General features: G+C 41.5%; 50 protein-coding genes, 4 tRNA genes and 1 other RNA gene (1 of these 55 running past the window's edge). 38 read left to right on the top strand and 17 right to left on the bottom strand.

Going from position 1 to position 57,671, the window contains the following annotated elements; translation table 11 throughout:
* A protein-coding gene (gene cysS, locus ND16A_RS17400; protein ID WP_033076019.1) for a cysteine--tRNA ligase crosses the window boundary here: on the top strand, positions 1–1,352 show its 3' portion. It extends 25 nt beyond the left edge of the window; the window shows 1,352 of its 1,377 coding nt (coding positions 26–1,377); the start codon falls outside the window, past its left edge; it ends in the stop codon at positions 1,350–1,352.
* 295 nt (positions 1,353–1,647) lie between these two features.
* Here cysS and folD read toward each other — a convergent pair whose 3' ends face one another.
* Positions 1,648–2,508: a bifunctional methylenetetrahydrofolate dehydrogenase/methenyltetrahydrofolate cyclohydrolase FolD gene (gene folD, locus ND16A_RS17405; RefSeq protein WP_033075933.1), complete on the bottom strand. Its 861-nt coding sequence runs from the start codon at positions 2,506–2,508 to the stop codon at positions 1,648–1,650.
* Positions 2,509–2,815: 307 nt separating this feature from the next.
* Here folD and ND16A_RS17410 point away from each other — a divergent pair.
* The 10 genes from ND16A_RS17410 to ND16A_RS17455 all read left to right on the top strand — a co-directional run bounded on the left by ND16A_RS17410 (position 2,816) and on the right by ND16A_RS17455 (position 13,481).
* A tRNA-Pro gene (locus ND16A_RS17410) sits at positions 2,816–2,892 on the top strand.
* Positions 2,893–3,042: 150 nt separating this feature from the next.
* Positions 3,043–3,119, top strand: a tRNA-Arg gene (locus tag ND16A_RS17415).
* 22 nt (positions 3,120–3,141) lie between these two features.
* Positions 3,142–3,217: transfer RNA gene (locus ND16A_RS17420), tRNA-His, on the top strand.
* A gap of 22 nt (positions 3,218–3,239) precedes the next feature.
* Positions 3,240–3,316, top strand: a tRNA-Pro gene (locus ND16A_RS17425).
* Between the two features lie 1,207 nt (positions 3,317–4,523).
* Positions 4,524–5,828 carry a trigger factor gene (gene tig, locus ND16A_RS17430; protein WP_033075932.1) on the top strand — a complete coding sequence of 435 codons (1,305 nt, stop codon included), beginning with the start codon at positions 4,524–4,526 and terminating at the stop codon, positions 5,826–5,828.
* Between the two features lie 146 nt (positions 5,829–5,974).
* The gene (gene clpP / locus ND16A_RS17435) at positions 5,975–6,562 is read left to right on the top strand and encodes an ATP-dependent Clp endopeptidase proteolytic subunit ClpP (protein WP_268746301.1); all 588 of its coding nucleotides are present in this window, start codon (positions 5,975–5,977) and stop codon (positions 6,560–6,562) included.
* A gap of 173 nt (positions 6,563–6,735) precedes the next feature.
* On the top strand, positions 6,736–8,013 hold the full coding sequence (gene clpX / locus ND16A_RS17440) for an ATP-dependent protease ATP-binding subunit ClpX (RefSeq protein WP_033075930.1): 1,278 nt from the start codon (positions 6,736–6,738) through the stop codon (positions 8,011–8,013).
* 434 nt (positions 8,014–8,447) lie between these two features.
* Complete coding sequence (gene lon / locus ND16A_RS17445; RefSeq protein ID WP_033075929.1) at positions 8,448–10,796, top strand: endopeptidase La; 2,349 nt, start codon at positions 8,448–8,450, stop codon at positions 10,794–10,796.
* 294 nt (positions 10,797–11,090) lie between these two features.
* Positions 11,091–11,366 (top strand): HU family DNA-binding protein, encoded by a 276-nt coding sequence (locus tag ND16A_RS17450; RefSeq protein WP_268746300.1) that lies wholly within the window; start codon positions 11,091–11,093, stop codon positions 11,364–11,366.
* A 201-nt stretch (positions 11,367–11,567) separates the two neighbouring features.
* Positions 11,568–13,481: a SurA N-terminal domain-containing protein gene (locus ND16A_RS17455; RefSeq protein WP_033075927.1), complete on the top strand. Its 1,914-nt coding sequence runs from the start codon at positions 11,568–11,570 to the stop codon at positions 13,479–13,481.
* A 789-nt stretch (positions 13,482–14,270) separates the two neighbouring features.
* Here the strand turns inward: ND16A_RS17455 and ND16A_RS17460 are convergent.
* From ND16A_RS17460 to pspF, 6 genes are read right to left on the bottom strand one after another with little or no spacing between them, the layout of a single operon-like run.
* Entirely contained in the window at positions 14,271–15,050 is a 780-nt protein-coding gene (locus ND16A_RS17460; RefSeq protein ID WP_033075926.1) for a peptide ABC transporter ATP-binding protein, read from the bottom strand.
* 1 nt (position 15,051) lies between these two features.
* A complete protein-coding gene (locus ND16A_RS17465) occupies positions 15,052–16,041 on the bottom strand; it encodes a peptide ABC transporter ATP-binding protein (RefSeq protein WP_033075925.1) in 990 nt (329 codons plus the stop codon).
* Complete coding sequence (locus ND16A_RS17470) at positions 16,041–16,934, bottom strand: ABC transporter permease subunit (protein WP_033075924.1); 894 nt, start codon at positions 16,932–16,934, stop codon at positions 16,041–16,043. Before ND16A_RS17470 ends, ND16A_RS17465 begins: the two co-directional genes overlap by 1 nt.
* Complete coding sequence (locus ND16A_RS17475; protein WP_033075923.1) at positions 16,924–17,952, bottom strand: ABC transporter permease; 1,029 nt, start codon at positions 17,950–17,952, stop codon at positions 16,924–16,926. The genes ND16A_RS17470 and ND16A_RS17475 overlap by 11 nt, the downstream gene beginning before the upstream one ends.
* Positions 17,953–17,954: 2 nt before the next feature.
* Positions 17,955–19,598 (bottom strand): ABC transporter substrate-binding protein, encoded by a 1,644-nt coding sequence (locus ND16A_RS17480; RefSeq protein ID WP_033075922.1) that lies wholly within the window; start codon positions 19,596–19,598, stop codon positions 17,955–17,957.
* A complete protein-coding gene (gene pspF / locus ND16A_RS17485) occupies positions 19,588–20,697 on the bottom strand; it encodes a phage shock protein operon transcriptional activator (RefSeq protein ID WP_033075921.1) in 1,110 nt (369 codons plus the stop codon). Before pspF ends, ND16A_RS17480 begins: the two co-directional genes overlap by 11 nt.
* A gap of 202 nt (positions 20,698–20,899) precedes the next feature.
* Here pspF and pspA point away from each other — a divergent pair, with 202 nt between their 5' ends.
* The 13 genes from pspA to ND16A_RS17545 all read left to right on the top strand — a co-directional run bounded on the left by pspA (position 20,900) and on the right by ND16A_RS17545 (position 33,037).
* Entirely contained in the window at positions 20,900–21,631 is a 732-nt protein-coding gene (gene pspA, locus ND16A_RS17490; protein ID WP_081945417.1) for a phage shock protein PspA, read from the top strand.
* A gap of 42 nt (positions 21,632–21,673) precedes the next feature.
* Positions 21,674–21,904 carry an envelope stress response membrane protein PspB gene (gene pspB / locus ND16A_RS17495; RefSeq protein WP_033075920.1) on the top strand — a complete coding sequence of 77 codons (231 nt, stop codon included), beginning with the start codon at positions 21,674–21,676 and terminating at the stop codon, positions 21,902–21,904.
* Complete coding sequence (pspC, locus tag ND16A_RS17500) at positions 21,901–22,332, top strand: envelope stress response membrane protein PspC (RefSeq protein WP_033075919.1); 432 nt, start codon at positions 21,901–21,903, stop codon at positions 22,330–22,332. The genes pspB and pspC overlap by 4 nt, the downstream gene beginning before the upstream one ends.
* A 110-nt stretch (positions 22,333–22,442) precedes the next feature.
* Positions 22,443–23,885, top strand: a complete 1,443-nt coding sequence (locus ND16A_RS17505) for a YcjX family protein (protein ID WP_152593771.1) — start codon at positions 22,443–22,445, stop codon at positions 23,883–23,885.
* Entirely contained in the window at positions 23,882–24,931 is a 1,050-nt protein-coding gene (locus tag ND16A_RS17510; RefSeq protein ID WP_033075918.1) for a YcjF family protein, read from the top strand. The genes ND16A_RS17505 and ND16A_RS17510 overlap by 4 nt, the downstream gene beginning before the upstream one ends.
* 306 nt (positions 24,932–25,237) lie before the next feature.
* Positions 25,238–26,041: a phenylalanine 4-monooxygenase gene (gene phhA, locus ND16A_RS17515; protein ID WP_033075917.1), complete on the top strand. Its 804-nt coding sequence runs from the start codon at positions 25,238–25,240 to the stop codon at positions 26,039–26,041.
* An 8-nt stretch (positions 26,042–26,049) separates the two neighbouring features.
* Positions 26,050–26,391 (top strand): 4a-hydroxytetrahydrobiopterin dehydratase, encoded by a 342-nt coding sequence (locus ND16A_RS17520; RefSeq protein ID WP_033075916.1) that lies wholly within the window; start codon positions 26,050–26,052, stop codon positions 26,389–26,391.
* Positions 26,392–26,657: 266 nt separating this feature from the next.
* A complete protein-coding gene (tyrR, locus tag ND16A_RS17525; protein ID WP_033075915.1) occupies positions 26,658–28,208 on the top strand; it encodes a transcriptional regulator TyrR in 1,551 nt (516 codons plus the stop codon).
* Positions 28,209–28,236: 28 nt separating this feature from the next.
* Positions 28,237–28,878: a maleylacetoacetate isomerase gene (gene maiA, locus ND16A_RS17530; protein WP_033075914.1), complete on the top strand. Its 642-nt coding sequence runs from the start codon at positions 28,237–28,239 to the stop codon at positions 28,876–28,878.
* Between the two features lie 110 nt (positions 28,879–28,988).
* Complete coding sequence (locus ND16A_RS17535) at positions 28,989–29,885, top strand: DUF3014 domain-containing protein (RefSeq protein ID WP_033075913.1); 897 nt, start codon at positions 28,989–28,991, stop codon at positions 29,883–29,885.
* A gap of 60 nt (positions 29,886–29,945) precedes the next feature.
* Positions 29,946–30,536, top strand: coding sequence for a 1-acyl-sn-glycerol-3-phosphate acyltransferase (locus tag ND16A_RS17540; RefSeq protein ID WP_033075912.1), 591 nt, complete (start codon positions 29,946–29,948; stop codon positions 30,534–30,536).
* Positions 30,537–30,645: 109 nt separating this feature from the next.
* An RNA gene (gene ffs, locus ND16A_RS20505) (signal recognition particle sRNA small type) lies at positions 30,646–30,743 on the top strand.
* A 431-nt stretch (positions 30,744–31,174) separates the two neighbouring features.
* A complete protein-coding gene (locus tag ND16A_RS17545; protein WP_152593770.1) occupies positions 31,175–33,037 on the top strand; it encodes a tetratricopeptide repeat-containing sulfotransferase family protein in 1,863 nt (620 codons plus the stop codon).
* A gap of 54 nt (positions 33,038–33,091) precedes the next feature.
* On the opposite strand, the gene priC is transcribed toward ND16A_RS17545, so the two are convergent.
* Positions 33,092–33,718, bottom strand: a complete 627-nt coding sequence (priC, locus tag ND16A_RS20060; RefSeq protein ID WP_052072788.1) for a primosomal replication protein PriC — start codon at positions 33,716–33,718, stop codon at positions 33,092–33,094.
* Positions 33,719–33,729: 11 nt separating this feature from the next.
* On the bottom strand, positions 33,730–34,506 hold the full coding sequence (locus ND16A_RS17550) for a TSUP family transporter (protein WP_033075910.1): 777 nt from the start codon (positions 34,504–34,506) through the stop codon (positions 33,730–33,732).
* A 536-nt stretch (positions 34,507–35,042) separates the two neighbouring features.
* Between ND16A_RS17550 and ND16A_RS21200 the strand changes: the two genes are divergently transcribed.
* From ND16A_RS21200 to ND16A_RS17585, 8 genes are all read left to right on the top strand, one after another.
* Positions 35,043–37,856 carry a TonB-dependent receptor domain-containing protein gene (locus ND16A_RS21200; RefSeq protein ID WP_033075909.1) on the top strand — a complete coding sequence of 938 codons (2,814 nt, stop codon included), beginning with the start codon at positions 35,043–35,045 and terminating at the stop codon, positions 37,854–37,856.
* A 197-nt stretch (positions 37,857–38,053) separates the two neighbouring features.
* Positions 38,054–38,965, top strand: a complete 912-nt coding sequence (locus tag ND16A_RS20055; RefSeq protein ID WP_052072787.1) for a class I SAM-dependent methyltransferase — start codon at positions 38,054–38,056, stop codon at positions 38,963–38,965.
* Between the two features lie 506 nt (positions 38,966–39,471).
* Positions 39,472–40,245, top strand: coding sequence for a DUF3450 domain-containing protein (locus ND16A_RS17560; protein WP_200880793.1), 774 nt, complete (start codon positions 39,472–39,474; stop codon positions 40,243–40,245).
* Entirely contained in the window at positions 40,245–41,600 is a 1,356-nt protein-coding gene (locus tag ND16A_RS17565; RefSeq protein WP_033075907.1) for a MotA/TolQ/ExbB proton channel family protein, read from the top strand. Before ND16A_RS17560 ends, ND16A_RS17565 begins: the two co-directional genes overlap by 1 nt.
* The gene (locus ND16A_RS17570) at positions 41,600–42,124 is read left to right on the top strand and encodes a MotA/TolQ/ExbB proton channel family protein (RefSeq protein WP_033075906.1); all 525 of its coding nucleotides are present in this window, start codon (positions 41,600–41,602) and stop codon (positions 42,122–42,124) included. Before ND16A_RS17565 ends, ND16A_RS17570 begins: the two co-directional genes overlap by 1 nt.
* A gap of 12 nt (positions 42,125–42,136) precedes the next feature.
* Positions 42,137–42,541: an ExbD/TolR family protein gene (locus tag ND16A_RS17575; protein ID WP_033075905.1), complete on the top strand. Its 405-nt coding sequence runs from the start codon at positions 42,137–42,139 to the stop codon at positions 42,539–42,541.
* A gap of 2 nt (positions 42,542–42,543) precedes the next feature.
* Entirely contained in the window at positions 42,544–43,170 is a 627-nt protein-coding gene (locus ND16A_RS17580; RefSeq protein ID WP_033075904.1) for an energy transducer TonB, read from the top strand.
* On the top strand, positions 43,170–44,435 hold the full coding sequence (locus ND16A_RS17585) for a tetratricopeptide repeat protein (RefSeq protein WP_033075903.1): 1,266 nt from the start codon (positions 43,170–43,172) through the stop codon (positions 44,433–44,435). The genes ND16A_RS17580 and ND16A_RS17585 overlap by 1 nt, the downstream gene beginning before the upstream one ends.
* A 337-nt stretch (positions 44,436–44,772) precedes the next feature.
* Here the strand turns inward: ND16A_RS17585 and can are convergent, their stop codons facing one another.
* A complete protein-coding gene (can, locus tag ND16A_RS17590) occupies positions 44,773–45,372 on the bottom strand; it encodes a carbonate dehydratase (RefSeq protein WP_033075902.1) in 600 nt (199 codons plus the stop codon).
* A gap of 123 nt (positions 45,373–45,495) precedes the next feature.
* Here can and ppiC point away from each other — a divergent pair, with 123 nt between their 5' ends.
* Positions 45,496–45,774, top strand: a complete 279-nt coding sequence (gene ppiC / locus ND16A_RS17595) for a peptidylprolyl isomerase PpiC (protein ID WP_033075901.1) — start codon at positions 45,496–45,498, stop codon at positions 45,772–45,774.
* A gap of 225 nt (positions 45,775–45,999) precedes the next feature.
* Here ppiC and ND16A_RS20495 read toward each other — a convergent pair whose 3' ends face one another.
* The 7 genes from ND16A_RS20495 to ND16A_RS17625 all read right to left on the bottom strand — a co-directional run bounded on the left by ND16A_RS20495 (position 46,000) and on the right by ND16A_RS17625 (position 53,005).
* Complete coding sequence (locus tag ND16A_RS20495; protein ID WP_081945414.1) at positions 46,000–46,161, bottom strand: DUF2897 family protein; 162 nt, start codon at positions 46,159–46,161, stop codon at positions 46,000–46,002.
* A gap of 101 nt (positions 46,162–46,262) precedes the next feature.
* A complete protein-coding gene (gene trpA, locus ND16A_RS17600) occupies positions 46,263–47,099 on the bottom strand; it encodes a tryptophan synthase subunit alpha (protein WP_033075900.1) in 837 nt (278 codons plus the stop codon).
* Positions 47,099–48,310, bottom strand: a complete 1,212-nt coding sequence (gene trpB, locus ND16A_RS17605) for a tryptophan synthase subunit beta (protein ID WP_033075899.1) — start codon at positions 48,308–48,310, stop codon at positions 47,099–47,101. The genes trpA and trpB overlap by 1 nt, the downstream gene beginning before the upstream one ends.
* 15 nt (positions 48,311–48,325) lie before the next feature.
* On the bottom strand, positions 48,326–49,732 hold the full coding sequence (trpCF, locus tag ND16A_RS17610) for a bifunctional indole-3-glycerol-phosphate synthase TrpC/phosphoribosylanthranilate isomerase TrpF (RefSeq protein ID WP_033075898.1): 1,407 nt from the start codon (positions 49,730–49,732) through the stop codon (positions 48,326–48,328).
* Positions 49,725–50,750, bottom strand: coding sequence for an anthranilate phosphoribosyltransferase (gene trpD, locus ND16A_RS17615; protein ID WP_033075897.1), 1,026 nt, complete (start codon positions 50,748–50,750; stop codon positions 49,725–49,727). The genes trpCF and trpD overlap by 8 nt, the downstream gene beginning before the upstream one ends.
* A gap of 1 nt (position 50,751) precedes the next feature.
* Positions 50,752–51,372, bottom strand: a complete 621-nt coding sequence (locus ND16A_RS17620) for an aminodeoxychorismate/anthranilate synthase component II (protein WP_033075896.1) — start codon at positions 51,370–51,372, stop codon at positions 50,752–50,754.
* Positions 51,362–53,005, bottom strand: coding sequence for an anthranilate synthase component 1 (locus ND16A_RS17625; protein ID WP_033075895.1), 1,644 nt, complete (start codon positions 53,003–53,005; stop codon positions 51,362–51,364). The genes ND16A_RS17620 and ND16A_RS17625 overlap by 11 nt, the downstream gene beginning before the upstream one ends.
* 507 nt (positions 53,006–53,512) lie before the next feature.
* Here ND16A_RS17625 and rnm point away from each other — a divergent pair.
* From rnm to rluB, 5 genes are all read left to right on the top strand, one after another.
* Entirely contained in the window at positions 53,513–54,400 is an 888-nt protein-coding gene (gene rnm / locus ND16A_RS17630) for an RNase RNM (protein ID WP_152593769.1), read from the top strand.
* Between the two features lie 78 nt (positions 54,401–54,478).
* Positions 54,479–55,099 (top strand): L-threonylcarbamoyladenylate synthase, encoded by a 621-nt coding sequence (locus tag ND16A_RS17635; RefSeq protein WP_033075894.1) that lies wholly within the window; start codon positions 54,479–54,481, stop codon positions 55,097–55,099.
* 39 nt (positions 55,100–55,138) lie between these two features.
* Entirely contained in the window at positions 55,139–55,966 is an 828-nt protein-coding gene (locus tag ND16A_RS17640; RefSeq protein ID WP_033075893.1) for a segregation and condensation protein A, read from the top strand.
* Entirely contained in the window at positions 55,954–56,550 is a 597-nt protein-coding gene (gene scpB / locus ND16A_RS20895) for an SMC-Scp complex subunit ScpB (protein WP_052072786.1), read from the top strand. Before ND16A_RS17640 ends, scpB begins: the two co-directional genes overlap by 13 nt.
* Before the next feature lie 9 nt (positions 56,551–56,559).
* On the top strand, positions 56,560–57,432 hold the full coding sequence (gene rluB / locus ND16A_RS20890; RefSeq protein WP_033075892.1) for a 23S rRNA pseudouridine(2605) synthase RluB: 873 nt from the start codon (positions 56,560–56,562) through the stop codon (positions 57,430–57,432).
* Positions 57,433–57,671 lie beyond the last annotated feature (239 nt).

Raw genomic sequence — 57,671 nt, 5'->3', positions numbered from 1 at the left:
GCCGTAAAAAGGAAGAGTTTAAACCAATTAATCCTGGAAAAGTGGGCATGTATGTTTGTGGTATTACGATTTATGATCACTGCCATATTGGGCATGCCCGTACTTATGTCGCATTCGATGTCATTGCCCGTTATTTACGTCACCTTGGTTATGACTTAACTCATGTTCGTAATATTACCGATGTCGATGATAAGATCATCAAACGCGCAGCCGAAAACAATGAAAGTTGTGAAAGCTTAACCACACGGATGACCGCAGATATGTATGCGGACTTGGATGCGTTGAATGTTGCTCGCCCGGATATCGACCCGAAAGTGACGACACATATGCCAGAGATCATTGATATGATCGAACGCATTATTGCCAACAAGCATGCCTATGTCGCCACCAATGGCGATGTGATGTTTGATGTATTGTCTTATAAAGATTACGGCAAATTAAGCATGCAAAACCTGGACATGCTGCAAGCGGGATCTCGTGTCGATATTGATGATGCAAAAAATAACCCGATGGATTTTGTTTTGTGGAAAATGGCCAAGCCCGGTGAACCCGCGTGGTCTTCACCCTGGGGTGAAGGTCGTCCTGGCTGGCATATTGAATGTTCGGCAATGAACTCGAAGCATTTAGGCAATCATTTTGACATTCATGGCGGCGGCAGCGATTTACAATTTCCTCATCATGAAAATGAAATTGCCCAGTCATGCTGTGCCTACGACACACCTTACGTAAATTACTGGTTGCACGGCGGCATGGTGCAAGTGGATAAGGTCAAGATGTCAAAGTCGTTAAATAACTTCTTTACCTTGCGCAGTGTATTAGAAAGTTATGATGCTGAATCTGTTCGGTATTTTTTAGTGTCTAGCCAATACCGCAGTCAATTAAACTATTCGCAAGAGAACCTAACCCAGGCACGAGCATCGCTTGAGCGCATTTATACCGCACTGCGTGATGTTACCCCGATTGAAGTTGAGCTCAAAGGTAATGAATATGTCGCTCGCTTTGAGCAGGCAATGAATGATGATTTTAATACTCCGGAAGCTTTGCCGGTAATCTTTGAATTATCGAAAGAAGTAAATCGCCTTAAAAACGAAGACTCACAAAAAGCCGGCGAGTTAGCATTCGTCTTGATAACACTGGGTGCCGTTATTGGTATTGCCCAAAGTGATCCGGAAGACTTCCTTCATGGTGAGGCCGATGAAGATGCTGGGCTAATTGAACAGTTAATTGAACAGCGTAATAGCGCGCGTGCCAATAAAGACTGGGCCATGGCAGATGATGCTCGTGATAAATTAAAAGCGATGAAGGTTATTTTAGAAGACAGCGCCGGTAAAACCACCTGGCGCAGAGGCTAAGAACAACTAGCTTGAGCTAATTTACGCACTATACCCGACCGGAGGTCCCTGAATAAATCAGGGATGACCTGGTGTAAATTTTCTGAAAAAGATATAAACTCTAGAAAAAATACTCCGTCATTCCAAACTTGTTTTGGAACCCCCCAAGTTGACAGCGAGCGCTTGTATTTTTAACTATCTGCTCTGATAATATTAAATAAGCCCCAAGCTTGTATTGTAAACAAAATTTGGGCTGCAAAAATGCTGCTTGTACCTTGTACCTTGTACCTTGTACCTTGTACCTTGTACCCAGTCCCTATTTTGAACTATGAAACTCTTCACAAGCAATTAACGTATTTTCAATTAAACTTGCAACTGTCATCGGACCAACACCACCGGGTACCGGCGTAATAAACGCGGCTTTTTCTTTGGCAACGGCAAATTCAACATCACCAACCAGTTTGCCGCTGTCTAAACGGTTAATGCCTACATCGATCACGATCGCACCTTCTTTGATCCAGTCTCCTGGAATAAATTCGGGTTTGCCAACAGCTATTACCACCAAATCCGCCTGGCGAATACGGGCTTCGAGATTTTTGGTGAAACGGTGCGTGGTTGTAGTAGTACAACCGGCCAATAACAACTCTAGCGTCATTGGCCGGCCAACTATATTTGACGCGCCAACTACAACGGCTTCCAAACCATGGGGCTTAACCCCGGTTGATTCAATTAACGTCATGATACCTTTAGGGGTGCAAGGGCGAAGACCGGGTTGGCGTAAACATAATTTACCTACATTGGCTGGGTGAAAACCATCAACGTCTTTATCTGGGTGAATATGTTCAATGATCAAATTGGCATCTAAAGCGGCGGGTAAGGGCAGTTGTACCAGTATGCCATCAACGTCATTATCATTATTTAGCTGATCGATTAACTGAAATAAGTCATCTTGAGTTGCTGTTTCTGGTAAATCGTAAGATTTAGAAACAAAGCCTACTTCTTCACAGGCGCGGCGTTTGCTGCCAACATAGACTTCAGAAGCCGGGTCATTACCGACTAAAACAACGGCCAGGCCAGGGGCTCTTTTACCTTCACCTATACGTTGTTGTACTCTTTCTTTAACAGAATGTCTGATCTGCTGGGCAATTGCTTTGCCGTCGATTAACTGTGCGCTCATAAAGCCTTAAATGGAGTTAGAAAAAAACGCGGCTATTTTCGCATAGTTTTTAAGCTGGGTGTAGGTAAAGGGGGAAGTAATTGGCAAATACTTTAAAGTTTTTGATATTGAGCGGAAGAAATTCACTTCTCATTAAATTTTAATCCCCCAAAAAATCAATTTTGCGTCAATATGAGCGGCTTTTTATACAAACTGCGTTAAAATTGAGCGAACGACAAAAATATATCAAAAAGTGTTTGACGGACTTATCTCTCATAGGTAATATGCGCATCCGTTGACACAGTGATGTGTTAGCCAGAAAATATGTCGGTGATTAGCGCAGCTTGGTAGCGCACTTGGTTTGGGTCCAAGGGGTCGCAAGTTCGAATCTTGCATCACCGACCACTTTTTCTTTGGTGGGATTTAGTGTGTTTTATGCTGATAATGATTCGCAAGTTCGAATCTTGACGCATTTATACATTAGCAACCACTTTTTCTTATCTACCATATTAATGTTGAATTTTTTTCAACTTAATATACCCTGTAAGAGGTTTTGCGCCCTTAGCTCAGCTGGATAGAGCAACGCCCTTCTAAGGCGTGGGTCGCAGGTTCGAATCCTGCAGGGCGTGCCATTTCTTATGGTTCAATACAGTGGTGGCTATAGCTCAGTTGGTAGAGCCCCGGATTGTGATTCCGGTTGTCGTGGGTTCAAATCCCATTAGCCACCCCATTTTTTAAATGGAAAGAAATATCGGTGATTAGCGCAGCTTGGTAGCGCACTTGGTTTGGGTCCAAGGGGTCGCAAGTTCGAATCTTGCATCACCGACCACTTTCTTTTTCTATTCTAAATATATTTACTATCTATGACCAAACCAACGTTTGGGTGCTCTCAGTCTAATGGGTCGCAAGTTCGAATCTTGCATCACCGACCACTTTCTTTTAAATTTCCAATTTAAAATCAACTCGGTTTGTATAAAGAACTTACTTGGCAAGTTCAAAAAATTTGTCTGGAACAAATTTTCACGTACGCAGTACGCCCGAAGGGTTAAGTACAGGACGTACTTAATACATCTTGCATCACCGACCACTTTCTTTATTTTAAAAATACTACACTCCGTTATTTTTAAAATATTCAATTTTACTTCGTAAATTTTTCTTCAAGATACTAAACCTTACGATTTACTTCGTTAATTCTCTTAAAACAATCAAATTTATTTCATAAGTTTTTCTTCGAGAAACGAAGGTAATGTTTTTGTTGTATTTTAATCTGAGAGGATTATCATCCTGGCGTTCCGCGTTCCGCGTTCCGCGTTCCGCGTTCCGCGTTCCGCGTTTCTTACAAAAAATTAAATTTTTTTACTTTTCTGGTTGTTTTCGCTTTGTTTGCCCATATATATGCCTTAACGTGACGTATCGGCTTGCTAAGTTATTGTTAATAAATAATAACGATGTCTATGCTAGCAAGGGCTACAAGCATTTCTGATGAAATCGCAGGTGTTAGAACACTCGTTGTAATTGTTACAAAGCGCATAAGTTAGTTATCAGCTATTTACAGTCGTGCATTGCACCGCTATAATTCCGCGTCACATTTAATACCAAGCGACATAAATATCTGCTCACTCAGCGATTGGTAAAAGAGTTTTAGGCAAGGCTTTCATTTTGTACTGTGGTTATTCCACTGAAAAAATGTATAACGCAGCATCAAAATCTTTTAACTTCGCCCTTTGGGTGCTTATCAAAGTCACTATAACTGCAGGAAATTTAAAAAAGATAGAAAAACTATCTCTTTCAAATTTCATTTGTTCTAGCACCTTTGATAAACACTGAGTTGACCATATATTCATATCGGTTGGTATCAACACGCTTATATTTAATAGGCGCTAGAACATCTTTTTATCGAGAGATCAGTGAACTGATCTCTCGACTCATAGTCCACCTAAAGGGCGGGCTATGAACTGACGGTAAGCGTTTTGTTTACTGGTAAATATATAAGATGCATTAACAGGCGTTAACACGTCGGAATTTGAGGTATAAAAATGCAAGTATCAGTTGAGACTACTCAAGGCTTAGAACGTAAAGTATCAATTTCTGTTCCAGCCGAAACAGTAGATGTAGAAGTAAAAAACCGTCTACGTCAAATCGCAAAAACACAAAAAATTAACGGTTTCCGTCCTGGTAAAGTTCCACCTTCAGTGATCCAGAAGCGTTACGGTAAATCGGTACGTCAAGAAGTTGCCGGTGAATTAATGCAACGTCATTTCGTTGAAGCTATCATGGCTGAAAAATTAAACCCAGCTGGCCGTCCTGCATTCGTAGCGAAAAGCAACGAAGAAGGTAAAGAGTTAGAGTTTGATGCAACGTTTGAAATCTACCCTGAAGTTGAATTAGCCGGTTTAGAAACGATTAACGTTGAAAAGCCTGTAGTTGAAGTAACCGAGAAAGATCTTGATGAAATGTTTGTTACTTTACAAAACCAGCACAAAACCTGGAAAGAAAACAAGCGTAAAACCAAGAAAGGCGATAAGTTGACGATTGATTTCAACGGTCGTGTTGATGGTGAAGAATTTGAAGGCGGTAAAGCCGAAGCGTTCGAACTTGAACTAGGCGCTGGTCGCATGATCCCTGGTTTCGAAAAAGAAGTTACCGGTATGAAAGTTGGCGAAGAGAAAACTATCAACGTAACTTTCCCGGAAGATTACCATGCTGAAAACCTAAAAGGTAAAGACGCAGAGTTTGATGTTGTTGTTCACAAAACTGAAGGTCCTGTACTTCCTAAAATCGACGAAGAATTTGCGAAATTGTTCGGTGTAGAAGAAGGCGGAATTGACGCTCTTCGTGAAGAAGTTCAGAAAAATATGGAACGCGAATTAACACAAACCGTTAAAGGTAAAGTTAAAGAGCAAGTACTTGAAGGTTTAGTTGCAGCTAACGAAATTGATACGCCAAAAGCGTTAATCACCCAAGAGATTGATGTATTGCGTAAACAAGCAATGGAACGTTTTGGTGGTCAAATGGACCCTGCAAACATGCCGCAATTACCAGCTGAAATGTTCCAGGAACAAGCTGAGCGTCGTGTAAAAGTTGGTTTGTTACTCGGTGAAGTGATCAAAACTAACGAATTAAAAGTGAATGATGACAAGGTTAAAGCATTAATCGAGTCAGCAGCATCTGCTTACGAAGATCCAACAGAAGTGGTTGAATACTACATGAACAACCAGGAACTTCTACAACAAATGCAACACGTTGCTCTCGAAGAACAAGCGGTTGAACTAATTCTTGAAAAAGCTAAAGTTACCGACAAAGCAACAGCATTTAAAGACATGATGAACCCACAAGCGTAATTTCTTTTAGGAATTAACCCGCTTAATCGTCTTTTGCATTGACATTGTCTCTGGCAATAGCTTAAATGGCTTATATGACTGCATATAAGCCATTTTTATTTCTTTAAGGATATTTTTCTTTGTTTACTAATAATAATTCTCAGCAAATCGACAATGCATTAGTTCCTATGGTGGTTGAACAAACACCAAAGGGGGAACGGTCGTTTGATATTTATTCACGTTTATTAAAAGAGCGTGTTATTTTTCTTTGTGGCCAGGTGGAAGAGCACATGGCGAACCTGATCGTTGCTCAATTGTTATTCCTTGAGTCGGAAAGCCCAGATAAGGATATATTCCTTTATATTAATTCTCCGGGCGGCTCGGTAACAGCAGGTATGGCGATTTATGATACAATGCAATTTATCAAACCCAATGTCAGTACAGTATGTATGGGACAAGCGGCAAGCATGGGCGCATTTTTACTTACCGCGGGTGAAAAGGGCAAACGTTTTTGTTTACCAAATGCGCGGGTGATGATCCATCAACCTTTGGGTGGTTTCCAGGGCCAGGCGTCAGATTTTGAAATTCATGCCAAAGAAATCCTGTCTATTAAAGAGAAGCTTAATAGTTTAATGGCTGAGCATACCGGTCAAGATCTTGACAAGGTTGCCAAAGACACTGACCGTGATAATTTCTTAAGTGCGCAAGAAGCCGTAGATTATGGCCTGGTTGATGGCATATTAACCAAAAGATAGTAACTATCTGCAGAAAACCCCATAGTTAATACAAGTAGGCTAGTTAGCTAAGTTGTTAATTGCTTATTTTGTGAAATACTATATAGATAGTGGTAAAAAATAAAGCCTCAACAGTGAGGCACTATCAATGATATTAATTGATAGGTTACGTTTAAATTGAGGTAGAAAACCGTATGACCGACGAAATTAAAGGTAGCGGTGATAACGAAAAGTTATTGTATTGCTCGTTCTGTGGCAAAAGTCAGCATGAAGTGAGAAAGCTGATTGCAGGCCCTTCTGTGTTTGTTTGTGATGAGTGTGTTGAGCTTTGCAACGATATTATTCGTGAAGAAATCAAAGATATTTCCCCGAAAACAGAGTCTGAAAAACTGCCAACGCCGCAAGAAATCAGAGCAAATTTAGATGAATACGTGATCGGCCAAACGCATGCGAAAAAAGTGTTATCGGTAGCGGTTTATAACCATTACAAACGTTTACGTAATGGTGACACTCATAATGGCATTGAATTAGGTAAATCAAATATCCTGCTTATTGGTCCTACCGGCTCAGGTAAAACCTTACTGGCTGAGACGCTAGCGCGGATGTTGGATGTACCATTTACTATGGCTGATGCCACCACATTAACCGAAGCGGGTTATGTTGGTGAAGATGTTGAAAACATCATCCAAAAATTGTTACAGAAATGTGACTACGACGTTGAAAAAGCTCAGCGCGGTATTGTTTACATCGATGAAATTGATAAAATTTCACGTAAATCCGATAATCCATCAATCACCCGTGACGTATCTGGTGAAGGTGTTCAACAAGCATTATTAAAATTGGTTGAAGGCACTATTGCTGCGGTACCACCACAAGGGGGTCGTAAGCATCCACAACAAGAATTTTTGCAAGTCGATACTTCTAAAATCTTATTTATTTGTGGCGGTGCATTTTCTGGTCTTGATAAAGTCATTGAACAGCGCCTGATCACTGGTACCGGTATTGGTTTCGGTGCCGAAGTGAAAGGCAAGGATTCGGAAAAATCGTTAACCGAGCGTTTTCAGGAAGTAGAGCCTGAAGATTTAGTGAAATATGGTTTGATCCCTGAGTTTATTGGTCGTCTTCCGGTAGTTGCCACGTTAACTGAGCTTGATGAAAGTGCATTGATTCAAATACTGCAAGAACCGAAGAATGCGTTAACTAAACAGTTTACCGCCCTGTTCGATATGGAAGGTGTTGAGCTTGAATTTAGGGAAGATGCATTAATAGCGATTGCCAATAAAGCCATGGTCCGTAAAACCGGAGCCCGTGGTTTAAGGTCAATTGTTGAAGCTGTACTGTTAGATACCATGTACGACCTGCCATCACTAACCGATGCCAGTAAAGTGGTGGTTGATGAGTCAGTGATAAAAGGCGAATCAAAACCTATTATCATGTATGAAACGGTTGAAGAAAAACAAGCAAACCAATAAACGACGAAGTCGTTTAAAGTCAAACAAATGCCAGTCAACAGACTGGCATTTTTGTACATGGATGTGCTTATACCCGGCAGGCAGGAAGCCTTTAGAGGGTGATTGTTTTTAAGCTTCTAGCAACGAGCTACTGGCCACGGGCTGTATCTTTGATGAATTTACCTATCGTGTAACAATACGAATTCTGCCCGAAGCCCGTAGCCCGAAGCAATTTTTATTTTGTATACGGAGATACTTATCTACAGCAGACTGAATGCCTTTAGAGTGGGTTCAGCTAAATCTGTAATAAAAACAGTTTAACCTATTGAATAGTTCATCCAAATCCCCATATACTCAAGTAGAGCTTAATAACTGCTAACGATAACTCCACATAAGAAAAAATAATATTGTGATAATCCGTTAGTGTACACATCACCTTTCCAAGAGTATTCCCTATGAGCACAGAGCATTCAGGACCATTTGAAACCCCAGTACTAGCCTTACGTGATGTCGTAGTCTACCCGCAAATGGTCATTCCATTATTTGTAGGCCGTGAAAAATCCATTCGCTGTTTAGATTTAGCGATGGAGAGCGATAAAAAAGTATTTTTGGTCGCACAAAAAGATGCCAGTGTCGATGAACCGCAAGCGACAGATTTATTTGAAGTCGGAACCATTGCCACTATTTTGCAAATGCTGAAGTTACCGGACGGTACGGTGAAAGTATTGGTCGAAGGTATCCAGCGTGCCAGCATCAAAGAATTTGTTGAAACTGAAGAGTATTTTATTGCCAACGTCGACTATTTAGAAGTTGAGCAGAGTGAGACTGATAATCATGAAGTCCTGGTGCGTTCAGCCGTTTCTCAGTTTGAAGGCTACGTTAAGCTTAATAAAAAAATTCCCCCTGAGGTACTTACTTCGGTTTCCGGTATCGATAATGCCGAACAACTTGCCGATACCATGGCTGCCCATATGCCTTTAAAATTACAGGACAAGCAACACGTCCTGGAAATTATTAATGTTGGTGAGCGACTTGAATATTTAATGGCCTTAATGGAAGGTGAAATAGATCTGTTGCAGGTGGAAAAGAAAATTCGCGGTCGGGTTAAAAAGCAAATGGAAAAAAGCCAGCGCGAATATTATTTGAATGAGCAAATGAAAGCCATTCAAAAAGAACTTGGTGATATGGATGATGTGCCAGATGAAGCAGAACAGCTGGCCAAAAAAATTGAAGATGCACAGATGCCAGCCGAAGCCAAAGAAAAAACCTTAGCGGAGCTGCATAAATTAAAAATGATGTCGCCAATGTCGGCTGAAGCTACGGTAGTGCGCAGCTATATTGATTGGATGATTTCGGTACCCTGGAAAAAACGCAGCAAATTAAAGCGTAATTTAAAATTGGCCAATGATGTGCTTGAGCAAGACCACTATGGCCTGGAAAAAGTAAAAGAACGGATCATAGAATATCTAGCCGTGCAGCAACGAGTTACCCAGTTAAAAGGCCCTATTTTGTGTTTAGTCGGCCCTCCTGGCGTTGGTAAAACTTCACTGGGTCAGTCTATCGCCAAAGCAACCGGGCGCAAATACGTGCGCATGGCACTTGGTGGTGTGCGCGATGAAGCAGAAATTCGTGGTCATCGTCGTACCTATATCGGCTCAATGCCGGGCAAGCTGGTACAAAAAATGGCGAAAGCGGAAGTAAAAAATCCATTATTCTTACTGGATGAAATTGACAAAATGGCTTCCGATATGCGTGGAGATCCAGCATCGGCATTACTCGAAGTCCTAGATCCTGAGCAAAACAATGCCTTTAATGATCATTATTTGGAAGTAGATTACGACTTATCGGATGTGATGTTCGTGGCAACGTCGAACAGCATGAATATTCCAGGGCCATTACTCGATCGCATGGAAGTGATTCGCTTGTCAGGTTACACCGAAGATGAAAAGCTTAATATTGCTACCCGTCATCTAATGAACAAACAAATTAAACGCAATGGTTTGAAAGATAACGAAATTCAAATTGAAGACAGTGCCATTATCGGCATCATTCGTTATTACACCCGCGAAGCCGGGGTGCGTAGCCTGGAACGTGAAATTTCAAAACTTTGTCGAAAAGCGGTGAAGAAAATATTGCTTAATGACGAGGTGAAAAAAGTCATCATTAATCAGGATAACCTGGAAGAGTTTTTAGGTGTTCAGCGTTTTGATTATGGCAAAGCGGAAGACGAGAACCGCATTGGCCAGGTTACGGGTCTTGCCTGGACGGAAGTCGGTGGTGAGCTATTGACCATTGAAGCTGCATCAGTACCGGGCAAAGGAAAATTATCGTTTACCGGTTCATTGGGCGAAGTGATGCAAGAATCGATTCAGGCGGCAATGACGGTAGTGCGTAGCCGAACTGAAGGCTTGCGCATCAATTCAGACTTTCATGAGAAGCGTGATATTCATGTTCATGTACCTGAGGGAGCCACGCCAAAAGATGGCCCAAGTGCCGGTATTGGCATGTGTACTGCCCTGGTCTCAAGTTTGACCGGTAATCCGGTTAAGGCGGATGTCGCGATGACTGGTGAAATTACCTTGCGTGGTGAAGTATTAGCGATTGGTGGTTTAAAAGAAAAACTATTGGCAGCACACCGAGGTGGTATAAAAACCGTAATTATTCCAAAAGATAATGAGCGCGATTTAAAAGAAATTCCAGATAATGTGAAAGCCGATTTGGCCATTCATCCGGTAAAATGGATTGATGATGTACTTGAACTTGCCCTGTTAGAATCGCCGGATAAGTGGTCTGTAGCGAGTTAATTCGTGGTATCACTGCTGGTTTTCTTGAAAAATAAGCGATTTTTTCAATAAAAATGAAAAAAATTGCTATTTAGGGGTTTTCAAACGACTTAACTGTGTTAGTCTGAATACCGAAGCCAAGCTAAACCTGCGCTACAGCTTAGCAATAGCAAGGGATAGGCAAATTAAAAAAATGAAATTTGATTTAAATCTTATTTTTTGGAACTCGGAGCTTGCAGTTAATGAAAATGCCTGATATAAAAACTATCGAGCATTTCTGAAAAGCTCCAAATAATAACAATTAAAGGGGAACACATTGTGAATAAGTCACAACTAATTGAAAAAATTGCAGCAGGCGCTGACATCTCTAAAGCAGCAGCTGGCCGTGCGCTAGATTCTTTTATCGATGCTGTATCTGACGAATTAAAATCAGGTGAGCAAGTTGCTCTAGTTGGTTTCGGTACTTTCTCTGTACGTGATCGTGCAGCTCGTTCTGGCCGTAACCCACAAACTGGTGCGACTATTCAAATCGCTGCAGCTAAAATTCCAGCTTTCAAAGCCGGTAAAGCACTTAAAGATGCAGTGAACTAAGAATTACTTCTTAGAGTGAAAAAGCTGGCTTATGCCAGCTTTTTTTGTTTATAGAAGAAATATATGCAAAATTTGCATAATTAATAAATTAACTGCAATAAGACGATAATTTTAAAGATAAACACTTCAAGCTCGCCATAGTGTTTGCTACAATCGAGCATCAAAAATTTATGTCCTGATGTTAAGTGACAAGAGAACAATATGTTAGAAAGAATAAGAGAAGGCTCTTCAGGAGTTACCGCTAAGGTTATTTTAGGCCTAGTGATTGCTACATTTGTGTTTGCTGGTGTCGGTAGTTATACCAACTCTGTTGATACCTCTGCAGCTACGGTTAATGACGAAAAAATTAGCCAGCAAGAATTTGAATCAGCGTATCAAAACCAACGTGCTCGTATGGAGCAACAATATGGTGAGATGTTTGCGCAATTAGCAGCAAATGATGTTTACATGCAATCAATGCGTTCAAATGTATTAGAAAACTTGATCAACGAAGAATTATTAGATCAAAATGCCAGGGAATTAAACATCCGCATTAGTGATCAACAAATAAAAGAAGCCATTTATGCAATGGCTGAATTTCAGGTTGATGGCGTGTTTAATAACGATCGTTATTTAATGGTCATTAATCAGGCCGGATTTTATCAGCCTTCTACGTTTAGAGATTACTTACGTACTGATATGGCGCGTCGTCAATTAATGCAGAGTGTCATGGCAACTGAGTTTAGCCTGCCATACCAGCAAGAGCTTTCAGTAAAATTAACCAATCAAACTCGTAGTATTCGTTACGCGACTGTTTCAGCCAAACAATTTGTCGTTAATAGCGAAATCACTGACGCCGAAATTAACGAGTATTATCAAGCCAATCAAAACCGGTTTGCCACGCAAGAGCAGGTCAAAGTTGAATATATCAGTTTAGATATTGCCAACATTAGCAAAGATGTGGTGGTAGAAGCTGCGGAAGTGCAAGCTTATTACGACAATAATATGGATGCCTATTCTACGACAGAACGTCGTCGTGCATCGCATATCTTAATCGAGTTTGCTGATGATGAAGCTGCGGCGCAGCAGCAAGCCAAAGAACTACTTGCCAAAGTTCAAGCTGGTGAAGATTTTGCCGCATTGGCGAAAGAGTTTTCTGCCGATAGTTTTTCTGGTGAAAATGGTGGTGATCTGGACTGGTTCGAACAAGGAGCAATGGATGTCGAATTTGACAAAGCCACTTTCGCCTTAACCTTAGAAAACAATATCAGTGACGTAGTGAAATCTGACTTTGGTTTTCATATTATTAAATTAACTGACTTAGAAGCGGTTAAAACGAAACAGTTTATTGAGGTAAAAGACGAAATCCTTACTCAGTTATCGAACGATAAAGCGTTAGAAATTTATTATGATTTACAAACGCAAATGGCTGAAATTGCCTTTGAATCGCCAGATTCTCTAGATGATGCGGCAGCGGTGATTAATGCTGAAATTAAAACCAGTGACTGGTTAACTCGCGGTAGCAATTCGGCACCATTTAATAATGGTAATGTTATTGACGTTGCTTTTTCGGATGTTGTGTTATTAGATAAAATGAACTCCGATGTGGTTGAAGTTGTTGGTGATGCGCAAGCGATGGTTGTTCGTCTGGCAGAGCATAAAGAGGCTAGCACTAAGCCACTTATCGACGTAAGTGCTCAAATCAAAACGCAACTTGTCAATGATAAAGCAAGCTTAGCGGCACAAGCGGCAAGCGATGCATTATTAGCGAAATTAATTGCCGGTGAAGATACCACTACAGATTTAGCCACTGCTGGCGCTGAATTTGTTACGGCGCAGAACATTGCTCGTAACGGTAGTGACGTTGCCAATAATATTGCTCGTCAAGCGTTTACTTTAGCACACCCGGTTGACGGACAAGTATCTGCGGCCAATACTGTGATGGCTAATGGTGATTACGCGATTGTTGAATTAATTAGTGTGGTTGAAGGTGCTGCCGCTGAAGCGGATGCTAATCTTGCCCAACAACAAACAATGGCATTATCACAATCGGCTTTTGAAGGCTACATTAGCAATTTGAAAGCGAATGCTGAGATCTCTCGTAATTTACCGACTAACGCTGCCCCGCAGTTTTAGACGTTAATAGTCACTTGCTTGAAAGGTCGCTAACGCGGCCTTTTTTGTGGCTGGCAACTGGCAACAAGAAACGGGCAACTGGCTACGGGCAACGAGCCACGAGCCACGAGCAGATCCCGTATGAATTAGATTAAGGGTACGAGGTACAGGGTACAGGGTACAAGCAGTATGGTTGGTGTTTAGAATTCACCCTTATCCCAAAACCTGGTTTGTTTATTCTAGTTTGAACAATACTTTTGCTTATCGCTGACACTATCTGCCCGTGGCTCGCAGCCAGTTGCCCTTAGCTGATTTAGTGGGTACAGGCAGATAGCGCATTACTCAGAGAACTCTCTATATATGCTAATAGCAACTTTGATTGATAATTTATGGTTCTTAAGAAACGAGAAACGAAGAACCATTGTTGCTATGCACGTTTTGAATTTAGGAGGTCCCGTTCAAAAGCATAACGGGATGACGGAGTAATTTTTCTAAGTGTATGATAATCAACTATTTCGGTTTACTTACACCACGTCATATGTGATGTTTTTGCACGGGATCTCACTGAGCGTGCGGTGGGGCTACCGTTTAAAGTCTCTTCGTAACTGGAGGAGATCCCATCCAAAAACATGATGGGATGACGGTGAATTTTTTCTGATATTGTATAGTGGCAATTACTCTAATCGATATTAAAATATACTGCTTGTACCTTGTACCTTGTACCTTGTACCTTGTACCTTGTACCTAATATCCCTTCACTTATCGCTAACACTATCTGCCCGTAGCTCGTAGCTTTTAGCCCGCAGCTTTCTATTTCATCTTCGTCTTTCGTTGCGACATCACTAGCTTACGGGTGTATTTATCTTTCGGGTTGGCTAATACGTCACGGGTATTGCCATATTCGACCACTTTACCTTCACGTAACACCATGATCTTATCGCTAAAGTGTTCGACTACGTCAATATCGTGTGATACCAATAAATACGCCAGGCCCATTTGTTCCTGTAACTTGAGTAACAAGTTTATCATTTGCGCTCTTAGCGATAAATCTAAAGACGCTAGCGCTTCATCGAGTATAACTAACTGTGGTTGTAAGATAATGGCTCTGGCCAGCGATATACGTTGTTTCTGTCCACCAGAAAACATATGTGGATAAAAGTGTAAGTGATCAGCCAGTAATCCAACTTTTTGCAGAGTTGCCCGGATCATATTATTGCGTTGTTCTTCATCGAGGCGAGTGTTTAATAATAATGGCTCTTCCAGTTGCTGGCGTATGGTTAAACTGGGGTTTAAGGTATCGGCGGCATTTTGAAATATCATCCGTACATGTTGGCATCTTTGTTTAAAATTACCGGTTTGCAAGTGTTGACCATTCAGACTGATTTCACCGGTTGTAGGTCGTGCTGCGCCGACAAGAAGTTTCGCCAGGGTTGATTTGCCTGAGCCAATTTCGCCAATTACCGCTAAGGTTTCTTTCGCTTCCAATTTAAATGAAATCGGATGCAATACCGTTACGGCTTTCTGTTTAAACCAGTTTGACTTTATTTTATATTTTTTACTGAGATCTTTTACTTCAATCAAGCTTGCCATATCAATATTCCTTGCGATGGGAGAAATGACAACTGACCTGATGGCCCTGGAAAGATTCTACTTGTGGTGCAAGTACACATTTCTTTTGCGCATTCGGGCAGCGCGGCCCTAACCGACAGCCAATGGGTAAATGTTGCAAACTGGGAATGCTGCCAGGCAAAGTATGTAGCAGTGACTTTTTGATTAAATTGGTGCTTGTGCGCGGAGTACTGGCAACTAACGCCTTGGTATAAGGGTGAAATGGCGTGTTGAATATTTGCTCTGTGGTACCGGCTTCGACAAATTGCCCTGAGTACATCACCGTTAGGTAATCAGTCCAATGACTGATTTTTTCCAATTCATGACTGATCAGTAATATTGACATATTCTTAAGCTTATTTAAACTTTCCAATAACTTGAATATTTGCGCCTGGTTGGTGGCTTCCATTGATGCCGTAGGCTCATCGGCAATCAATAATTTTGGCTGTTTCGCCAATGCGATGGCAATCATTACACGTTGACATAAAGCATTGGTTAACTGATGCGGGTAACTTTTGGCGCAGATGTCATGCTGCTTTATCCCGACTTTATGCAGTAACTTAGCTGCGGCTTCTTTGCGCTGTTGCGCCTTTTGCCAAAAGTAACCGCTAAATTTACTGCCATCGAGTGCTTCTTCAATTTGCTCACCAATGCTGTTAGTGGGGTCTAAACAGCTCATCGGCTCTTGAAATATCATCGCCACATCTTTGGTGATGATTTGTTTACGCTCTTCTATTGGCAAACGTAATAAATCGACGCCTTGCCAGTGAAATCTATCGGCGGTGACATGCCACTTATCGTCTAATACGCCAATTATCGCTTGCGCTAAAATCGATTTACCTGAGCCGGATTCGCCCACCAATCCGCGTATTTCACCATCTTTTAAAGCTAGAGATACTCGTTCCACGGCTAATATATTTTCACCATGGCTGGTAAGTTCAATACTCAGGTTTTTAATGTCTAATAAATTCATTATCTATCTTTTTGTATCTTTAATGAGTGACGTAAGCCTTCACCAACCAGGTTGGTGACGATAACGGTAAATAAAATTGCCAACCCAGGCAAATACGAGGTCCAGGGCGCAATATAAAATAAATCCAGAGAATTGGCTAACATCGAACCCCATTCTGGCATCGGGATTGGCGCCCCCAGACCTAAAAAACCCAAGGCAGCAATATCCAGAATCGCTGCCGATTGCGCTAATGTCGCCTGGATAATGACTTTATCAATGATGTTTGGATAAATAGAAGTGATCAACACTCGGGTCTCTGACGCACCATCAAGGATAGGAATTAATACATAACCTTTTTTTTGTTCTTCTTTAATGGCGTTGCGGGTTACATGAACAAATTGTGGTATCGAAACCAGAGCAATTGCCCACAGTACGTTGCCCAGACCCGGTCCCAAGATCGCGACGATAATTATTGCCAGCAAAAGTGATGGAATGGATAAAATAACATCGAGAAAGTGATTGAGGAAACTGGCTTTTATGCCTCGGTTAATGGCGGAGATGGAGCCGATAATTCCCCCGATAGCCAAAGCAAAAAAGACCACCACAAAACTTAAACCAAAAGTAAGCGAAGTACCATGGATTAGCCTTGATAGCATGTCTCGGCCTAAATCATCGGTACCCAGCAGATAACTGACATCACCGTCGTCGTTCCATGCTGGTGGTACCAATAATTTATCCAAATTATTTTCGACGATGTCATGCGGAGTGATAAAGCTGCCAAATACACTGAAAAATACTAAAAACAAATAGCAACCAAAGGCAATAATTGCCACTGGTGTATTCTTAAAGGTATACCATAGCTGTTTTATCGGCGATGGAAACTCTTCTTCTTGATATATATTTTCACGCGCCATGTTGTTTATGCCTTTCTAACGGGTTTAACGCTGCGTAAAGAAAATCAGCAAGAATATTGATGAAGAAGGTAAAAGTGGCTAAGGCAATTAACCCGCCTTGTATTGCGGTGTAATCTCTGGCAAAAATGCTTTCGATTAACCAACTGCCAGCGCCCTGCCAATTAAATATCACTTCTGCAATCATCGCCACCGTCACCAAATTAGCAAAGTGCAAACCAATTAAGCGGACAATACCCACCAAGGAGTTGCGGATGCCATGATGATAAATGATATGGGCTTGTGACAGGCCTTTCGCTTTTGCCGCTTTTATGTAATTTGACTCTAAGACATCAAGCATCGAAGTTCGTGCCAAGCGGATAAAAATAGTCATCGGCGCGGTTGCGACCGCGATGGCGGGTAAGACAATATGCATAAACGCATCTTTTAGCGCTTGCGCCTGGTATTGGCTGTCACTCAACAAAATGTCGATAAACTTAAAGCCGGTCACTTGCTCTATTTCAAATAATAAGTTTAGTTGGCCGGAAGATGGAAACCAGGACAAGGTAATAGAAAATACTAAAATTAAGATCAACGCGAACCAGAATACCGGAATCGAATAACCTACCATGGCAAAGGTTAAAATGATTTTATCTAAGGGTTTATTGTGAAATATTGCCGCAATAAAACCTAAGGGTACGCCAAAGAACAGGGCAATAAACAAAGCCGATAAACATAACTCTATGGTCGCTGGTAAGAATGTTTTGAGTTCATAACTGATTGGCATCTGGCTCGACATGGATAGACCAAAATTGCCGCTAAATATCTGGCCAATGTAGGCGGTGTATTGGTGAAATATAGATTTATCCATATTATAAAGGACGACCAACTGCTCAGTTCTTTGTTGATCAGCGTTTACTTCGCCACTCAAATTAACCAGCACATTCCCAGGAAAAAAATAACTCAAGCTAAAAGATACTATTGATAGCATTAGCAAGGTAAAAAACAGTAAATTTAAGCGTCGCAAAGTAAAATTTAGCATAATTACTGTAACGCCTTCTTATTTACATTTTCAAAGCTGATGCCACCAAATGGGGTTAATATATCGCCTTCAATTTCGGCGACTTTGGCCTGAGCTCGTTTGGCGTAGGCAATTGGCAGCAGCGGAATTTCTTTGTCTAAAATGTGTTGTGCTTGCTTATATAAATTTTTACGGATTGTGGTGTCATTCGTTGCTAACGATTGCTTCAACAATTGATCGAACTCTTCATTACACCACATCGCACGGTTTGTCCCTGTTGCTAACGACGCACAACTTAACGGCGGAGAAAAAAAGTTATCCGGATCAGGGTGATCTGCCGACCAGCCAATCAGTACCGACTGGTGTTCACCTTTGGCCAGTTTTTTCAAAAAGGTGGCCCATTCAAAGGTAATGATATTGACTTCAATACCTATGCTGGCAAGATCGGCCTTGATTAACTTTGCCATCTTCAACGCGTTTGGGTTGTATGCACGCTGGATCGGACCGGCCCAGATGTCGAGAGTGAAACCATCGGCCAAGCCGGCATCAGCCAACAATAGTCTCGCCTTTTCTAGCGAATGTTCAATGGTTTTGCTACTTTTTGAATAGGCCCATGATGCTTTTGGCAGTAAAGAGTCAGCAACCTCCGCTTGATCATAATAGACCGCACTTATTATCGCTTTTTTATCAATCGCGTGGGCAACGGCTTTTCGTACTAAAGGGTTGTCAAATGGCGGCACTTGCGTATTAAATGCCAGAAACGCGACATTAAATGACGTAACTTCTTCGAGCGCCAGATCCTTTCGAGAAGCAATTTCTTGCATGGCAATCGGATGAGCGATAACGTCACATTCATGAGTTAACAGTTTGGTTAAGCGGCTGGTATTGCCGGGACTGATATTAAATAATAATTGCTCAATTTGAACATCAAAGCGCCAATAATTTTCATGTTTAACGTAGCGAATTAGTGAACCACTACGATACTCCCGATATTTGAACGGGCCGGTACCTATGGGTTTACTGTCCAGTTCGGTTAAATCTCTTCCTTGTGCCAATAACGTATCGGCGTACTCTTTTGATAAAATAACACCAAAAGGTGCCGCCAGATTTGTCAAAAACGAACTTTGCGGATATGCCAACCGAAACCTGATGGTGTACTCATCAATTTTTTCAATGTCTTGCACTAACTCACTAAATTTAATGCTTTGGAAGAAGGGGAATCTGCCAGCCACTGATTGATAAAACGGGTTGCTTTCGTCAATAATGCGGTTAAAGCTGAAAATAACATCATCGGCATTCATATTGCGGCTTGGGGTGAAATAATCGGTTTGGTGAAACGGCACATCTTTGCGTAAATAAAAGGTGATCAACTTACCGTTTTTGGTCATATGCCAGGAGCGCGCTAACGCCGGTATTTTATCAAAATTTGTCGGGTCAAAGTCCATCAACCGGTTATACAATTGCTTTGAGGTTGCATCGATAGTAATAAAGGAAGTGGCCAACTGCGGATTAAAGGTAGAAGGCGAACCCTCTGAGCAATAGATGATGCCTTTGGTTAACGCTGAGTCATCACTGACTTTGCCACAACTGCTTAACAATAGCACCAAACTAAGCATAAATAAGGTATTTATAGCCTTTACTTTGACTGAGTCAGCTTTAACTTTCATCAGTTTCACTGTTTTCCAATAAGTTGTATTTTTTCAAATAACCTCTTAATTGATGATAGGTCAGTTCTAATGCTTCTGCCGTTTTCTTTTGGTTAAACTGACAGGCGGCGAGTGCCTCTTGTAACAAGTTAATTTCATAATCTTGGGATAACGATTTTAGTGATACCGGGTATACAATCTCAGGGCAGAGTTTGGTTGCAACTTCAATCTGTTCGCTGCCATTCTTGGTTACTTCAGGGCTCACGGCAGAGCTTGCCTCAGTGGCCGGCGCAGTTGTTGATTGCCGGTCACTGGTTTTGATTCGTTTTTTCGGTCTAAACGGCGATTCAAAGGGGTCGATGATCAATTCATTTACCGGTAAGTGCGGGTTGTTATGGCGATATACGCTACGTTCAACCACATTTTTCAATTCACGGATATTACCGGGCCAGTGATAGCCCAATAAGGCTTTATTTACTTTCTCGGTAAAGCCACTAAATAATTCGAAATCTAATTCTCTGGCCATGGCAATGGCAAAGTGTTCGGCCAATATTGGTATATCTTCCAAGCGCTCTCTTAACGGCGGCAGGGTGATCACATCAAACGCCAGTCTATCTAATAAATCGGCTCTAAATTCACCTTTTTCAGCAAGTTGCGGTAAATCTTCATTGGTTGCTGCGATTAAACGCACGTCTGACTTTACTGTTTTTGAACCGCCAACGCGTTCAAACTCACCATACTCGACCACTCGTAACAGTTTTTCCTGGATCAAGCCGGAAGTATTAGCCAACTCATCAAGAAACAAAGTGCCACCATGGGCGCGTTCAAATCGGCCTTCATGGCGTTTAGTGGCACCGGTAAAGGCACCGCCCTCATGACCAAACAGTTCGCTCTCTAATAAATTCTCGTTTAGGGCGGCACAATTGAGTTTGAGATAGTTTTGATCCCAACGTTTTGACAGGTAATGTAAACGGGCGGCAACCAGTTCTTTACCTGTACCACGCTCACCTATTAATAATACCGGTTTTGATAATGGCGCGACTTGCGAGATATGTTCCAGAACTTCTAAAAAGCTGTTCGACTGGCCTATCAAGTTATCTTGTTGTTTGAAACGGGTCATAGCTTGACCTAATTATTGGTTTTTTTCACTAACAAATAGTGTATTTCATTAACCGTAAACTTAGAAGTCTTTTTTTTAAAATATTTAATGCAAGAAAAACAATGGTTTATGTTATCTTTTAAACTTGGCATCAATCATGTATGTATTGGCATAGGTATGAAAATTAAAATTAATTAAAATTTAATAATACGAGGTAGTTATTATGGGTATTTTTTCAAGGTTTACAGACATTATCAACTCAAACATTAACAGCATATTAGACAAGGCTGAAGATCCTGAGAAAATGGTGCGTCTAATCATCCAGGAAATGGAAGATACATTAGTCGAAGTTCGCTCTTCATCAGCGCGCACCTTAGCAGATAAAAAAGAATTAACCCGGCAGGTAGCTCGATTAGAAACTGATGGTCAAACCTGGCAACAAAAAGCAGAATTGGCATTAAGTAAGGGCAGAGAGGATTTAGCCAAAGCGGCATTAATTGAAAAAAACAAATGTGCAGAAGCGGCATTGTCATTAACCGAAGAGCTTAGCCACTTTGACGGTCACATTAGCAAATTACAAGACGAAATTGCGCAGCTGCAAGAAAAGCTGGCAGATGCCAAGGCCCGCCAAAAAGCGATTGTTATGCGCGGCAAAACCGCCAGTTCAAGATTAAAAGTGAAAACGAAACTCGATAGTGGCAAAGTAGACGATGCATTAAGCCGTTTTGATCGCTATGAACGTAAAATTGATGATTTAGAAGCGCAAGTAGATTCTTATGATCTAGGTAAAAAGTCTCTGGCCGATGAGATTGCCGAATTGGAAACTGATGATCAAATAGATAATGAGCTAGAAGCGTTAAAGTCGAAAATGGATGCGCAGGCGAAACAGCAAAAGCCGGCAAAATCTGCGGCGAAAAAAACTGAAACTAAAAAAACAAGCAAAGCCAAAAAATAATAATAGTTAACTAACAAAAGCTCGTTAATAAGGAGAGATTCTATGGACCCAGATATTTTAATGGCACCAATTATTATATTCATGGTTGTTGTTGCCCCTATTTGGTTAATTTTACATTACCGTTCGAAGCGTCAAATCAGCCAAGGTTTGAGTGCTGAAGAATATGCACAATTATCGGAGTTGTCAGAAACCGCAGATAAAATGGCGGATAGAATTAGCACATTAGAAGCCATCTTAGATGCGGAAACTCCAGACTGGAGATCTAAGGTATGAGTAAATCAAGAGGTGAGCTATTCCGTGACCCGGTAAAGGGTAAAATTGCTGGCGTTTGTGCCGGCCTGGCGGAATACTTTGGCTGGGAAGCGTGGTTAGTACGGATCTTGGTGGTATCTGGAGTATTGTTAGGGATGGGCTGGTTTGTCATCCTCTATATTGCCGGTTGGTTTATTCTTGATAAAAAGCCGAGTAAGTACTCTGCTAAAGATGTGGCCAAAAGTGTAAAAGAAAAATTGCATGAGGAAGAAGTGTTTGGCGAGTCGATTAAGGTAAAAGCAAAAATATGGCAAGCAGGTGAACCACCAAAGCAAGCTATCAGAGACATTAACCTGAAATTTAAATCGCTGGAGCATGAACTGAGAAACATGGAACGCTACGTGACCTCACCAGAGTTCACCGTTTCCAGAGAAATCAACAAACTATAAATAAAGGAGGCGCTGCCTCCTTTATTTATTTAAGCTTTTGTTTTACATTAGTTATTCACCCAGATGTTTCCTAATAGCAAAAAGAAAAGCGATTCAATAGCGTAAACTCTATGGCACTTATCAATAAAAAATCGTTGAAAGACCTTCAGCAACGAGTCACCAGTAGCGCCCAACAAATACTTAACCGTAGCTTAGATCAGCATGTCAATTTAGCGGTGACCGGTTTATCCCAAAGCGGTAAAACGGCATTTATCACTTCATTGGTAAATCAGCTAGTTAATGAAGGCAATGGCAAACCGTTAAGCTTTTTTAATGTGGTCCATGAAGGCCGGTTTATCGCCGCAAAACGGGTACCGCAAAACAATTTGCACATCAGTCGATTTGACTACGATGCGGCGATGAAAAACCTTGGTGAAGAAGAACCAATATGGCCAGAGCCAACTAAGACCATCAGTGAACTTCGTTTGGCTTTGCGCTATAGCCCAGATGATTCCTTACTCAAATATGCCACAGAAAGAGCGACGCTTTACCTTGATATTACCGATTATCCCGGGGAATGGTTGCTGGATTTGCCGATGCTAAATCAAACCTTTGAACAGTGGTCTGAATATATGGGGCAATTACTCAAAGCAGAACCAAGAGCTGAACTTGCCCAAGAATTTTTAACTAGGCTTGAGTCTATCGATCCGCTGGGACCTGCTAACGAGGAGTTACTGGCGGAAATTGCCAATGACTATACTGAGCTATTACATAGATTTCGCCATGAATTAGGCCTTTCCGTGATACAACCGGGACGCTTTGTTTTACCGGGTGAACATCAAGGTGCGCCAATCTTACAGTTTGTGCCTTATCCTTTTTTTGCCAATATTGAAAAAAATGAATATCAATCGGCGGGACAAAGCACGTTTATTGGCATGTTAAGGGCCCGGTATTTAGAGTATCGTGAACGAATTGTCAGAGAGTTTTATAAAAAACATTTTGTAAAATTTGATCGCCAAATTATCTTGGCTGACTGCTTAACACCTCTGAATAATGGTCCACATGCTTTTCAAGACTTACAGCAAGCCATCACCCTGATCATGGAAAGCTTTGCTTATGGAAAATCAAACATTATTTCTCGCTTATTTTCACCGAAAATAGATAAACTTTTGTTTGCTGCGACTAAGGCTGATCACATAACAGGAGAACAGCATAGCAATGTAACCTCGCTGCTGGAGCGAGTCATTTATAAGGCTAAAAAACAATTAAGTTTTGACGCGATAACAATGAAAACCTTGGCAATAGCATCGGTGAAAACGACTGAACAAGGAAAAAGTGAATACCAGGGAAAACCAATATCGGTGTTAAAAGGAAAGCGCTTAGATACGCAAAAAATGATCACCGTATATCCAGGGGCGGTACCGGATAAATTGCCGAATCAAGATTTTTGGTCAGAGCGAGGGTTTAACTATATTGCTTTTAAACCTATGGAACGAGTTGAGGAGCATCAGGCTTTACCGAATATTCGCCTCGATCAAGTGTTACAGTTTTTACTTGGAGACAAATTAAAATGAATCCGGAAAAAGAAAAATATCAGCAACAAATATTATTTAATGAAGGCCCTGATTTAAGCAAATTAGCAGACGATAGCGATAATCAGCCGGATAACCAGGTGATCTTGCCAGAGGCCGCATGGCAACCTATAGATGAAGTGTTTGATGATGCCGCTGTTGAAATTAAAGCAACAAAGCCACGATGGTTATGGCGCATTGCGGCCGCATCACTGTCTGTCGCTATTATTTATGAGTTAATCGATTTTGTCATTACCGGCTTTGCCACATCGCCTATTATTACCGGCATCTATTCGATATTTTTTGCCGCCATTGCTGGCATTAGTGGCTTGACATTGTTGCAAGAGTTTCGCGGTTTAAGGCAATTTAAACAACAGAGTAAAATGCAAAGCAAAGCGAAACAATTGTTGAATAATGAAATTGTGTTTGATGCTCAGGGCTTTTGCCAAAAAATTAGCAAAAACTTGCCTACCGACGATATTTTTGAACAAGAGGAATCATTTCAACAGCATATTTCATCGGAGCTCTCTGAACCAGAAATACTCAGCCTGTATTCTAAGCAAGTGCTCAGTAAAGTTGATGATAAAGCTCTGGCCCAGGTGGCCAAGTTTTCAACCGAAGCGGTGGTATTAGTCGCAGTTAGTCCGGTTGCCATCATAGATATGATGGTGTTGATGTGGCGAAACTTAAGAATGTTGGATAAAGTTGCTGGCCTATATGGCGTTCGGCTAGGATATTGGAGTCGAATTAGGCTGATTAAACAAGTATTTACTAATATGATCTATGCTGGCGCCAGTGAAATTATTGCCGATGTGGGTCTGGAAATGCTCGGTGTTGATACATTAGGTAGGTTGTCGACTAGAGCGGCACAAGGCTTAGGGGCAGGGATGTTAACGGCGCGCCTTGGTCTGAGAACCATTAGTTTATGCCGACCAGTACCTTTTGCCGAGAAACAACCGGGTATATCGCAAGTACGACAACAAGTCATAGGCCAGGTGAAAAGTTTATTATCGAGTAAAGGTTTTCCCCCTGCAGCGAGCAAAGAATAGTTAAATAACCTCAACTCAGGTTGAATAATGATAATACCAATATTAGTCAATTCAACAACGTAAAGCTGTTGTGTAAAAACGTTGTAAAGTATTTTATACGCTTGGCAATTCACCATCGTTAGTAAAAATTGTTCATCCTGAACCAGTTCTTATAGTCTTAAGTCCAACTAATAAACAGACATTTTACCTGCAGTGTTGTCTCGTCTTTTGCACTGCTTTAATTGACTGTTATACCAATTTGGTATCAGACCTGTACTAATAAAAAAAAACTTCAATATACAGGTACAAATATAAGGATCAAACTATATGGCTAAAACAACATCTTATGTTTCTAAAGATGCTGACCAGCAAGGTTTTATACCATGGACCGATGAAGAAAATTCAATGTGGCAAAAATTATATGCGCGTCAGTTAGCTTGCATTAACAATAAAGCGTGTGATGAGTTTGTCCAGGGGTTGGCCGATTTGAATTTGCCAGAAGATCGCATTCCACAATTAGAAGAAGTCAGTCAGGTACTAAGAAAGGCGACGGGCTGGCAATGTCATCAAGTGCCGGCATTAATCGGTTTTGGTGAATTTTTTAAACTGCTGTCTGAGAAAAAATTTCCCGTTGCTACTTTTATCCGTCGTGATGAACATTTTGATTATTTACAAGAGCCTGATATTTTCCATGAAATATTTGGCCATTGCCCATTATTGACGAACCCTGCGTTTGCAAATTTTACTCAAATGTATGGCGAATTAGGATTAACGGCAAGTAAAGAAGACCGAGTTTTTCTCGCGCGTCTATACTGGTTTACTGTTGAATTTGGCTTATTATCGACGGACAAGGGGTTGCGGATTTACGGTGGCGGTATTCTATCTTCACCAGGTGAAACCTTATACGCGATGCATGATGATAAAGTGAAACGAGAAATGTTGGATGTGGTGGAAGTGTTCAGAACCCCCTATCGCATCGATATAATGCAGCCAATATACTTTATGTTAAATACCATTAATGATTTAGAAAGTATTAGCAAACTTGATTTAATGGCCTTACTTGCCCAGGCAAAAGAGCTTGGCATGCATGCGCCACGATTTCCCAAAAAACAAATAGCAGAAGCAAGCTAAGGATAAAAATGACAAACTCATTAGCAAAACAAGAATGTATCGCGTGTAGCGGCGATGCTCCGAAAGTATCCGATGAAGAACTGGCACAACTTATTGGCCAAATTCCAGACTGGGTCCCGGAAGTACGCGATGGAGTAATGATGCTGGAACGTGTATATAAATTTAAAAATTTTAAATTAGCATTAGCATTTACCAATAAAGTGGCAGAGCTGGCGGAAGCTGAATTTCATCACCCGGCAATTTTAACCGAATGGGGCAAAGTAACGGTCACTTGGTGGACCCATGCGATTCGCGGCTTACACCAAAACGATTTCATCTGCGCGGCTAAAACCGATCAGTTATTAGACTAGCAGAAACGAAGTTTCTTTAAATAACTGAGAGGTTTCTGGCGTACTTTCTAGCCTCAAACCGATCAGTTATTAGACTAGCAGAAACGAAGTTTCTTTAAATAACTGAGAGGTTTCTGGCGTACTTGCTAGCCTCAAACCGATCAGTTATTAGATTAAAGAAACTCCGTTTCTTTAATTTTTTAACAAAGACGGTCAATATCTATTGGTATTGATCGTCTTTTTTGTTGTAAAATTAAGTTTACAATAATGATATTAAGTAGATAACCGTGCGATTAGAAATTACCTGTCAAGATCGAGTAGGAATTGCTCAGCAAGTTTTTGCGATATTTGTTGATCGTGAAATAAACATTAAAGGTATCGATGCGATGACCGAATCTGGACAAATATTTGTCCATATTCCTGATTTAGAATTCACTCAATTGCAAGATTTTATGCCGAAATTACGTTTGATTGAAGGCGTGATAGATGTAAAAACGACCACCTTTATGCCATCAGAGCGTGAACGCAAGGTGCTCGATACAATCGTACGAACGTTACCCGACCCGGTAATTTCTATCGATGCTAAGGCTTCGGTTTATGGTCTTAATGACGTTGCGCAACAAAAGATTGCCAGCGAGTTGGATGAAATTGTCGGCCAGCCAATCAGCCAATGGGTAAAAGGTTTTAATTTTACTCGTTATATGGAGTCCGACGAAGTTCTGCCACACACCCGCAAATTAAAATTATTAGATGAAGATTATGTTGCTGATATTTTGCCATTCACCGTACCGGGTGAAAATGACGATAAAGTCATTGCTGGCGCGATCTTAATGCTGAAATCAGAAGCTCGATTAGGGCAGCAAATCAATGCCTTTAATAACCCAAAAGATAATGACTTTTCTGACGTATTAGTCAATTCTACCGCGATGCGCAAAGTGGTTAGAGAAGCTCGCCGAATGGCACATTTAGATTCGTCAATTTTACTGATGGGTGAAACAGGCACGGGTAAAGAACTATTAGCTCGCTCTTGTCATAATGCCAGCGATCGCGGTGAGCAACCATTTGTGGTCTTAAATTGTGCGGCGCTTCCTGATGATGCCAGTGAAACCGAACTTTTCGGTAAAATAATCAATGCCGATGATATTAAAAAAGGCATTTTTGAAATTGCCGATGGTGGTACTATTTTCCTCGATGAAGTCGCAGAAATGTCAGATAAACTGCAAGCTAAATTAATACGGGTACTGGTAGATGGCAGTTTCAGACGGGTGGATGATGAAAATGAAATAAACGTCGACATTCGTTTTATTAGTGCCACCAGTAAAGACTTATTATCTTTGGTTGAAAAAGGCGAGTTTCGAGAAGATTTATATTACCGGTTGAATGTTTTAGGATTATCCATCCCACCACTGCGTGAACGTCGTCAGGACATTTTGCCATTAGCCGATATGTTTATGCGCAAAGCCGCACAACTCAATCACCGCTCTATGGTGAATTTTGATAACAGTTGTAGTGAATTTATCGAACATTATCCATGGCCCGGCAATGTTCGCCAACTCGAAAGTGTTATTTTAAGAGCAGTATCTTTAGTTGAAGGTGATATCATCTCAATTGCCCATCTGCAATTGCCTAATTATACCCGTGATCACGGCTATTTAGAGCAAGAATTCAAAGGCACGTTAGAAGAAGCGGTTAAAGGCTTTGAAGCCGACTTACTACGAAAATTATATCCGGCGTTTCCAAGTACCAGACAATTAGCGAATAAACTGGGCTTAAGTCATACCGCCATCGCCAACAAGCTCAGAGAATATAATATCAACAAAAAAACAGTGAAGATTTAATATTGTAACATTAAGGGATACTGCAACAATGATAAAATTATATGGTTACTGGCGCTCCTCTGCGGCATATCGAGTGCGCATAGCCTTAAACTTAAAGCAGATTGAACATGAATTGATCTCGGTGCATTTGGTAAAAGATGGTGGCCAACAGCACAGTAAAGATTATATTGAATTAAACCCGAATCATTTAGTACCAACTTTGGTTGACGGGGAGTTTAGCCTCAATCAATCGCTAGCCATTATCGATTACCTGGAAGATCTGGACAATTCAGTGGCTCTCTATCCACAGAACATAAAAGATAAAGCACTGGTAAAGGCATTCGCTTATGATTTGGCTATGGATATTCATCCTTTAAATAATCTCAGGGTTCTGCAGTATTTATCGAAGCAACTTAACGTAACCGATGATCAAAAAACGGCCTGGTATCACCATTGGATAGAACAAGGCTTTACTGCCATAGAAAAGCGCTTAGTCAGTAGCGCCGGAAAATATTGTTTTGGTAATCAGCTTACTATTGCCGATCTGTGTTTGATTCCACAAATTTACAATGCCCAGCGTTTTAACGTGAATATGCAAGCGTTCCCATTAATCAATAGCATCCATGAAAATTGTAACAAGCTTCACGCTTTCATCGAAGCCTTGCCAGAAAACCAAGACGATGCAAGTTAACAATTAACAATTAACATTTAACATTTAACATTTAACATGGTTTTGCTTGGAACTTAATCCAGTTTTGGCTATCTTTATAATGGTAAAACCTCTTTTTATTAGGAATGAACTTGTCTAAATCAACTACAAAAAATTCATTATCTTTGATTGTTTTTACTCTTATTTTTGTCGCCGTAGCGGCGGTGTTTATTTATTTGCTTGTTGCCGGGGATAATGAAGACGAAGTGATTGTTACTTCTGAACCTGCAATCGTTGTTGCTGAAAGAAAACCGGAAATTATTGAAGTTGAGTCGGTAGAAGAGCAACCGCAAGTGGTGGAAGCCGAAATTGAAACTGAAGCTGAAGCACTGCCGGAGCCGGTCGTCATTCTGCCTGAACTTAATAACAGTGATGCCTTCATTAATGAAAAAATAGTTAAGTTATCCTGGCGAAAGGAATTACTAAATTTATTGTTAACCGATGATATCGTACGCAGGGTTGTTGTTTTTACTGACAACTTTGCACGTGGTGACTTGGCCTATACTCATATGCCTTTACAGCCATTAGCGGGATCTTTTAAAGTATTAAAGATCAATAATATCGAACAGCCAGAACTGATAACCAATAACAATGAGTTATTTCGTTTTGATCAACAAAATTACAATCGTTATTTACAGTACATCGAACTACTGCACTCTTTTGAACCGAGCACTTTGGTTGAAGCCTTTTTTGCAACCAAACCCTTATTTGAACAAGCCTATGGCGAGCTTGGGTATCCGGATAAGGATTTTCAGCAGGTATTGCAACAAGCGCTAGATAGAGTTTTAGACTTGCAAGTGCCTGTCCAACAGCCATTATTGAACCAACCTAATGTGGTTTATAAATATTCAAATTTACAGTATGAAGAGCTATCCGACGCCGATAAATTATTACTTCGACTGGGAAAAGAAAACTTGCTACAAGTTAAAGCCATTGCCTTAGAAATTGATAATCAATTAAAGCAACAGCAACAGCAACAGCAACAGTGATACCAAGTTGATTAAATATCTGCTCATTTTTAAGAGTCAGCGCGGAGCGTAGAAAAGACTATGAGTCCTAATATTCCGGTATTACCGGTAAATATTCCTAAAACTGAGGGCGTATTTACTAAATGGCTAGGCGAAAAATTGCTGCGGTTATCGGGTTGGCAGATTAAAGGTAATTTCCCCAATGAGAAGAAGTTGATTTTGGCAGTAGCGCCACATACTTCAAATTGGGATTTTGTTATCGGTGTAATTGTCAAACTGGCGTTGGGGGTGAAATTAAACTTTCTCGGTAAAGACTCTATCTTTATCTGGCCATTTAAAATTTGGCTAAAAGCTCTGGGCGGGATAGCGATTGACCGTAAATCAGCGCATGGTGTGGTGGGGCAAATGGTGGAAAAATTCGCCAAACAAGAGCAACTTATCTTAGTTATTGCTCCTGAAGGTACACGCTCAAAAGTCATCGAATGGAAATCAGGCTTTTTGCACATAGCCAAACAAGGCAAGATACCAGTATTGCCAGTCCAGTTTGACTTTATCAATAAACAGGTGGTGTTTTACCAACCGAGATTAATCACCGCAGAGATCAGTGCTGAGTTGCGTCACTTTAAGCAAATTTTCAACAAGGATTGTGCAAAAAACCCTCAATATTTTTAACGCTTATAATTTTTAATCCATTTCTTAAAATAGCCCTTGCGCAGCGGTAAACAATTCGCCATAATGCGCCTCGCTATCGGCAAATTGTTGGTAGCCATTATGGTGCCTCTCTTGGTCCTCCCGCAATGATACTCTGTGAACTCGGCCAGGTCCGGAAGGAAGCAACCGCAGCAGACGACTCATGTGCCGGGATGTTGGCTAGGAGGGGGGCCACCCAACTTCAAATCACAGTCTCAACTCACAATATCACTCTGTTTTCGTCTACCTCCTCCTAGATAGCTAGAAGAATTATCTGTTTACCAATCGTCTGTTAACAACAATTAATTTTCGCTTCTCTTTGGGTAAATACCAAGTTGATTAAATATCTACTCATTTTTAATGGTTAAAGAATTGTATGGAACAATTCTTCTTTGCGAAGCAGTTCTAAGAACCGAAGGCATGGATGCCTGAGATAAAACAAATAACTACTGCTTTATAAAATTGATAAGTAGAATAACTACTTACTAAATTTTATGCATTGTATTTATCCGTTTTTCCTCATGAAAAAGTAGAGCATATACATAATCAAATTGGTATGATTTTGTCATTGATAATGCTACATTTCAGCATCTGTGTATTTTTATTACGATGAAAAAATTATGAGCTGGATGAACTTATTTAGGCGTAAAAAGCCAACCGTGAATACGGAAGCCAAACCGCAACAAAAAACAACGGCTTTAACGCCAAAAGTTAATTCTTTAGCCGTTGAAAATAAAGACCTAAGCAAAAACGAAATAACAGACAAAATACCCTCTGCAGCGGCTGTTGAACGTTTAAATGTTGCCAAACAGCGCCATCGTGAGGGCAACATCGCGCAAGCCGAAGCCGTCTATTTAGAGATATTAGAGCAAGAGCCTGAATACGCCGATGCGCATCATATGGTTGCTGTGGTTAATTTACAAAAAGGGCAGTTTGAGCAAGCGGAAAAAAGTTTCAGGCAAGCGATTGCGTTAGATCATAGCCAAACTGACTTTTATTCAAATTTAGGCAATGCACTCGCCGCGCAAAACCGTATTGATGAAGCTTATGAATGTTTTAAACAGGCGATAACATTAGATGCCAATAACTTTTCCGCATTAGGTAATGCCGCGACTGCTTTATTAACTCTAGATCGGAGCGATGAGGCCAAGCCACTGTGCTTGAAAATTTTAGCCGCTTTTCCAGATGATATTTCAGCTTTGCTGAATTTAGCTTCAGTACACCTAGCTCAACATGACACTCATTCAGCAATAGCGGTGATCCGTAAAGGCATAGTTATTGAACCCGACAATGTGGAATTAAAAATTCAACTGGCCAGTAATTTAGAGCTAATTAATCAGCTCGATGAAGCCAAGCTGGTAATCGAAGAAGTCGTAACATTGCAGCCAAAAATGCCGAGAGCGTCTTTGATCCGAGGAATTATTCTTAGACGGCAAAAAGAACTTGCCGGCGCCGAGCAAAGTTTAAAAACTGCGATTATGCAAGGGCTCTCACCGAAAGAACAAATAGAAGCATTCAATCAACTTGGCTTGGCTTTAGATGCCAGTGGTAAAAATGCAGAAGCGTTTAAGGCCTTTCAACAATCCAATAACATTATGGCCAAAGTATGCGCTAACGACGATATTGATGCCGATAAGTTTATGAACGATGTCAAAGCAATCAATAGCTATTTCAGCAATGATAAATTAGCGCAGCTATCTGCTAAACATGCTGCTACAGTTGATTTTAGCCCTGTTTTTTTTGTTGGCTTCCCTCGTTCTGGCACCACGTTAATGGAACAAATCTTAAAAGCGCATCCGCAATTGGTGACTACCGATGAACGCTCACCTTTGGCTATCATTATTAACGAAATACGAGCAATTGCAGGTGCCTATCCACAGGGCCTGGAAAATTTAACCGCTGAGGATATAACGCGTATGCGTCAGCACTATATCGATATTTGTCATCGATATTTTGACGATCTAAGCACCAAACGGGTAGTGGATAAATTGCCATTGAATATTGTCCATCTAGGGCTGGCAAAATTATTGTTTCCACAGGCCAGGATCATTGTTGCTTTGCGGGACCCGCGCGATGCATGCCTGAGTTGTTTCATGCAAAAATTCGATCTAAACAATGCTATGGCAAATTTTCTCGATATTGAGAAAACGGCAGCTGCCTATGAAGCCGTGATGAACTTGTGGTTGAGTTATCGTGACTATCTTCAGGGCTCCTGGTTTGAATATAAATATGAGGATCTGGTAGCTGACTTTGACGCAACCGTAACCACTGTACTTGAGTTTATCGGTGTGGATTGGCATGAAGACATAAACAGCTATCGACAAGGTGCTAAAAATAGAGCGATAACTACGCCAAGCTACCGTGATGTAACTGCACCAATAAACCGAAACGCATTAGCAAGATGGCAAGCCTATCAGCCAAACTTACAAGTGATCCTGCCGACATTAGCACCCTTTATAGAGGTGTTTGAATACGATAAGTAAGTGGCAAATCAAAGGGCTTAGGAAAGTCGTATTGGGGAATTAGCAAATTGAGGATCAGCGAGATTTTTCAGATAACTCGATTTGCTTTTCCAGATCACTGATGGCTCTGCGACATCTTCCCAGTCGTTGATGTAATGTCAGAACTTCTTGTTGCATCATGCTCGTGTCGTGCTTTTTCGTGTTTGCCAGTGCCGCTTCTTTGTCGTTAAGCATTATTTCTAATCGCCGTTCAAAGCCATGGTATTCTGCCAGTTTCTGATATAATTGGTGAGACGGGGCAAATGCTGTTTTCGCGGCCTTTTTATATTTTTTCAAACTCTTTTGCTGATTAAGCCGTTTACGTCGGTCAAGTCGGTATTCACTGTCATGATGAAGGTTGTCATTAGATTTTATCGCAGTAATTAATGCGGATATTTGCGCTTCCAATTCACTCAGTAACACATCACTAAACTCAGCATGATTTGAGTTCATCAGCTTTTGTAAATGTTCTAAGCGTTTTTGCGTGTACATTACATAAGCATAATAAGTCGAGCTGGCAATGGGGAAGAGCTTTTCATCAAACAAAGATTGGTCTTGCAAATAATAGTGTGACTTTCTCTGTTTGTTTTTTAGATCGGCAGCGTTAGCATCAGCCGCCAGCTGTACCAAAATGGATTTTAGTCGGTGTAATGGTTGTGCCATTAATTCTCTCTTTACAGCCATGCTAAGTAAGCAAGTTTTATTGCCATTAACATTACCACGATAATGAATATGGGTCTGATGAATTTATTGCCGTATTTGATTGCAGAATTAGCACCTATCCAGGAGCCAAGCAACATGAACAAGCCCATCGCTAAACCCAGCATAACATTCACTTGTCCCAAATAAGCGAAGATAACAAAAGAAACAAAGTTACTGATAAAATTCATACTTCGGGATAATCCAGAACTTACTAAAATATTCATTTTATATAATGCAAGCGAGGATACTACCCAGAATGTTCCCGTACCAGGTCCTGCGGCACCGTCATAAAAGCCAAGTAAAAAGCCTTGAATACTTTGCTTTATCTTTAAAACCAAAGATTGAGTGGGCAAGGCTGCGGATTCGTTAAATACCGTTTTGCAAAAGAACGTATATAAAGCACAACATAAAATCACCACCGGTAATACTTTATTTAACATATCGGCACTGATCAGGTTAACGATTATTGTGCCAACAGTTGCACCTATGGCCGTTGCGATTGCAGCAAACGACCAAAACAAGGGATTAAACAGTTTCTTTTTATAAAAGGTAAGGGAAGCCGTTAAAGAGCCGAAACAAGCCGCCAGCTTATTTGTGCCCAGGGCAAGGTGCGGCGGTAAGCCTGATGTTAGCAAAACTGGCACTGTGAGCAGGCCACCGCCACCAGCAATGGCATCAATAAAACCCGCAAGAAATGCGACTAATGACAAGGTAAGTAAAAGATAGGGGTCTGAAAAAAGCTCTAACATGCAGAATTTGGTAACTCAAAAGTGGTTGAAGAGATTTGATAATTGCCGATAGAGTGAAGGAATAACGCTCAAATAGCCAGTGTTTTTATTAAAAACTGTGTGTTTGCAATTTGAATTGCAAAATAATTAAATTGAATAAATGAAAAGTAATTAATTTGTACAGAAAAGTATCCAAAACACAGCTGTTAAAATTCAACTTTACATGTAACTCATTGTTATTTGGTTATTTTGCTTTGTTGTGTGTGTTCGATTAGTAACCGATTTAATCTCTTTGGATATTTATGTTGTGCATAAAAAGCTAAAAAAACGCATTAAGTATGCAATATCTTCTGTTCAAAATGTTAATAGAGTGTGTCTAAATGTTAGGAATTTTGAATTTATGTAACTTATGTTGTTGACCTGTTAAAGAAAATCGTTTTATTATCTCTGTCGACAGATCAGGTCTAATCACCTAATTAATAAGAAAGTAAATAACAAAGCAACATAGCTTTGATTTTCAAACAATAGAATCACGTATAGTGGTCCAGGGAGTAAACATGTATAGCAATAATAAACTTGCTAAAGCAGTTCGTCTTGCATTAGTTTTTGGTGCAAGTGCTACAGCTGGTATTTCTGCAAACGCATTCGCGGCAGAAGAAGCAACAGCTGAAGAAGAAGTCGAACGTATTGAAGTAACCGGTTCACGCATCAAGCGTACTGACCTTGAAGGTGCATCACCTGTTACAGTAATGACAGCTGATGATATGAAAATTGAAGGTAACTTCAGCGTAGCCGATGCGTTACGTGGTTCATCGTTCAACTCTTTCGGTTCGTTCTCAGAACGTTCAGGTAGTTCAGCGCAATCACAAGCAACAATTAACTTACGCGGTGCTGGTTCAAACCGTACTTTAGTATTGTTAGACGGTAAGCGTTTACCAGGTTCTCCAACGCTTGGTGGTCAATCTGCTAACCTTAACGCCATCCCAATGGCGGCAGTTGAGCGCATCGAAATCTTAACCGATGGTGCTTCTTCAACTTACGGTTCAGATGCCATTGCTGGTGTTGTTAACATCATCTTGAAAAAGAACTTCGAAGGTTTAGAGTTTAACATTGGTTCAGGTCATCGTGACCAGGACGAAGGTCAAACTTCAAAAGAATTCTCTGTAATCGGTGGTTACTCTACTGATAAAGGTAACATCACTTTCTCATTCGATCATCAGTCACGTAAAGGCATCTCAGATGGTGCTCGTGATTACACCAAAGCAGTAATGCGTGGTGATGATCCACAAGCATACGTTGATACCGGCGGTTGGTCTATCTACGGTGCAAACGTTGCAGCTCCTGATTTCTCACAAGCACAAGCATCAACTAGTTGTGATGATAAAGTTGCTCAGTACGGTGAAGATACTTTCCGTAAAGTTAAGGCCGATTTAGATTGGTCACCAGGTTCAACTTACTGTATGTTCGCTTACGCTAACGTTTCTTACAACACTGCATCAGTAGATCGTAACACCGTTTTCGTTGACGCTAACTATGAAGTTGCCGATGGCGTTGAATGGTTTGGTCGTGCAATGTTCGTGCAAAACAACTCTTTCGGTCGTTATGCACCACCAGCGGCTCCTTGGCGTAACATGGGTTATGACAACCCAGAAAACCCTTACGGAATCTCTGATGATGGTTTAGGTTTTGCTAACCCTAACACTACTGATGGTTTAGCCTGGTCTCCAATGTTCACTGATGCTAACGGCGATTACCAATACTACGACTATGACGAAAATGGCGATCCTACTTACCAAGATAATGATGGCGATGGTGAGTTCGGTGAAGGCGATGTTTATAATAACGGTGTATGGCTTGAAGATATGGCTTACGCTACGACTACAGGTTACTACCGTTGGGTAGATATCGGTACTCGTGATGGTAACATCTCTGATTACAACCAAGATTACTTAACCGGTCTTCGTGGTGAGTTAGATTGGAACAATGCTACGTGGGAAGTTTACTACCACAGAAACGTTGCCGATAACAAATCAGTTGGTGAGTACTACTTAGCATACGGTGGTTTAGCATACAACATCGCTAACGATATCGACTTAAACGAAGGTGTTGCTAATATGAAAGCAACCACTTTACAAAACTCTCAATCAACGTTTGACCAATACAACGGTGGCATTGGTTTTGACATGTTCGAACTACCTGGCGGTGACGTAGCTCATTTCTTCGGTGCTGAGTACATGGAAGTATCATTTGCTGATACTTACGACGGTCAATCAGAAGCTGGTTTAGTCGGTGGCTCTGCCGGTAACTCTTCATCAGGTGCTCGTGATATTACTGCATTCTTCTACGAAGCAGCATTGCCTGTAACTGACACGGTAGAAGTGAACTTAGCGGTTCGTTACGATGATTACTCTGATTTCGGCGATAACACTGCGCCTAAAGCCTCTGTTCGTTGGGAAATTCTTGACGGTTTAGTATTCCGTGCATCATATTCAGAAGCATTCCGTGCTCCTGGTCTAGATGAGCTAAATGCTGCAACTACGTTCTCTGCAGAGTCAGCTATCGATTACCGAGGTTGTGAATCTGCGGGTATTGACCGTGCAGATTGTACATCACAACAGCACGATACCTACTACAAGTCTAACCCAGACTTAGGTCCAGAAACGTCTGAGTACACTAACATTGGTGTTGCTTGGGACATTACAGATGACGTTAGCTTGAAAGTGGATTACTTCCAATTATCAATTGAAGACGTGATCTCAACCAAGTCAGTGCAATCATTATTAACTGATGAAGACCAAGGTGAAATTTCAGCTAAAGCACCTGGTGCTGACGTTTCTGGTGATACTTTCTACCTAATTCGTACTCAAGACGGCAAACTTCTTGAAGCCGGTACTGGTTACTTCAACGGTGGCCAATTAGACATCGAAGGTGTTGACGTAACGTTTAACTCTAGTCTAGAAACTAGTTTCGGTGATTTCCGTTTCAACATGATCAATTCATTCGTAATGGATTGGGGTGATGAGTTTGATTACTCAGGAACTGCTGGTGCTCCAGATCACAAAGCCAACGCTACTCTTGGTTGGACTATGGGTGACCACAGCTTAGCATGGACTTCACAGTACACTGCTGATACTTCAGAAACTGATTCTGTTATCGATGACAAGCTTGTTGAAGAAGGTAAGTTAGATAGTTGGTTAATCCATCACTTCACTTACACTTACGATGCTGGTAACTACGGCGCATTAACTCTACAAGTGAACAACCTAACTGATGAAGATCCAGTATTATCATCTGTTGGTACTTGGGATGATGCTAACCTGTACAACAACTACGGTCGTGACTACCGTGTAAGCTACAACATCAAGTTCTAAGAACTTATGTAGCTAATACATAGTAGATTGAAAAAGGTCGCTTTTAGCGGCCTTTTTTATTGAAAGATGTTTCACAATCATTACATAATGCTATGAGCTATGAGCTATGAGCTATGAGCTATGAGCTAGGAACTAGGAACTAGGAACTAGGAGCTATATATCTGAAACCTGCAGCACTTTTTTAAAGGAAACAAGCAATGAGTAATTATTGGAGCCAATACTGGCGCCAGGGCCACTTAACCTCATTTGGGGACGATATTAAAGATAACTATGTGGGTACCCTTAAAAACGTGTGGAGTGAGGTATTTTCTGCGCTTAATAAGGATGACAGGGTAATTGATATCGCCACAGGGAATGGTGCGTTAGTAGGGCTTATTTATGACGCCGTACGTCAAGACAACCTTCCTTATATCGATGCAATCGATTTAGCAAAAATACAAATAAAAGAACCATTGCTAAATAAATCTGAGCAAACTCATTTTGCCGGTGGCATTAATTGTGAGCAATTACCCTTTACCGATAATTCTGCCAACTTAATCATTTCGCAGTTTGGTATTGAATATTCAAATTTAAAAAAATCTTTAGCTGAAGTTGCTCGTGTTCTTGCCGAAACTGGTCAAGCGCAATTTATTTGTCATCATCATGACTCAATCATCGTTAAGCCTAATCTTGCCATCTTAATGATGTCACTTGAATTACAGAGTAAATCTGGCGGAATGTCTATCGTTAAACGTTTATTGGCAGAACTCGATAAAACCGGTAAGGGCAGTCCAAAGTCGGAAAACTGGCGAAATAAGTTAAATAAATACATGGAGAAGCTATTAAAAACGGATAAAAATAGCTTTATGGCGACAAATTTTCACCTGTTTGTAAAGGCTGTACTACAAAATCAGGCAAAACAAAGTGAAATAATTAATGGTTTTGAGCAAGAGTTAAAAGGTTCCATCGCCCGGTTAACGGATCTGGCCAATGCCGCCATTAGTAAGGTGGAACAAAGTAAAGTCAGCAGCTTATGTAAACAAAATCACTTAACAATCGTTGACTTTTCAGCCGTTGTTGATGATCAAAACAACATTTTGGCCTGGAAAATACTGCTGACAAAGGCTTAAAGGCAATATTATGCAGTAAATTTCTCTTTGTAAATGGCTAAATGGCGGAAGCCGATTATAATTTAAGTAGTAAGTATTAACTGTACAATTACAGCTACAACTTTAAAAAAAATGAGCTTGATTAACTAATTTCAGTTAGTCAAAATCTGTGCTGAATGCATTTTCTTATATGTATTTGGTAAAAAGCGGTTAAAAAACAAACTCTAATGGTTGTTTTTTAACTGTTTCTATTCAAAAAAAGCAAAAAGTTTGACATTAGCGTGTAGCTATTGTCTTATATAGAGCTGCTTTATTATAAAAGCAGCTTAGAAATAACGATTTGGTTAACTTTACAGGTTTAACTTGTAATTCAAGGTTAACAAAATTGTGTCTCTAGAAAATAACAACTCAAAATACTGAGCATAAATTAATTACAACTGTAACCGTTTGTGTTTGGGTCCTTAAATACCCTTTAATGGATTTTTTGGGAAAAGTTAATTAGCAATTGGTTGGGAACTATGTCCAAAATAAGCAAGAAAAGCCTTATCGCATCGTCGATTATTGGCGCACTGGCTTTAGCCGGCAGCAACATCGCTGCAGCTAAAGACCTTAAGGAACTCCATAAGAGTGAAGCTTCTATTATGAAAGCTTCTACCAAATCTCAAGAAAAAATCAATAACATTTACGAGCAGTCTCAAGAGCTTTTAGCTGAGTATCGTACAGTGGTTGACGAAACTGAGAACTTGAAAGTATATAACGATCACGTTCAACGTTTAGTGAATGACCAGCAAAAAGGTATTGATTCTTTAATTCGTCAAATCGGCACTATCGAGGAAACGAAAAAAGGCGTTGTACCGTTAATGTACAAAATGATTGACTCATTAGAGCAATTCATTACTGCGGATATTCCGGTAAACCTGGCTGATCGTACCGTACGCCTAGAGCGCCTTAAAGATGTAATGTCTCGTCAAGGTATCTCTGTAGCTGAGCAATTTCGTTTAGTACTGGAAGCCTACGAAATTGAAACCGATTACGGTTCAATGTTCTCAGCCTACCAAGGTGATCTGGAGTTTGAAGGACAAAATATCACAGTAGATTTCGTCCACATGGGGCGTACTGCGCTTGTCGCTCAATCTCTTGATTTAAGAAATGCTTGGATTTGGGAACACAGTTCTCGCAGCTGGAAAGCTTTAGGTGATGAGTACTTAAGCCCAATCACTAAAGCAATTCGTATGGCGCGTAAACAAACTGCTCCTGATCTTATCAAACTACCAGTATATGCAGCGGGGGCTGGTGAATAATGAATAAATTTATTAAAAGTGTAGCGATTGCTGCCACTCTAACGTTAACTGCCGGTATTTCTTCAAATGCAGCAGCGAACCAATTAGACGACTTATTAAAGCAAGTTAAAGCTGACCGCGTATCGGTTGCTAAACTTGATAAACAACGCGAGCAAGAGTTTTTATCAGCACGAGCTGACAAACAAGCTCTTCTTAGTAAAGCACAAGCAGACTTAACAGCAGAGAATGCTCGTAACAAGCGTTTAACTAAGCAATTTGCTGACAACGAAACGATGCTAACCACTAAAGAAGCCGAGCTTGAAGCTGCAAAAGGTGACTTAGGTGAAATGTTTGGTGTTGTTCGTCGTGCATCAGGTAATGCCTATGGCCGTATTGCAACTTCAATCGTAAGTTCACAATACCCTGGTCGTGAAGCCGTTCTTGATAAACTGGCAAACGCGAAAGAAATCCCAGTTTTATCTGAACTTGAAGAACTTTGGTTTGCGATGCAAACTGAAATGACTGAATCAGGAAAAATTGTTTCTTTCGAATCTGAAGTTACCCAACTTGACGGCTCTAAAGGTTCAGCGCAAGTGACTCGTGTTGGTTCATTTAACCTTATTTCAGAACAAGGTTACTTAAACTACAACGACTCTGCCGGTCAAATTCAACCGCTAGGTAAACAGCCTGACAGTGCAATTTTAGGTGAAGTATCACCTTTCTTAGCTAACTCTTCTGGTTACTCGCCGTTATACCTTGACCCGTCAAAAGGCCAAATTCTTAACCTGGAAACACAAAAAGCAACGTATGAAGAGCGTTACCATCAAGGTGGTACAGTGGGTTACGTAATCACAGCTGTTCTTGCCTTTGGTTTCTTAATTGCTCTTGAACGTATGATTTTCTTAGGTGCCGTAGGCGCGAAAATCAAATCACAACTTAAAAATACTTCACAACCTAATGAAAACAACCCTCTGGGTCGTATGTTAAAAGTATACTATGACAACAAAGGCATCGATGCTGAGTCATTAGAGCTTAAATTAGATGAAGCTATTTTACGTGAAACGCCGAAAATTGAACGTGGTATTAACATCATCAAGATTTTAGCCGCTATTGCTCCGCTATTAGGTCTATTAGGTACAGTTGTAGGTATGATTGGTACATTCCAATCAATCACTCTATACGGTACTGGTGATCCTAAAATCATGGCTGGCGATATCTCGATGGCGCTTGTAACTACAGCTCAAGGTCTAATCGCTGCTTTACCGCTAATCCTGGTTCACTCTATTGTGGCAGGTCGTGGTAAATCAATCTTCCACATTCTTGACGAGCAAAGCGCCGGTATCGTTGCTTCTATCGCCGAGAAGGAGAAACAGTAATGATTTTCCTGATAGAGCTTTGGGAATCTGTCAGGGAATTTATTGCCACTGGCGGCAGCGTATTATACTTCGTCGCCTTGGCACTCTTCTTAATGTGGATACTAATGATCGAGAAGTTTTGGTTCTTATCAGCAGTTTACCCAAAATTGAAGCGAGATATTATCGCTAAATGGGACGCTCGAACCGACACGACATCTTGGTATGCTCACAGAATTAGAGATACATGGATTTCTGAAGCGACAGAGATATTAGACGCGCGCATGTTAACCATAAAAACATTGGTGGCTATGTGTCCTCTTATCGGCCTGCTAGGTACTGTAACCGGTATGATTGCAGTATTCGAAATTATGGCAGTACAAGGTACTGGTAACCCTCGCCTGATGGCTGCGGGTATCTCGATGGCAACAATTCCTACAATGGCAGGTATGGTTGCAGCACTATCTGGAGTGTTTTTTAGCTCTAGATTGGACGCAAAAGTTAAAATGGCGAAGGCTAAGCTGATTGATAGCTTACCTCATCACTAGAGAGATTTTCTAATGGCTCGTAAAATAAAACGTGAAGACGAAGAAGCTGCAATTGATATGACACCGATGCTAGATATCGTGTTTATCATGCTTATCTTCTTCATCGTTACCACTTCATTCGTAAAAGAAGCTGGTATTGATGTGCAAAAGCCGAAAGCGGCTAATGCAAGTAAAAAACCTTCAGCGAACATCTTTATTGCTGTTCGTGAGAACGGTGAAATATGGATGGACAAGCGTGTAGTTGATGTTGAACGTGTTTCAGCAAACATCGAAAAACTACTAGCAGAACAACCAACTGATATTGTAATCATTCAAGCTGACAAAGGCGCCAAACACGGTGTCGTTGTGAAAGTAATGGATGCTATCAAGGATGCAGGGATCGATAAGATTTCTATTGCTGCAGCCTCAGGGGGTTAATTATGGTTCGCTTTTTAGTATCAATACTATTGGGCGTTGCTGTAACCTTTGGCTTGTTTGTCTTTATGGCATTCTTGATTTCTGGTGGTGCAAAGCGTAATGTTGATGATCAAGATAAGATCATTATTGATATCGTTTCTACGCCACCTAAGTCGAATGTACAACAACGCAAACGTGTGCCACCACCACCACCACCGCCGCCGAAAACTCCGCCGAAGCCTCAGGCTCCGACACCGGATGTTAGTAACGACAACGCAGGTATGACGTTTAACGTACCGGGTGTTGAGTTATCAGGCGCGTCGGCAGGTATGGAAGGACCAGGTGCAGGTTTTGGTCGCGACGGTGAAGCAACGCCAATCGTTCGTATTGAACCAAAATACCCAATTCAAGCAGCGCGAGACGGTAAAGAAGGTTGGGTGCAACTGAGTTTTACCATCAACTTAGTCGGTGGAGTTGAAGACGTAAAAATCATTAAAGCTCAACCAAAACGTATTTTTGATAAAGAAGCCAGACGTGCGCTTCGCAAGTGGAAATACAAACCTAAAATGGTTGATGGCAAACCGGTTATGCAACCAGGCATGACAGTACAACTTGACTTCAAGATGAACCAGGAAGGGGGAGCACAGTAATGTTAAAAAAACTTATCAGTTCTTCAATGATGGTTGCGTTTGTCGCTACGGCGACTCTACCTTTGGCAACCACAGCTAATGCAGCTGCGGCGTGCCCGAAGGAAGTGCCGAAGAAGAAAGCTCGTACTAAGATCGTTGGTCCATCGGTAGGTAAAAAAGTGGGTAAAGCTTTCACTGCCTATTCGGAAGATCGAGTTGATGATGCGATTACAATATTACTGGATATTGAAACCAGTAAAGAATATGACCGCGCGTATCTTGATCGCTTTATTGCAAATATGTATGCAATGAAAGGTGGTGATGATTCGAAAAAGGCACTTCCTTATCTGGAAAGTTCGGTAAAAAATAACGTTCTTAACGAGAAAGAGCATTCCGATACCATTAAATTATTGGCCGACTTGCAAATGCAGGAAAAGCAATATGAAAATGCGTTGACGAATTATCAGTCTTGGATGGATTTTACCTGTGAAGAAGACGCCAATACTTATGTAAAAATTGCCCAGGCTCATTATGAGTTAAAGCAATTGGATAAAATGATCAGCCCTGCCGATAAAGCAATCGGTTTGTTTAAAGAGCCGAATCAAAATCCATACATCTTAAAGTTAACGTCTTATTACGAACGTAAACAGTATCAACCAGCGGTTAAAGTACTTGAAGAAGTGTTGCAAATATTCCCTGAGAATAAGCAATGGTGGACGCAATTAGGCATGTTCTACATGTTAGTTGAAGACTACACCAAAGCACTTTACACCTTAGATTTAGCTTACAAGCAAGGTTACCTGACCAAGGAGTCAGAAATTAAAACCCTTGCGAATTTATATGCCACCAATGATGTGCCGTATAAATCAGCTATGTTGCTGGAAAAGTACATCGATAGTGGTTTGATTGCGCGTACAGATACCAACCTTTACACCATGGCAAATGCCTTTCATGCCTCGCAAGAGATTGAAAACGCAGCTAAATACTTTGGTGAAACGGCGAAACTGTCTAACAATCCAAAACATTACCGCCGTCAAGGAATGTTGTTACAGCAATCTGAGCAGTACAATGCCGCTACAGTTGCGCTGCAAAAAGCAATTGACTTAGGTATCGAAAACCCGGGTCGTGTTTATATGACCTTGGCTGAAGCTTACTTCTACCAGGAAAAATATAAACAAGCGACGGTTGCGATTAAAAAAGCACAAGCAGATCCTAAAACGAAAAAAGCCGCGCGTGCGTGGGCTTCTTACATCAGAGACACTGCTGAACGTAAGAAAAAGATTTAGTCTTTCGCTTTTTATAGCATCAATAAAAAACCAGCTTAAGGCTGGTTTTTTTATTTTCAGAGGACAGTTAACTAAGCTCGTTGTGAAGCAAGGAGGTCCCGACCTGCGTCGGAATGACGTGGCTTAAATTAATAAAAATTGTTGAATTGACCACTAAATTAGTAAAAATATCTTTCGAATAATCATATATTTATAGAAAAAGTACTCCGTCATCCCGTGCTTGCCACGGGACCTCCGAAATTCAAAATGTGCTTCGATAACATATCAAGTTTAATCGTAAAAAAAAGGAGCCTGCGGCTCCTTTGGGTATGTTCTCTAGTTTATCGATAAACGAAAACTATGGTCTCGTATCGATACTCACATTCAAGTCTTTCAACACACCATCATGTAAATTATAAACAAAACCATGAATGGTTATTTCCTGATTTGCATTCCAGGCTTTGATCAATGTCGTGGTATTGGCCACATTGGCAACTTGTTCCACCACATTTAGCTCACACAATCTATCGGTTAACTCTTGCCCGGATAATTTATTCAATTCGTCTTTATTGAAACGGTAGACGTCATTGATGTGACGGAGCCAATTATCAATCAAACCATGTTGCTGGTCATCGAGGGAAGCTGCTACGCCACCACAGCCAAAGTGGCCACAAACGATGATATGCTTCACTTTTAATACTTCAACGGCGTATTGTATCACTGACAGGCAATTAAGGTCGGTATGAACTACCTGATTGGCAATATTTCGGTGTACAAATATCTCACCGGGGGCCAATCCAAGTAACTGGTTCGCCGGTACTCTGGAATCGGAACAACCAATCCATAAATATTCAGGGGACTGTTGTTTGGCAAGTTTATCAAAAAAGCCTGGTTGTTCTTGATTTACTTTTTCTGACCACACCTTATTATTTTCAAATAAATGCTCTAATGACGCCATATGTTATATTGCTCAATTAAACTGAATGTTAATCGATATTGTCATTAAATCTAATGATTATGTAAAGCAGTTTTCCATGATAAAATGATGTCAAATCATTTTATCTTCTTAAAGGGATGGATAATGGCCAGAGCAGCACACGCACTTCATATTTTAGTAAAGCATAAGACACTAGCTGAAGATATTTTGACACAGCTTAACAAAGGAGCAAAATTTCAAACGTTAGCGAAAAAATATTCCACTTGTCCCTCAGGGAAAAAAGGCGGAGATCTTGGTGAATTTAAGAAGGGGCAGATGGTTGTCCAATTTGATAAATTCGTGTTTAGCGGTGAAATTTTGACGCCAACTATCGTGAAAACCAAATTTGGCTATCATATTATCAAAACGTTATATCGAACGTAGGGATCAGAAGCGAGAGACATCCCTGAAGTATGCACATTAATGGAAAATAAGCACCGTCATTCCGTGATGTTGTTGTGCGGAACCCCCTCCAGTTTTAAGGTGGTTTTATTAAAGGCTCATTATGAATTTAGGAGGTCCCACCCAAAAGCACGGTGGGATGACGGTGTGTTATTTCTTATATCGTGTAGGGCTGCTGTTCGCTCTATATAATCTTGGCCCTGAAGTTTATTCCTTGTCTTTCTTATCTTGTTCTCTGTTGCGTTGGTTTATTTTTTCCAGTTGTTGTTTTGATAAATTAAATTTTTTCGCGCTTTTATAAAGCAGATAAATGCCACTGACAATAAACATTAATACTGTAGCAATGATTAACCAGATTGTTGTTGTCATAATTTACCTTATATGTTCTTGTGGCTACGGGCTACGGGCTACGGGCTACGGGCTAAAAAACAGCTGCCAGTAGCTCGAAGCCCGCTACTCGTGGCTTTTCCTTAACTTGCCGCTTTCATTTCGCGCACAAACTTAGCCAAATCATTGAGCATTGCATCTTCGTCATCAAGATTGATTTCAATAATTTTAACTACTGCACTACCACTAATCGCCCCCTCAGCACCATTTTCCATCGCTTCAGAGACTTGTTTCGGGCTGGAAATACCAAAGCCTAGTACTGGTGCCGGGGCATCGTATTGGCGTAAGGTATTAATTAATTCAGCGCCGGGCATATTGGCTTTCACTTCTGTGCCAGTCACCCCGGCGCGACTCAGCACATAGGTATAACCCTGGCCGTGCGCAGCAACTTTTTTCAAAGTGTCAGTTGATGCATTTGGTGGGGCAATAAATATTGGCGCCACATCATGTTTTAGTGCTGCCTGTTCAAACTTTTCACTTTCGCGCATCGGCACATCGGCGATCAGTACTGAATCAACACCAGCCGCTTTCATATCGCCATAAAACTTATCCAGTCCTCGGGCAAACACTAAATTGGCGTACAGTAATAAGCCGATAGGAATGCTGCTATTATACGCTCGGATTTCTTTGAGAATATCAATACAAACATCAGTGTTAATATCCGCATCCAAGGCACGTTTGGCTGCCATTTGAATGGTAACACCATCGGCGCTTGGGTCAGAGAACGGTATGCCAAGCTCTAATGCATCGGCACCGTTATCAATTAAGGTTTTGATGACCTTGATTGATTGCTCTTTATTGGGATCGCCAATGGTAACAAATGGAATAAATGCCCCTTGCTGCTTGTCGGCGAGACTGGCAAAACATTCATTGTAGCGCTGACCGGCAGTCGATGTTGTGGCTGTAAAAGTGCTAGACATTATTTGTTCTCCCGGTAGTTTTCACCACTTAAAATACTATGAACATGAGTTAAATCTTTATCGCCTCGGCCTGATAAATTCACCAGTATTACCGTCTCGATAGTTGCGGATTCGGCAATCTTTAACGCATGCGCTAAAGCATGCGATGATTCAAGCGCTGGAATGATCCCTTCAGTCCTAGACAGAGTTTGAAAAGCATCCAGGGCTTCATCATCATTAATTGCGACATAAGTGGCGCGACCAATCTCTTTCAACAGCGAATGCTGTGGGCCCACGCCCGGATAATCAAGCCCTGCAGATACAGAGTATGACTCTTCAATTTGGCCATATTTGTCTTGCATGATGTAAGTGTAGGCGCCGTGCAGCATACCTTTGCTGCCGGCAACTAAAGTCGCACCATGTTGTGCTGTGTCTATGCCTTTACCTCCGGCTTCAACGCCAATGAGCTTAACCTCAGTATCATTGATAAAATCATGGAACATGCCAATGGCATTAGAGCCACCACCAACACAAGCGACTACGTAATCGGGAAGACTGCCTTGCTCTGCTAAAATTTGAGCTTTCGCTTCAATACCGATCATCTTTTGATATTCCCTTACTATCGTTGGGAACGGATGCGGCCCTGCAGCTGTACCTAACAAATAATGAGCCTTGTCATAATTTGCCGACCAGTCGCGCAATGCTTCATTTACCGCATCTTTTAACGTACCAGAGCCAGCGGTCACTGGTATCACTTCTGCACCCATTAATTCCATTCGGAACACGTTAGGTTGTTGGCGCTCACAATCTACCTTACCCATGTAAACCCGGCATTTTAAGCCGAGCAGGGCACAGGCTATTGCGGTCGCAACACCGTGCTGGCCAGCACCGGTTTCGGCGATGATTTCAGTTTTGCCCATTTTCTTTGCCAGCAGCGCCTGACCAAGAACCTGATTGGTTTTATGGGCTCCGCCGTGTAGTAAGTCTTCACGTTTTAAATAAATCTTTGCCAGCGGATTATCGACAATATTTCGACATAAGGTCAGTGGTGTTGGTCGACCGGCAAAGGAGTTGAGCAGTTTGTTAAATTCAGCCTGAAACGCTTCGTCGCTCTGTGAGTCGATAAACGCCGCTTCTAATTGCTCTAACGCTGGCACCAATAATTCGCTGACATACATGCCACCAAATTCGCCAAAATAGGGATCTAATGTGTGTTGAGTTGTTTGAGTCATGATACGACTGCCTCGTTAATAACGTCTGATAAGCGCGAACGCTTGTGTAAGTTTCTGATGATCTTTAATGCCTGGCGCGCTTTCAACGCCGGAATTAAGATCCAGACCCGATAAATCCAGGTCGTTGCATAATAGTTGTGCGCTAGCAATATTGTCTGTTGATAAGCCGCCGGCAAGCATCGCTTTGCTAAGATCTTGCTGACTTTGCTCTAACAATTGCCAGTTAAAGGCTTCGCCACTACCGCCTTGTTTGGCATCGAGCAAGATGCTATCGGCGACATCGCTAAACGGTGGAATGCTGTCATTCACACTTACCGCTTTCACGATTGCGCAACTCGATGACAAGTGCTCTCGTAGCTCAGCAATATAACTGTCAGATTCGCTACCATGCAATTGTACTACATCAAGGGCTAAGTGATTGGCAATGTTGGCAACTTCACTAAGGCTTTGATCTTTAAAGACACCGACAAAGTTGATTCCGGCAATAGGCGAGTCAAAAATTTCATCTTTAATGCGTCTTGCCTGTTCAAAACTGATACAACGTGGTGATTTTTCGGCAAAGATCAAGCCGGCATAAATCGCACCGGCATCAATCACGGCACTAATGTCGGCAACAGACGTTAAACCGCAAACTTTATTAGTGCCATAGATCAACTCACGACAAGCAAGGTCAATATCATCTTTTGCCATCACTGAGCTGCCCACTAGAAAACCGTCTACCGCAGGCGCTAATTCTCTTACCTGCTTATTGGTATAAATCCCCGATTCGGAAATAATTAACCTATCATCCGGGATCATCGGTGCTAATTCGAAGGTGCGGGTTAAATCGGTGGAAAGATCGCGCAAATTTCGGTTGTTAATGCCAATTAATTTGGCGTCAAGGGCAATCGCTCGCTCCGTTTCTGCAACGTTCGAGACTTCCGTTAAAATGGCCATGTTATAGCTTTTTGCTACTTTCGCCAGCGCGTTATATTCCTCATCGGATAACACACTTAACATCAGTAAAATTGCATCGGCACCATAATAACGGCCCAAATGTATTTGGTATTCATCGATAAAAAAGTCTTTATTCAGTACCGGGCAGTCCACCATGTCACTCACCGTTTTTAAATAGTCGTGACAACCTTGAAAGTATTTCGCATCGGTGAGCACCGAAATGGCACTGGCGTACTTACTATATACACCGGCAATGTCAGTCACATCAAACACTTCTCTGATCAAGCCCTTCGACGGTGAAGCTTTTTTACACTCTAAAATAAAACCGGCATTTTCCTCAGCCAGGGCTTTATACATATCTTTACTGGTAGGTTGTAGCTGATCAATAAAATTTGCTAAAGGTAACTCTTGCTTCAGCTGAACAAGCTCAATGCGTTTATCTGCGACAATTTTCTCTAAAATATTTTTCTCTATCGTATTAGTCATTACTACTCTCAACCCCATTACTGATTGCAACCATTGCCTTTAACGTTTCTGCTGCTTGCCCCGATTTTAACACTAATTGTACTTGTTTTGTGGCATCAATCAGGTTTTTAGCCTTGCCAGCTAAATATAATAAGGCCGCCGTGTTTATCGTTACCGCATCAATATGCGCGGGTTCACCACCACCTTGTAAAATTGCTAGCGAGTAGGCCGCATTTTGCTCAGGTGTGCCACCTTTGATGCTTTCTAAAACATGAGTGGCTAAACCAAAATCTTCCGGTTTTACCGTCTTTTCAATTAATCTATCGCCATCAATTTCGATAATTTGGCTGCTGCCATGAATCGCGACCTCATCCAGGCCACTACCATGCACCACCCAGGCACGCTGAACACCGGTAAGTTGCAATGCTTTGGCTATCGGCATCAACAATTCTGTCGTATAAACTCCCAATAACATAACTTTAGGTGCTGCCGGGTTAACCAATGGACCAAGAATATTAAACAGGGTTCTCACTCCCATTGCCGCCCGAACGGGGGCGGCGTGTTTAAAGCCGAGATGATAATTAGGTGCAAACAAAAAACACGCGCCACTTTGTGCAATACTTTTTGCCGCCGTCTGAGGTGACATCATTAAATTGACGCCAAAGGCTTCGAGTAAATCGGCAGAGCCAGATTTGCTGGAAACGCTACGATTGCCATGTTTGGCAACCTTGAGACCACAAGCGCCAGCAACAATTGCTGCCGTCGTTGATATATTAATGGTGCTGTGACCATCGCCGCCGGTGCCAACGCAATCAACCAGCATTTCATCGGTTGCTGGAAATGCTTTTGCTGCATTTCTTATTGCCACGGCGGCGCCTGCTATCTCATCAGGCGTTTCGCCCTTTATTTTTAACGCGGTTAACACACTGGCTAGTAATGCCGGCTCTATTTCGCCTTGCACTACTTTACTGAAAAAATCTTCGGTTTGGCTTTGGCTTAAATCCTTACCGTCGAGCAGTTGTTGCAATACATGGTTCATCTTAAATGTCCTTTTCAATTGATGGTTGTGCCAGCAAATAGTCAAAGCTTTGCTTGATCAGCAAACTGCCTTTGGAGGTGAGTAATGACTCAGGATGAAATTGAAAGCCCAATACTTTATCTTGCTCATGGGCAATTGCCATCGGCAGGTTTTGGTAATGAGCTATCATCTCCAGATCATCAGGCATGATAGTCGCGACCAATGAGTGGTACCGGGCCACGGGTAAAGGCGAGGGTAAGTTTTGAAAAGCTCCTGTTCCGCGGTGCTCAATCAAAGATGCCTTGCCATGGACGATTTCACCGGCTCTATCTACCTTACCGCCATAATGTTCAACCAAGGCCTGATGACCTAAACAAATACCAAAAATAGGGTAGTGGCCTAAACTCAGTCTAATTAGCTCCATCAAACTGCCTGCGCTTCTTGGTTCGCCAGGCCCGGGGGACAAAACTAAGATCACCGGCGCGGTTTCTTGCTGCATTTTGTTAAAAATGAATTCCGCCGAAACGGTATTGCGATAGATGATTGGCTCAAAACCTAAGCTTTTAAATTCATCCACCAGGTTATAGGTAAATGAGTCGAGGTTATCTAACATGTAAAGTTTGGTGTTCGATTTAGCTGTCATGGTGCATCTCCTTTGCCGCCGAATTGGCATTGGCAATTTGTACAGCCTTGATCACCGCTTGCGCTTTTTGTCGGGTTTCATCGGCTTCAGCCTGCGGATTAGAGTCATAAACAACCCCGGCACCGGCTTGTATATAAGCGATGTTATCTTTTACAAAGGCAGAACGAATGACGATACAGCTATCCATGTCGCCCTGGCCAGTGATATAACCCACCGCGCCACCATAACTGCCACGACGTTTGCCTTCAATATTGCGGATAAGCTCTGTCGCTTTTACTTTTGGTGCGCCTGACAGAGTACCCATATTCATACATGCCTGATACGCGTGTAAGGCATCCAATTTATCCGCCAACGTACCGATGACGCGAGAGACTAAATGCATAACATGCGAATATCTATCGACTTTTAACAACTCGGCCACGTGGCGGGTGCCGCCCTTTGACACCCGGGCAATGTCGTTGCGTGCCAGGTCGACTAACATTAAGTGCTCCGCTTTTTCTTTTTCATCGTTTCTCAGTTCGAGCTCAATTCGACCATCAAGGTCGGCAGAATATATTCCGGCTTCATTAAACCCCCGTGGCCTGGTTCCGGCGATAGGATAAATTTCAACTTGTCGATTGCTGGCCGAAAATTTTAACGCCGATTCAGGTGATGCGCCAAATAATGAAAAATCATCATCCTTTAAATAAAACATGTAAGGACTGGGGTTGGTTAATTTTAATGCCTGATAGGCGTCTAAATCGTCTTTACAATCAATAGCAAAGGTACGCGAAGGCACCACTTGAAAAATATCACCGGCGCGAATGTGCTCTTTTAGTTGCTCGACTTGCTGGCAAAACTGCTGATCGGAAATATTGACCTGGACTTCAGCTTCAAGGCGTTGTTGTAAATCGAGTGTTTTGCTGGTTAATTGTTGCTGACAGACCTGCTCTAGGGCAATTAAACGCTGCGCAAGTTGCTGCTCAGCCAACGCTTGTTTTGGTCCGGAAAATATACTGGCCAGTATTTCGGTACTTTGTTGTTGATGATCAATAACGATCAATGTTTCGGCCAAATAATAAACATAATCCGGGCAACTATTTTCACTGTCTTCAACAGCAGGCAATTGCTCAGCTATGCCGATAAGATCAAAGGCAAAGGCGCCACCGATAAACACTGCAAAAGGATGTTTATCGTCAGTGTTAAGCGCTTGCAGTTCTCGAAGCACCTGCAGCGGATTAATCGTTAACAACCTTGATAATTCATCTTGTTCAACACTTTCTGGGTGAAATGTTAGGGTTAATGTGCTCTCGTTCGGCGCCGTAATAGTGACCGCCTGTTGGTAACTTTCTTGGGAAAATTGCTGTTGTAAATAGGCCAGGGCAGACTCACCGTTTATGGATTTGGCCCAGAGACTTACCGTATTGCCATTACACACTATTTTTAATGCGGTATCGGCCAGTAACAAACTTTTTAACGCTCGCTTGTCAGAAATTTCAGCCGATTCCAGCAATAATGAATTATTACTCTTGGCACTTAAGGTGCGATACAGTGCTAATGGATCTGCTTGATATTGAGTGCTTAACAACTGGCTTTTTACCGCCCCTAAACGTGTTGTTTGCACTTGCTGGTGATGAAGGTTTTCGTGGCTCATTTTTTTGCCCCTTCAGTGTTTCGTGTTGTCAAAGATTGTAGTGTAAAATTTGTGATATTTCTCATGGTTTGTCCTAATTTGTTTAACTTAAGTGTGTCATCCGGCGTAAAGTGGCTGCAGCCACCAGATAAACCATGCTTTTACGTGATTATTCAACATATTTTTCTCTATTTTAATGTCTCTAATGTCTTAATTTAACTACTTTAATAGTCTATTCAATCTCTTTCTGTTCTAAAACGAAAAAACCCGCCTGTTAAGTAAGCGGGTTTTTAGAATTTTTTGCTTAGCACAAAGTCCACAACCCACTATGTAAGGTTATGCCACCACCAAATATTGAATACAGCTGAAACGGTTGCTTGCGTAATGTTCATGGTAATTTGTTATTCACTTTGATTAATTAAGGTTAACTTCGTTGCCTAAGTATTATAAGAAACAATTATTAAGTACCAATTTAACACTTTAGCACGTAAAATAATGACTCTGCCTATAGGAAAACCCAAAATCGCAATGAAGTCAACTGATAACGCACAAATAAGTAGTAATAGTTACAATTCTATTCGAGTTGATTTCCATAGCCATACTAAATGCTCTGACGGCCATTTAACCCCTGCTGAATTAATCGACAGAGCCAGTAATTATCAGATTGAGCAGTTTGCCATTACTGATCACGATACCGTCGCCGGCGTAACCATCGCTGAGCAGCATATTCGTGACAATAATTTAAAGATAAGGTTAATTTCTGGCATAGAAATATCTAGCCTGTGGCAAAACTTTGAAATTCATATCGTTGGTTTAAATATGGATGTCCAGCATCCCGCGCTCACTTCATTAATTGCATCACAGCAACAAGCAAGAGAAGAGCGAGCGCATTTAATGGCGGAAAAGTTAACCAAAGCCGGTTTCGAAAATTGCTATGAAGATGCAAAGACGCTTGCTCAGGATGGCACCATCACGCGTGCCCATTTCGCCCGAGTTTTACATAATCGAGGCGTAGTTTCGACATTGCAAAAAGCCTTTGATAAATATATTGGTAAGGGCCAACGGGCCTATGTTAAGCCGCTATGGTGTTCTATCGAACATGCGATAGAGGTAATTAATGCCTCTGGTGGTTACAGCGTGATAGCACATCCGATGAAGTATGGTTTATCGACTAAATGGCTGCGCCGATTGATAGTTGATTTTAATGATGCTGGCGGGGATGCGATGGAAGTCGTATCTGCACAAATGAACCCCCAACAAAAGCTGTTATCGATTGAGCTATGTCAGCAATATGGCTTACAGGCATCGGTAGGGTCGGACTTTCATTATCCTAATCGATGGAGTGATCTAGGCAAAAACTTATCCGTTCCCGATAATTTGTCAGTAATATGGCAGCATTGGAATAAAAACCAGTGATCAGTGGGTACCAGTGATATGTGGCAATTAGCTTTCGTTTACCAACGGCGATAAAAATTAACGTACCAAGGAACTAAAATGAGCCAGTTTTTCTACATGCACCCTGATAACCCGCAACCCAGGTTATTAAAACAAGCGGTAACGATTATTCAGCAAGGTGGAGTGATTGTTTACCCGACAGATTCAGGCTACGCTCTAGGTTGTCATATTGGGGATAAAAAAGCATTGGACAGAATTTGTCGTATTCGTAATATCGATAAAAATCATAATTTCACTTTGATTTGTCGAGATTTGTCTGAGCTTTCGATTTATACACAAGTGGATAATAGCAACTTTCGTTTGTTAAAAAACAACACCCCAGGTGCTTACACTTTTATTTTTAAAGGTAGCAAAGAAGTACCGAAGCGATTATTAAATCCGAAAAAGAAAACCATAGGTATTCGCATTCCCGATAACAATATCCTAATGGCATTATTGGCAGAGTTGGGCGAGCCGTTAATGTCGACAACCTTGATATTGCCAGGCAACGATATGGCAGAATATGACCCGGAGATAATTCGTGATAACTTGGAAAAACAGGTGGATTTAATTTTAAATGGTGGCTATCTAGGTGAAAAACCCACCACAGTGATCGATTGCACCGAAGAAACCCCACAAGTGATCAGAGTCGGAGAGGGCGACCCCGCGCCTTTCACTTAAGCCGCGGGCAAGGGTAAAGCGTATATCAATAACAATATTATGAGTAACAGCACAACTAATAATGGCACCATGGTTCAGCAAGTACTGCCTCTGGCACTAGTGCATGGCGAAGCGGTTGTCGAAAAGCCGCAAGATTTATTCATCCCGCCCGATGCGTTGGAAATTATTCTGGAAGCATTTGAAGGACCGCTCGATCTATTGTTGTACCTTATTCGTAAGCAAAAATTTGATATTGTCGATTTGCCCGTTGCCGAAATTACCCGCCAATACATGGAGTACGTAGAGGTAATGAAAGACTTAAAACTCGAACTTGCCGCCGAATATCTGGTCATGGCGGCAATTTTGGCAGAAATCAAATCTCGTTTATTATTGCCGAAAACCGATGTTGAAGATGATGAGCATGATCCCCGCGCCGAACTTATCAGACGGTTGCAAGAGTATGAAGTTATCAAACATGCCGCCCAAAATTTGGATCAGTTGCCACGCATGGAACGTGATACTGTTCAGGCCAGTGCAAAATTGCCGGATAGTTTTAAACCGCGATTGGTACAAGCCGATGTTGATTTGCAAGAACTGGTGTTGGCAATGCAAGGTGTGCTCAAGCGGGTGGCTGCGTTTGAGCACCATCATATTCAACGGGAATATTTGTCTACCCGCGAAAGAATGAGCCATATTTTGAAGTTGTTGGCCGCCAGAGCGCGGCAACAGCAATATGCAGAATTCAGCGAACTGTTTGATGTCAAAGAGGGTAAGGCTGGCGTTGTGGTCACATTTTTAGCCATACTGGAATTGGTTAAAGAGTCATTAATAGAATGTTTGCAGATGCAAGTTTATGGTGACGTTCGAGTAAAACTATGCAAAAAATAACCGACGAAGAATTAAAGCCGTTAATCGAAGCGATGTTATTTGTTGCGCAAAGACCGCTATCGGTAAAGAATATTCAAGAAACCATGGCCGAACAGGTTAAATTGAGCAAAAAACGACTATTAGCTATGTTACAACAGCTGCAAAAAGATTATGATGCGCGCGGTGTTAGTTTAGTCGAAGTAGCCTCGGGTTACCGCTTTCAGGCAAAAGATCAATATAGCAATTTTATTGCCCTGTTATTTAAAGAAAAAGCGCCACGATATTCACGGGCTTTACTGGAAACACTGTCATTAATTGCTTATCGGCAACCGATCACTCGCGGCGAAATAGAAGATATTCGCGGAGTTGCGGTAAGTAGTTATATAATTAGAACATTACAGGAAAGAGATTGGATCCACGTTATTGGCCATAAAGAAGTGCCAGGCAAACCGGCATTATTTGCGACAACGACAGAGTTCCTCGATTATTTTTCCTTAAAATCACTGGCACAACTCCCCGAGTTGCTGAACGTGACCGAGCTCGACATCAACATTGACCCTGTTGATGCAGCATCACTTGCCGAGAAGGCAACGCAAACAGAATGAGTTTAATCAATGTCTGAAAAATTACAGAAAGTGCTAGCACGAGCGGGTAAAGGCTCGCGTCGTGAAATGGAAGTTGTTATTGGTGCCGGCCGCGTCAGTGTGGATGGCAAAGTGGCCTACCTTGGTGACCGCGTCGATGGCACTGAGCAAATTCGTATTGATGGTCATCCGGTAAAAATTGCTGACGCCGATGAGCAGCCTTGTCGTGTGTTGGTTTATAATAAGCCCGAAGGTGAGATGTGTACTCGCAAAGATCCAGAAGGTCGGCCCACGGTATTTGACCGACTTCCGCGCATCGATGGCAGCCGTTGGGTTGCCGTAGGCCGATTGGATATCAACACTTCTGGCATGTTAATTTTTACCAACGATGGTGAATTAGCGAACCGCTTGATGCACCCTTCACATGAAGTTGAACGCGAATATGCGGTACGTGTTTTTGGTGAAATTAATGAAGCTATGCTACAAACTTTACGTCATGGCGTTAAGCTTGAAGATGGCATGGCGAAATTTAACAAGATCACCTACAAAGGTGGTGAAGGCCGCAACCATTGGTTTCATGTGGTATTAACCGAAGGCCGAAACAGAGAAGTTCGCCGCCTTTGGGAAAGCCAGGACGTACAGGTTAGCAGACTTATTCGGGTACGTTATGGTGATTTGGCGATGGAACGTCGCCTGCCGCTTGGTGGTTGGATAGAACTGGGTTTAAAAGACGTCAATTACTATCGCAAGTTAGTGCAACTACCAGCAGAGACGAAATCGAAAGTGAAGGTCGATGAAAAGAAGATCGACAACACCAAGAGCCGAAAAATTCGAAAAAATGTGAAAAAACATCAACAACGGCAAGCGCAAGGCCAGCAGCAAGCCAGACGCAAAAGGAAGTAACATTTTTATTAACTAGAAAAGGAGCATTTTGCTCCTTTTCTCACAGAACTAGAAATCATTAACTTTGATTGACCTTGTATGGTGATGCCAGCCGTTGCTAAACACTATTCATCCGTTCTAAAACACTTACACAAACCTGATCATCAGGCTTTAGGTTATTTCTGCATTCAACGATACTGGTTGCATTTGCTAAGTAGCAAGCGCAGAGCCGTTATCTCCAGCAGCGTAGATTTCGGCTG

Origin of the sequence: Thalassotalea sp. ND16A (assembly GCF_000764205.1) — a bacterium.
GTDB lineage: Bacteria > Pseudomonadota > Gammaproteobacteria > Enterobacterales > Alteromonadaceae > Thalassotalea_A.
The sequence above is the reverse complement of the archived record's forward strand: the minus strand, read 5'-3'. Positions and strand labels throughout refer to the sequence as shown.

Bases quoted from the DNA above. Each gene is read 5' to 3' on its own strand.
- ND16A_RS17565 (WP_033075907.1), top strand. From the start codon at position 40,245: ATGAATAAATTTATTAAAAGTGTAGCGATTGCTGCCACTCTAACGTTA.
- clpX (WP_033075930.1), top strand. From the start codon at position 6,736: ATGACCGACGAAATTAAAGGTAGCGGTGATAACGAAAAGTTATTGTAT.
- pspB (WP_033075920.1), top strand. From the start codon at position 21,674: ATGGACCCAGATATTTTAATGGCACCAATTATTATATTCATGGTTGTT.
- ND16A_RS17480 (WP_033075922.1), bottom strand. From the start codon at position 19,598: ATGAAAGTTAAAGCTGACTCAGTCAAAGTAAAGGCTATAAATACCTTA.
- rluB (WP_033075892.1), top strand. From the start codon at position 56,560: ATGTCTGAAAAATTACAGAAAGTGCTAGCACGAGCGGGTAAAGGCTCG.
- can (WP_033075902.1), bottom strand. From the start codon at position 45,372: ATGGCGTCATTAGAGCATTTATTTGAAAATAATAAGGTGTGGTCAGAA.
- pspC (WP_033075919.1), top strand. From the start codon at position 21,901: ATGAGTAAATCAAGAGGTGAGCTATTCCGTGACCCGGTAAAGGGTAAA.
- folD (WP_033075933.1), bottom strand. From the start codon at position 2,508: ATGAGCGCACAGTTAATCGACGGCAAAGCAATTGCCCAGCAGATCAGA.
- ND16A_RS17455 (WP_033075927.1), top strand. From the start codon at position 11,568: ATGTTAGAAAGAATAAGAGAAGGCTCTTCAGGAGTTACCGCTAAGGTT.
- scpB (WP_052072786.1), top strand. From the start codon at position 55,954: ATGCAAAAAATAACCGACGAAGAATTAAAGCCGTTAATCGAAGCGATG.
- ND16A_RS17460 (WP_033075926.1), bottom strand. From the start codon at position 15,050: ATGGCAAGCTTGATTGAAGTAAAAGATCTCAGTAAAAAATATAAAATA.
- rnm (WP_152593769.1), top strand. From the start codon at position 53,513: ATGAAGTCAACTGATAACGCACAAATAAGTAGTAATAGTTACAATTCT.
- pspF (WP_033075921.1), bottom strand. From the start codon at position 20,697: ATGACCCGTTTCAAACAACAAGATAACTTGATAGGCCAGTCGAACAGC.
- trpD (WP_033075897.1), bottom strand. From the start codon at position 50,750: ATGAACCATGTATTGCAACAACTGCTCGACGGTAAGGATTTAAGCCAA.
- ND16A_RS17465 (WP_033075925.1), bottom strand. From the start codon at position 16,041: ATGAATTTATTAGACATTAAAAACCTGAGTATTGAACTTACCAGCCAT.
- trpCF (WP_033075898.1), bottom strand. From the start codon at position 49,732: ATGACTAATACGATAGAGAAAAATATTTTAGAGAAAATTGTCGCAGAT.
- ND16A_RS21200 (WP_033075909.1), top strand. From the start codon at position 35,043: ATGTATAGCAATAATAAACTTGCTAAAGCAGTTCGTCTTGCATTAGTT.
- ND16A_RS17635 (WP_033075894.1), top strand. From the start codon at position 54,479: ATGAGCCAGTTTTTCTACATGCACCCTGATAACCCGCAACCCAGGTTA.
- pspA (WP_081945417.1), top strand. From the start codon at position 20,900: ATGGGTATTTTTTCAAGGTTTACAGACATTATCAACTCAAACATTAAC.
- ND16A_RS17550 (WP_033075910.1), bottom strand. From the start codon at position 34,506: ATGTTAGAGCTTTTTTCAGACCCCTATCTTTTACTTACCTTGTCATTA.
- ND16A_RS17580 (WP_033075904.1), top strand. From the start codon at position 42,544: ATGGTTCGCTTTTTAGTATCAATACTATTGGGCGTTGCTGTAACCTTT.
- ppiC (WP_033075901.1), top strand. From the start codon at position 45,496: ATGGCCAGAGCAGCACACGCACTTCATATTTTAGTAAAGCATAAGACA.
- ND16A_RS17510 (WP_033075918.1), top strand. From the start codon at position 23,882: ATGAATCCGGAAAAAGAAAAATATCAGCAACAAATATTATTTAATGAA.
- ND16A_RS17640 (WP_033075893.1), top strand. From the start codon at position 55,139: ATGAGTAACAGCACAACTAATAATGGCACCATGGTTCAGCAAGTACTG.
- tig (WP_033075932.1), top strand. From the start codon at position 4,524: ATGCAAGTATCAGTTGAGACTACTCAAGGCTTAGAACGTAAAGTATCA.
- phhA (WP_033075917.1), top strand. From the start codon at position 25,238: ATGGCTAAAACAACATCTTATGTTTCTAAAGATGCTGACCAGCAAGGT.
- ND16A_RS17545 (WP_152593770.1), top strand. From the start codon at position 31,175: ATGAGCTGGATGAACTTATTTAGGCGTAAAAAGCCAACCGTGAATACG.
- ND16A_RS17505 (WP_152593771.1), top strand. From the start codon at position 22,443: ATGGCACTTATCAATAAAAAATCGTTGAAAGACCTTCAGCAACGAGTC.
- priC (WP_052072788.1), bottom strand. From the start codon at position 33,718: ATGGCACAACCATTACACCGACTAAAATCCATTTTGGTACAGCTGGCG.
- ND16A_RS17540 (WP_033075912.1), top strand. From the start codon at position 29,946: ATGAGTCCTAATATTCCGGTATTACCGGTAAATATTCCTAAAACTGAG.
- ND16A_RS17620 (WP_033075896.1), bottom strand. From the start codon at position 51,372: ATGACAGCTAAATCGAACACCAAACTTTACATGTTAGATAACCTCGAC.
- lon (WP_033075929.1), top strand. From the start codon at position 8,448: ATGAGCACAGAGCATTCAGGACCATTTGAAACCCCAGTACTAGCCTTA.
- ND16A_RS17570 (WP_033075906.1), top strand. From the start codon at position 41,600: ATGATTTTCCTGATAGAGCTTTGGGAATCTGTCAGGGAATTTATTGCC.
- ND16A_RS17625 (WP_033075895.1), bottom strand. From the start codon at position 53,005: ATGAGCCACGAAAACCTTCATCACCAGCAAGTGCAAACAACACGTTTA.
- ND16A_RS17475 (WP_033075923.1), bottom strand. From the start codon at position 17,952: ATGCTAAATTTTACTTTGCGACGCTTAAATTTACTGTTTTTTACCTTG.
- ND16A_RS17520 (WP_033075916.1), top strand. From the start codon at position 26,050: ATGACAAACTCATTAGCAAAACAAGAATGTATCGCGTGTAGCGGCGAT.
- trpB (WP_033075899.1), bottom strand. From the start codon at position 48,310: ATGACTCAAACAACTCAACACACATTAGATCCCTATTTTGGCGAATTT.
- ND16A_RS20055 (WP_052072787.1), top strand. From the start codon at position 38,054: ATGAGTAATTATTGGAGCCAATACTGGCGCCAGGGCCACTTAACCTCA.
- maiA (WP_033075914.1), top strand. From the start codon at position 28,237: ATGATAAAATTATATGGTTACTGGCGCTCCTCTGCGGCATATCGAGTG.
- ND16A_RS20495 (WP_081945414.1), bottom strand. From the start codon at position 46,161: ATGACAACAACAATCTGGTTAATCATTGCTACAGTATTAATGTTTATT.
- ND16A_RS17470 (WP_033075924.1), bottom strand. From the start codon at position 16,934: ATGGCGCGTGAAAATATATATCAAGAAGAAGAGTTTCCATCGCCGATA.
- ND16A_RS17585 (WP_033075903.1), top strand. From the start codon at position 43,170: ATGTTAAAAAAACTTATCAGTTCTTCAATGATGGTTGCGTTTGTCGCT.
- trpA (WP_033075900.1), bottom strand. From the start codon at position 47,099: ATGTCTAGCACTTTTACAGCCACAACATCGACTGCCGGTCAGCGCTAC.
- ND16A_RS17575 (WP_033075905.1), top strand. From the start codon at position 42,137: ATGGCTCGTAAAATAAAACGTGAAGACGAAGAAGCTGCAATTGATATG.